This window comes from Aeromicrobium panaciterrae, assembly GCF_031457275.1.
GTDB classification, from domain to species: domain Bacteria; phylum Actinomycetota; class Actinomycetes; order Propionibacteriales; family Nocardioidaceae; genus Aeromicrobium; species Aeromicrobium panaciterrae_A.
The window spans coordinates 1,011,451-1,066,964 of the sequence record NZ_JAVDWH010000001.1 but is presented as its reverse complement, the minus strand read 5'-3'; the positions used below and the strand labels follow the sequence as shown (position 1 = coordinate 1,066,964).

General features: G+C 64.2%; 56 protein-coding genes (2 of these 56 only partly in view). 19 read left to right on the top strand and 37 right to left on the bottom strand.

From position 1 onward, the window contains the following. Positions 1-246, top strand: partial view of a dihydropteroate synthase gene (gene folP / locus J2X11_RS05590; RefSeq protein WP_309967713.1) — the final stretch only. The gene continues 639 nt to the left of window position 1, outside the view; the window shows 246 of its 885 coding nt (coding positions 640-885); the start codon falls outside the window, past its left edge; its stop codon occupies positions 244-246. On the opposite strand, the gene J2X11_RS05585 is transcribed toward folP, so the two are convergent. Beyond that, positions 243-971 carry an LOG family protein gene (locus J2X11_RS05585; protein ID WP_309967710.1) on the bottom strand — a complete coding sequence of 243 codons (729 nt, stop codon included), beginning with the start codon at positions 969-971 and terminating at the stop codon, positions 243-245. The two genes, folP and J2X11_RS05585, sit on opposite strands and share 4 nt — an antisense overlap. A 96-nt stretch (positions 972-1,067) precedes the next feature. Here J2X11_RS05585 and J2X11_RS05580 point away from each other — a divergent pair, with 96 nt between their 5' ends. Then, entirely contained in the window at positions 1,068-2,948 is a 1,881-nt protein-coding gene (locus J2X11_RS05580) for an ABC transporter ATP-binding protein (RefSeq protein ID WP_309967708.1), read from the top strand. Here J2X11_RS05580 and dapE read toward each other — a convergent pair. Genes dapE through J2X11_RS05545 form a run of 7 tightly spaced genes read right to left on the bottom strand, consistent with a single transcriptional unit; the run spans position 2,945 to position 9,511 of the window. Beyond that, a complete protein-coding gene (dapE, locus tag J2X11_RS05575; protein WP_309967706.1) occupies positions 2,945-4,003 on the bottom strand; it encodes a succinyl-diaminopimelate desuccinylase in 1,059 nt (352 codons plus the stop codon). The genes J2X11_RS05580 and dapE overlap by 4 nt on opposite strands. 38 nt (positions 4,004-4,041) lie before the next feature. Next, positions 4,042-4,716, bottom strand: a complete 675-nt coding sequence (locus tag J2X11_RS05570; RefSeq protein WP_309967705.1) for a VOC family protein — start codon at positions 4,714-4,716, stop codon at positions 4,042-4,044. Between the two features lie 48 nt (positions 4,717-4,764). Then, a complete protein-coding gene (locus J2X11_RS05565) occupies positions 4,765-5,955 on the bottom strand; it encodes a serine hydrolase domain-containing protein (protein ID WP_309967702.1) in 1,191 nt (396 codons plus the stop codon). Positions 5,956-6,012: 57 nt separating this feature from the next. Then, positions 6,013-6,306 carry a hypothetical protein gene (locus tag J2X11_RS05560; protein ID WP_309967700.1) on the bottom strand — a complete coding sequence of 98 codons (294 nt, stop codon included), beginning with the start codon at positions 6,304-6,306 and terminating at the stop codon, positions 6,013-6,015. Positions 6,307-6,308: 2 nt separating this feature from the next. After that, the gene (locus tag J2X11_RS05555) at positions 6,309-7,700 is read right to left on the bottom strand and encodes a WS/DGAT/MGAT family O-acyltransferase (protein WP_309967697.1); all 1,392 of its coding nucleotides are present in this window, start codon (positions 7,698-7,700) and stop codon (positions 6,309-6,311) included. Positions 7,701-7,757: 57 nt separating this feature from the next. After that, entirely contained in the window at positions 7,758-8,888 is a 1,131-nt protein-coding gene (locus J2X11_RS05550) for an AAA family ATPase (RefSeq protein ID WP_309967693.1), read from the bottom strand. Further along, on the bottom strand, positions 8,888-9,511 hold the full coding sequence (locus J2X11_RS05545) for a hypothetical protein (RefSeq protein WP_309967690.1): 624 nt from the start codon (positions 9,509-9,511) through the stop codon (positions 8,888-8,890). Before J2X11_RS05545 ends, J2X11_RS05550 begins: the two co-directional genes overlap by 1 nt. Positions 9,512-9,666: 155 nt before the next feature. On the opposite strand from J2X11_RS05545, the gene J2X11_RS05540 reads away from it, so the two are divergent. After that, positions 9,667-9,900, top strand: coding sequence for a helix-turn-helix domain-containing protein (locus J2X11_RS05540; RefSeq protein WP_309967687.1), 234 nt, complete (start codon positions 9,667-9,669; stop codon positions 9,898-9,900). Here J2X11_RS05540 and J2X11_RS05535 read toward each other — a convergent pair. After that, on the bottom strand, positions 9,884-10,387 hold the full coding sequence (locus J2X11_RS05535; RefSeq protein ID WP_309967684.1) for a hypothetical protein: 504 nt from the start codon (positions 10,385-10,387) through the stop codon (positions 9,884-9,886). The genes J2X11_RS05540 and J2X11_RS05535 overlap by 17 nt on opposite strands. Before the next feature lie 122 nt (positions 10,388-10,509). On the opposite strand from J2X11_RS05535, the gene J2X11_RS05530 reads away from it, so the two are divergent. Together J2X11_RS05530 and J2X11_RS05525 are read left to right on the top strand one after the other, a co-directional pair. Next, on the top strand, positions 10,510-11,076 hold the full coding sequence (locus J2X11_RS05530; RefSeq protein WP_309967681.1) for a LysM peptidoglycan-binding domain-containing protein: 567 nt from the start codon (positions 10,510-10,512) through the stop codon (positions 11,074-11,076). Beyond that, positions 11,073-11,555: an Rv3235 family protein gene (locus J2X11_RS05525; RefSeq protein ID WP_309967678.1), complete on the top strand. Its 483-nt coding sequence runs from the start codon at positions 11,073-11,075 to the stop codon at positions 11,553-11,555. The genes J2X11_RS05530 and J2X11_RS05525 overlap by 4 nt, the downstream gene beginning before the upstream one ends. Here the strand turns inward: J2X11_RS05525 and secA are convergent. The 13 genes from secA to J2X11_RS05460 form a co-directional block, all read right to left on the bottom strand. Continuing rightward, positions 11,552-14,278: a preprotein translocase subunit SecA gene (secA, locus tag J2X11_RS05520; protein WP_309967675.1), complete on the bottom strand. Its 2,727-nt coding sequence runs from the start codon at positions 14,276-14,278 to the stop codon at positions 11,552-11,554. The genes J2X11_RS05525 and secA overlap by 4 nt on opposite strands. A gap of 48 nt (positions 14,279-14,326) precedes the next feature. After that, the gene (locus J2X11_RS05515; RefSeq protein WP_309967671.1) at positions 14,327-15,529 is read right to left on the bottom strand and encodes a winged helix-turn-helix domain-containing protein; all 1,203 of its coding nucleotides are present in this window, start codon (positions 15,527-15,529) and stop codon (positions 14,327-14,329) included. 30 nt (positions 15,530-15,559) lie between these two features. Then, entirely contained in the window at positions 15,560-16,225 is a 666-nt protein-coding gene (locus J2X11_RS05510; RefSeq protein WP_309967668.1) for a response regulator transcription factor, read from the bottom strand. 44 nt (positions 16,226-16,269) lie between these two features. Further along, entirely contained in the window at positions 16,270-16,896 is a 627-nt protein-coding gene (gene hpf / locus J2X11_RS05505; protein WP_309967664.1) for a ribosome hibernation-promoting factor, HPF/YfiA family, read from the bottom strand. An 89-nt stretch (positions 16,897-16,985) separates the two neighbouring features. Further along, positions 16,986-17,681, bottom strand: a complete 696-nt coding sequence (locus J2X11_RS05500; RefSeq protein ID WP_309967661.1) for a ComF family protein — start codon at positions 17,679-17,681, stop codon at positions 16,986-16,988. Between the two features lie 60 nt (positions 17,682-17,741). Beyond that, positions 17,742-19,460 carry an LpqB family beta-propeller domain-containing protein gene (locus tag J2X11_RS05495; protein ID WP_309967659.1) on the bottom strand — a complete coding sequence of 573 codons (1,719 nt, stop codon included), beginning with the start codon at positions 19,458-19,460 and terminating at the stop codon, positions 17,742-17,744. Next, on the bottom strand, positions 19,457-20,986 hold the full coding sequence (mtrB, locus tag J2X11_RS05490) for an MtrAB system histidine kinase MtrB (protein WP_309967655.1): 1,530 nt from the start codon (positions 20,984-20,986) through the stop codon (positions 19,457-19,459). Before mtrB ends, J2X11_RS05495 begins: the two co-directional genes overlap by 4 nt. Further along, positions 20,986-21,681, bottom strand: a complete 696-nt coding sequence (gene mtrA / locus J2X11_RS05485) for an MtrAB system response regulator MtrA (RefSeq protein ID WP_309967652.1) — start codon at positions 21,679-21,681, stop codon at positions 20,986-20,988. Before mtrA ends, mtrB begins: the two co-directional genes overlap by 1 nt. A gap of 20 nt (positions 21,682-21,701) precedes the next feature. Next, positions 21,702-23,129, bottom strand: coding sequence for an adenosylhomocysteinase (gene ahcY, locus J2X11_RS05480; RefSeq protein WP_309967649.1), 1,428 nt, complete (start codon positions 23,127-23,129; stop codon positions 21,702-21,704). Positions 23,130-23,176: 47 nt separating this feature from the next. Further along, a complete protein-coding gene (locus J2X11_RS05475; RefSeq protein ID WP_309967645.1) occupies positions 23,177-24,160 on the bottom strand; it encodes a cation diffusion facilitator family transporter in 984 nt (327 codons plus the stop codon). Further along, positions 24,161-24,328 carry a Trm112 family protein gene (locus tag J2X11_RS05470; protein WP_309967642.1) on the bottom strand — a complete coding sequence of 56 codons (168 nt, stop codon included), beginning with the start codon at positions 24,326-24,328 and terminating at the stop codon, positions 24,161-24,163. A 10-nt stretch (positions 24,329-24,338) separates the two neighbouring features. Continuing rightward, the gene (locus tag J2X11_RS05465; protein ID WP_309967640.1) at positions 24,339-25,712 is read right to left on the bottom strand and encodes a phosphomannomutase/phosphoglucomutase; all 1,374 of its coding nucleotides are present in this window, start codon (positions 25,710-25,712) and stop codon (positions 24,339-24,341) included. Positions 25,713-25,719: 7 nt separating this feature from the next. Beyond that, positions 25,720-26,046: a DUF3499 domain-containing protein gene (locus J2X11_RS05460; protein ID WP_309967637.1), complete on the bottom strand. Its 327-nt coding sequence runs from the start codon at positions 26,044-26,046 to the stop codon at positions 25,720-25,722. Between the two features lie 48 nt (positions 26,047-26,094). On the opposite strand from J2X11_RS05460, the gene J2X11_RS05455 reads away from it, so the two are divergent. Continuing rightward, positions 26,095-26,550: a metallopeptidase family protein gene (locus tag J2X11_RS05455; RefSeq protein WP_309967633.1), complete on the top strand. Its 456-nt coding sequence runs from the start codon at positions 26,095-26,097 to the stop codon at positions 26,548-26,550. Here J2X11_RS05455 and J2X11_RS05450 read toward each other — a convergent pair. From J2X11_RS05450 to J2X11_RS05440, 3 genes are read right to left on the bottom strand one after another with little or no spacing between them, the layout of a single operon-like run. Then, positions 26,547-27,899, bottom strand: a complete 1,353-nt coding sequence (locus J2X11_RS05450; RefSeq protein WP_309967630.1) for a DUF5719 family protein — start codon at positions 27,897-27,899, stop codon at positions 26,547-26,549. The genes J2X11_RS05455 and J2X11_RS05450 overlap by 4 nt on opposite strands. Beyond that, complete coding sequence (locus J2X11_RS05445) at positions 27,896-30,697, bottom strand: glycosyltransferase family 2 protein (protein WP_309967627.1); 2,802 nt, start codon at positions 30,695-30,697, stop codon at positions 27,896-27,898. The genes J2X11_RS05450 and J2X11_RS05445 overlap by 4 nt, the downstream gene beginning before the upstream one ends. Positions 30,698-30,732: 35 nt before the next feature. Beyond that, positions 30,733-30,987 carry a WhiB family transcriptional regulator gene (locus J2X11_RS05440; protein WP_309967624.1) on the bottom strand — a complete coding sequence of 85 codons (255 nt, stop codon included), beginning with the start codon at positions 30,985-30,987 and terminating at the stop codon, positions 30,733-30,735. A 129-nt stretch (positions 30,988-31,116) separates the two neighbouring features. Here J2X11_RS05440 and J2X11_RS05435 point away from each other — a divergent pair, with 129 nt between their 5' ends. From J2X11_RS05435 to J2X11_RS05420, 4 genes are all read left to right on the top strand, one after another. Next, entirely contained in the window at positions 31,117-31,881 is a 765-nt protein-coding gene (locus tag J2X11_RS05435; protein WP_309967620.1) for a 2-phospho-L-lactate transferase CofD family protein, read from the top strand. Next, a complete protein-coding gene (locus tag J2X11_RS05430) occupies positions 31,878-32,537 on the top strand; it encodes a TIGR03089 family protein (protein WP_309967617.1) in 660 nt (219 codons plus the stop codon). The genes J2X11_RS05435 and J2X11_RS05430 overlap by 4 nt, the downstream gene beginning before the upstream one ends. Before the next feature lie 77 nt (positions 32,538-32,614). Beyond that, positions 32,615-33,466 carry an ABC transporter permease gene (locus tag J2X11_RS05425; protein ID WP_309967613.1) on the top strand — a complete coding sequence of 284 codons (852 nt, stop codon included), beginning with the start codon at positions 32,615-32,617 and terminating at the stop codon, positions 33,464-33,466. Next, entirely contained in the window at positions 33,450-34,202 is a 753-nt protein-coding gene (locus tag J2X11_RS05420; protein ID WP_309967610.1) for an ABC transporter ATP-binding protein, read from the top strand. Before J2X11_RS05425 ends, J2X11_RS05420 begins: the two co-directional genes overlap by 17 nt. Positions 34,203-34,219: 17 nt before the next feature. On the opposite strand, the gene J2X11_RS05415 is transcribed toward J2X11_RS05420, so the two are convergent. Continuing rightward, positions 34,220-35,533, bottom strand: a complete 1,314-nt coding sequence (locus J2X11_RS05415) for an LCP family protein (RefSeq protein WP_309967607.1) — start codon at positions 35,531-35,533, stop codon at positions 34,220-34,222. 205 nt (positions 35,534-35,738) lie between these two features. After that, the gene (locus tag J2X11_RS05410) at positions 35,739-37,172 is read right to left on the bottom strand and encodes an LCP family protein (RefSeq protein WP_309967603.1); all 1,434 of its coding nucleotides are present in this window, start codon (positions 37,170-37,172) and stop codon (positions 35,739-35,741) included. Between the two features lie 157 nt (positions 37,173-37,329). Here J2X11_RS05410 and J2X11_RS05405 point away from each other — a divergent pair, with 157 nt between their 5' ends. Next, entirely contained in the window at positions 37,330-38,448 is a 1,119-nt protein-coding gene (locus J2X11_RS05405; RefSeq protein ID WP_309967601.1) for an LCP family protein, read from the top strand. 3 nt (positions 38,449-38,451) lie between these two features. On the opposite strand, the gene J2X11_RS05400 is transcribed toward J2X11_RS05405, so the two are convergent. Further along, positions 38,452-39,279 carry a bile acid:sodium symporter gene (locus J2X11_RS05400; RefSeq protein ID WP_309967599.1) on the bottom strand — a complete coding sequence of 276 codons (828 nt, stop codon included), beginning with the start codon at positions 39,277-39,279 and terminating at the stop codon, positions 38,452-38,454. A 54-nt stretch (positions 39,280-39,333) separates the two neighbouring features. On the opposite strand from J2X11_RS05400, the gene dapD reads away from it, so the two are divergent. After that, on the top strand, positions 39,334-40,269 hold the full coding sequence (gene dapD, locus J2X11_RS05395; protein ID WP_309967597.1) for a 2,3,4,5-tetrahydropyridine-2,6-dicarboxylate N-succinyltransferase: 936 nt from the start codon (positions 39,334-39,336) through the stop codon (positions 40,267-40,269). A 9-nt stretch (positions 40,270-40,278) separates the two neighbouring features. After that, on the top strand, positions 40,279-41,103 hold the full coding sequence (locus J2X11_RS05390) for a hypothetical protein (protein ID WP_309967595.1): 825 nt from the start codon (positions 40,279-40,281) through the stop codon (positions 41,101-41,103). Here the strand turns inward: J2X11_RS05390 and dapC are convergent. Further along, positions 41,100-42,212 (bottom strand): succinyldiaminopimelate transaminase, encoded by a 1,113-nt coding sequence (gene dapC / locus J2X11_RS05385; RefSeq protein WP_309967594.1) that lies wholly within the window; start codon positions 42,210-42,212, stop codon positions 41,100-41,102. The two genes, J2X11_RS05390 and dapC, sit on opposite strands and share 4 nt — an antisense overlap. Further along, complete coding sequence (gene fdxA / locus J2X11_RS05380) at positions 42,209-42,535, bottom strand: ferredoxin (RefSeq protein ID WP_309967592.1); 327 nt, start codon at positions 42,533-42,535, stop codon at positions 42,209-42,211. Before fdxA ends, dapC begins: the two co-directional genes overlap by 4 nt. A 94-nt stretch (positions 42,536-42,629) precedes the next feature. Between fdxA and J2X11_RS05375 the strand changes: the two genes are divergently transcribed. Further along, complete coding sequence (locus J2X11_RS05375) at positions 42,630-43,595, top strand: GNAT family N-acetyltransferase (RefSeq protein ID WP_309967590.1); 966 nt, start codon at positions 42,630-42,632, stop codon at positions 43,593-43,595. Positions 43,596-43,637: 42 nt separating this feature from the next. Then, the gene (locus J2X11_RS05370; protein ID WP_309967587.1) at positions 43,638-44,492 is read left to right on the top strand and encodes a dioxygenase family protein; all 855 of its coding nucleotides are present in this window, start codon (positions 43,638-43,640) and stop codon (positions 44,490-44,492) included. On the opposite strand, the gene J2X11_RS05365 is transcribed toward J2X11_RS05370, so the two are convergent. Genes J2X11_RS05365 through mshB form a run of 3 tightly spaced genes read right to left on the bottom strand, consistent with a single transcriptional unit; the run spans position 44,489 to position 47,912 of the window. Beyond that, on the bottom strand, positions 44,489-46,645 hold the full coding sequence (locus J2X11_RS05365; protein WP_309967583.1) for a VanW family protein: 2,157 nt from the start codon (positions 46,643-46,645) through the stop codon (positions 44,489-44,491). The genes J2X11_RS05370 and J2X11_RS05365 overlap by 4 nt on opposite strands. Before the next feature lie 22 nt (positions 46,646-46,667). Continuing rightward, positions 46,668-47,003 carry a hypothetical protein gene (locus J2X11_RS05360; RefSeq protein WP_309967580.1) on the bottom strand — a complete coding sequence of 112 codons (336 nt, stop codon included), beginning with the start codon at positions 47,001-47,003 and terminating at the stop codon, positions 46,668-46,670. A gap of 3 nt (positions 47,004-47,006) precedes the next feature. Further along, positions 47,007-47,912, bottom strand: coding sequence for an N-acetyl-1-D-myo-inositol-2-amino-2-deoxy-alpha-D-glucopyranoside deacetylase (gene mshB / locus J2X11_RS05355; RefSeq protein WP_309967577.1), 906 nt, complete (start codon positions 47,910-47,912; stop codon positions 47,007-47,009). Positions 47,913-47,952: 40 nt separating this feature from the next. On the opposite strand from mshB, the gene J2X11_RS05350 reads away from it, so the two are divergent. Then, positions 47,953-50,034, top strand: a complete 2,082-nt coding sequence (locus tag J2X11_RS05350; RefSeq protein ID WP_309967575.1) for a S9 family peptidase — start codon at positions 47,953-47,955, stop codon at positions 50,032-50,034. Positions 50,035-50,081: 47 nt separating this feature from the next. Then, on the top strand, positions 50,082-50,999 hold the full coding sequence (locus J2X11_RS05345; protein WP_309967572.1) for a carbon-nitrogen hydrolase family protein: 918 nt from the start codon (positions 50,082-50,084) through the stop codon (positions 50,997-50,999). Here J2X11_RS05345 and J2X11_RS05340 read toward each other — a convergent pair. Next, positions 50,996-51,262, bottom strand: a complete 267-nt coding sequence (locus tag J2X11_RS05340) for a hypothetical protein (protein ID WP_309967568.1) — start codon at positions 51,260-51,262, stop codon at positions 50,996-50,998. The genes J2X11_RS05345 and J2X11_RS05340 overlap by 4 nt on opposite strands. 31 nt (positions 51,263-51,293) lie before the next feature. Here J2X11_RS05340 and J2X11_RS05335 point away from each other — a divergent pair, with 31 nt between their 5' ends. Next, positions 51,294-52,520 (top strand): FAD-binding protein, encoded by a 1,227-nt coding sequence (locus J2X11_RS05335; protein WP_309967566.1) that lies wholly within the window; start codon positions 51,294-51,296, stop codon positions 52,518-52,520. Here the strand turns inward: J2X11_RS05335 and J2X11_RS05330 are convergent. Genes J2X11_RS05330 through J2X11_RS05320 form a run of 3 tightly spaced genes read right to left on the bottom strand, consistent with a single transcriptional unit; the run spans position 52,495 to position 54,573 of the window. After that, positions 52,495-53,364 carry a bile acid:sodium symporter family protein gene (locus J2X11_RS05330; RefSeq protein WP_309967563.1) on the bottom strand — a complete coding sequence of 290 codons (870 nt, stop codon included), beginning with the start codon at positions 53,362-53,364 and terminating at the stop codon, positions 52,495-52,497. The two genes, J2X11_RS05335 and J2X11_RS05330, sit on opposite strands and share 26 nt — an antisense overlap. 25 nt (positions 53,365-53,389) lie before the next feature. After that, positions 53,390-53,815, bottom strand: coding sequence for a cupin domain-containing protein (locus J2X11_RS05325; RefSeq protein WP_309967560.1), 426 nt, complete (start codon positions 53,813-53,815; stop codon positions 53,390-53,392). Further along, positions 53,812-54,573: a phosphotransferase gene (locus tag J2X11_RS05320; protein WP_309967558.1), complete on the bottom strand. Its 762-nt coding sequence runs from the start codon at positions 54,571-54,573 to the stop codon at positions 53,812-53,814. The genes J2X11_RS05325 and J2X11_RS05320 overlap by 4 nt, the downstream gene beginning before the upstream one ends. A 9-nt stretch (positions 54,574-54,582) precedes the next feature. Between J2X11_RS05320 and J2X11_RS05315 the strand changes: the two genes are divergently transcribed. After that, a protein-coding gene (locus tag J2X11_RS05315; protein ID WP_309967555.1) for a YibE/F family protein crosses the window boundary here: on the top strand, positions 54,583-55,514 show its 5' portion. The gene runs 289 nt beyond the window's last position; the window shows 932 of its 1,221 coding nt (coding positions 1-932); its start codon is at positions 54,583-54,585; its stop codon lies beyond the right edge, outside the window.

The window sequence follows — 55,514 nt, the reverse complement described above, 5'->3', positions numbered from 1 at the left end:
GAGCTCGTGGCGACCGGCTGGCCGGTTCTGGTGGCGCTGTCCAACAAGGACTTCGTGGGCGAAACGCTCGACCTCGACAAGGACCGCCGACTGCCCGGCACTCTCGGCGCCACCGCCATATCCGCATGGCAGGGAGCGCGTGTCTTCCGCGCGCACAACGTCGCCGAGACACGCCAGGTACTCGACATGGTCGCGTCGATCAAGGGCGACCGACCGCCGGCGGTTGCCCGCCGAGGTCTTGCCTAGTTGTCCTTGGCGACGAACCAGGCGACGGCTTCGTCGATGTCGTCGGTGATGTGCAGCATGTCGATATCGAGGGCATTGACCTTGCCGTCGGGGAGCATCGTGTTGCGCAGCCAGTCGATCAGACCGCCCCAGTACTCAGATCCGAACAGCACAATCGGGAACGACGTGATCTTGCCGGTCTGCACCAGCGTGAGTGCCTCGAACAGCTCATCCATCGTGCCGAAGCCACCGGGCATGACGACGTAGCCCTGCGCGTACTTCACGAACATCGTCTTGCGCACGAAGAAGTAGCGGAAGTTGATGCCGAGGTCGACGTACTCGTTCATGCCCTGCTCGTGCGGCAGCTCGATGCCGAGGCCGACGGAGACTCCCCCGCACTCGTGGGCGCCCTGGTTGGCCGCCTCCATGACGCCGGGGCCACCACCAGTGATCACGGCGTAGCCCTCGCCGCAGAGCTTCATGGCGATCTGGCGGGCCGCTTCGTACATCGGGTCGTCAGGCTTGGTGCGCGCCGAGCCGAAGATGCTGACGGCCGGACCGAGCTCGGCGAGCGCGCCGAAGCCTTCGACGAACTCAGACTGGATGCGCAGGACACGCCAGGGATCGGTGTGCACCCAATCGGACGGTCCACGAGAGTCGAGGAGTCGCTGGTCAGTGGTGCTGGACTGCACCTGATCGCCGCGGAGCCTGATCGGCCCCTTCTGGGTTTCACGTCGTTCGGTCATGGTTTGAGGCTATCGGCTTGACCTCAAGTCGACGTGAGGTCGTACGTTCGTCAGTGGCTTGGTAGAGACTGATGGTCGAACAATGGAGAACAACACATGAGCATGGACGCCACAGCATGGTCCGCGCTGCACCGCACAATGATGAACAGCGAAGGCTCGCACAAAGTGACCCGCGAAACGTTGCGGCGCATCGCCTCGTTCGCTGTCCCTCACAAGCGCAAACTGATCCTGTTCCTGATCATGAGCGTCATCACCGCCGTGCTCGCGGTGGCGACTCCCGTGCTGGCCGGCAAGGTCGTCAACTCGATCGTCGATGGCGACTCGCGTCGAACGGTGTTTGAGCTTGCCGGGCTGATCGCGCTGATCGCGCTCGCGGATGCCGGATTCGGCATCTTCACCCGCTGGCTGTCGGCCAATATCGGCGAAGGTCTGATCCTCGACCTGCGCACCAAGGTTTTCGATCACGTACAGCGGATGCCCGTCGCGTTCTTCACCCGTACGCGTACCGGCGCGCTCGTCAGCCGCCTCAACAACGATGTCCTCGGCGCTCAACGCGCCTTCAGTGACACTCTCTCCGGAGTTGTCAGCAACCTCGTCACGCTGACCCTGGCCCTCATCGTGATGCTGAGTATTTCGTGGCAGATCACCCTGGTCGCGCTGGTCCTGTTGCCAGTCTTTGTCATCCCAGCACGACGCATGGGTGGCCGGCTTGCGGCGATGCGACGCGAGGCCGCTGACTACAACGCCACGATGAGCACCCGGATGACCGAACGCTTCTCGGCTCCCGGAGCCACCCTGGTCAAGCTCTACGGTCGCCCCGAGCAGGAGTCGATCGAGTTCGCTGCCCGCGCTCGTCGCGTGCGCGACATCGGCGTGAAGTCGGCCATGCTGCAGTCGGTCTTCGTCACCGCGCTCACCACGGTCTCGGCCCTGGCCTTGGCTGTCGTCTACGGACTTGGTGGCTTCTACGCACTGCGCGGCTCGCTCGATCCCGGCGACGTTGTCGCGATGGCACTTCTGCTCACCCGCCTCTACGCGCCACTGACTGCATTGGCCAGCGCACGCGTCGAGGTCATGAGCGCCGTCGTCAGCTTTGAGCGAGTGTTCGAGGTGCTCGACCTCAAGCCGCTCATCGCCGAGAAGCCAGATGCGATCGATCTGCCTGCCGGACCCGTGACTGTCGAGTTCGATGACGTGACGTTTGCGTACCCATCGGCCGACAAGGTTTCGCTGGCGTCCCTTGAAGAGGTCGCTCAGCTCGACAGCCGCGGCGGCGTGGACGTGCTCCACAACGTCTCGTTCACCGTTGAGCCGGGCCAGCTCGTTGCGCTGGTCGGTACGTCCGGTGCCGGCAAGTCAACGATCGCCAGCCTCGTACCGCGTCTGTACGACGTCGACACCGGAGCGATCCGACTCAACGGTGTCGACGTACGCGATCTGACCCTGTCATCAATTCGCCGCACGCTCGGTATGGCGACGCAGGACGGTCACCTGTTCCACGAGTCCGTACGCTCCAACCTCCTGCTCTCACGCCCCGAGGCGACCGAGGACGAGCTGTGGACGGCCTTGCACGACGCGCGACTCGACGACCTCATCCGCTCACTGGCCGACGGACTCGACACCGTCGTCGGCGAACGCGGCTACCGCCTGTCGGGCGGCGAGCGTCAGCGCCTGACGATCGCCAGGCTGCTGCTGGCGCGCCCGCAGTTGGTGATCCTCGATGAGGCGACGGCTCACCTCGACTCAACCTCGGAAGCCGCAGTCCAGGAAGCGCTCGCAGCAGCGCTCACCGGCCGTACCTCGCTGGTCATCGCTCACCGACTGTCGACCGTACGAGCGGCCGACCTGATCCTCGTCGTCGAAGACGGCCGGATCGTCGAACAGGGCAACCACACCGAACTGTTGGCACAGGGTGGACGCTACGAAGAGCTCTATCGCACGCAGTTCGACCAGGGGCCGGTCGCAGAACCGGTCTAAGCGGACAGCCAAGCCGCCATCGTGCTGTGCACGCGGCGGAGCTGCTCAATCGGTACGTGCTCGTCGGCTTTGTGCGCAAACATCGGGTCACCGGGCCCGTAGTTGATCGCCGGGATGCCGAGCACGGTGAACTGCGCGACGTCGGTCCAGCCGAACTTCGGCTTCACCTCGCCACCGACCGTGGCGGCGAACGCTGCCGTCGACGGCTGCGAGAGGCCCGGCATGGCTCCCGGTGCCGAATCGGTCAGCGTCAGCCCGAAGCCCTCGAAGACCTCTTGCAGGTGACGGTGCGCGTCATCCTCAGTACGGTCAGGCGCGAAGCGGAAGTTGACCGTGACGATGGCTTCGTCGGGCACAACGTTGCCAGCGACTCCACCGCTGATGCCGACCGCGTTCAAACCCTCGCGGTAGGTCAACCCGTCGATGTCGACTTCACGAGGCACGTAGGTCATGAGTCGGTCGAGTACGGGCGAGAGCGCGTGGATCGCATTCGAGCCCATCCACGAGCGAGCTGAATGGGCGCGTTCACCGGTCGTCCGTATATCGGCACGCATCGTGCCCTGGCATCCGGCCTCGATGCCGGCATCGGTCGGCTCCATCAAGATCGCGAGATCGCCGGCAAGAAGGTCGGGTCGCGTACGCGCGAGCTTGCCGAGACCGTTGAACTCCGATGCGATCTCCTCGCCGTCGTAGAACACGTACGTGACGTCGCGTACTGGCTCAGTAACATGCGCGGCAAGCAGCAGAGCGACAGCGACCCCGCCCTTCATGTCGCAGCTTCCAAGACCGTGAAGGATCTCGCCTTCGAGACGCGACGGGAAGTTGCCGTTGGCGGGCACGGTGTCGAGGTGACCCGCGATGACGACTCGTTCGGCACGACCGAGCTCGGTGCGGGCGACGATCGTATGGCCCTCGCGCTCGATCTTGAGATGGGACGCGGTGCTGAGTGCAGCCTCGACATCGTCGGCGATCTGTTGCTCGTCGAGGCTCTCAGAAGCGATGTCGACCAAGGCAGCGGTCAGGGTGACGACGTCAGTGTTCAGGTCGAGGGGCACAGGTTCATTCCATCACGCGAGATCGACCGGACGCGTCATCAGCGGTCGAAGACGCAGAACTCGTTGCCTTCGGGGTCGGCCATGATCGTCCAGCTGATCTCGTCATCAGGCGCACGAAGGATCGAAGCACCCTTGACCACCAGGTCGTCGACGGTGACGCCTTCGTTGAGGGTGACGTCCCAATGGATGCGGTTCTTGACCGTCTTGGGCTCGGGCACGGTGGCGAACGAGAATCCGTCAAACGGAACTCCGGGCACCTTGTCGATCCACGAGTAGCCCTGTTTGTCGTGGCCGAGGTTCCCGCCGAGCACGTCAGCCCACCACGCGGTGATCTTCTGGTGGTCGACGGCATCGACACAGACTTCGTAGAAGAGATAGTCGTCGACCTCATCGCGTACGAAGACGCAGAACTCACCACCCTCGGGATCGAGGAACACCGTCCAGGGGAACTCACCATCCTCGGACTGCTGGGTCAGCGCCGAAAAGGGTTCGAGCGACGCCGCGTGAACATCGAGGTGTACGCGTTGCTTGACGCTGAGCGCCTCCGGCACGAGGTTGATCCACACCGTCTTGGACGGGTCGTCACCCTTGAGCACGGCGTCACCGTCAGGGAGGACCTCGCTGGTGAGCCCGAGCGTACGAGCCCAGAATCCCTCCACAGCGCTGACGTCGCTGGCGTCGATGCAGAGGTCCTTGTAGGTCACGAGTGCCATGCGTTCAGCCTGCCACGCACCCCTGACGTCCGCGAGATCTGCGGCGGGTCAAGTGCAACTGCCCGCGAGCGAGCGGAAGACGTCGACCAGCTCTTCCTCGTCCTGCTCGGCGCCGTAGTCGCTGAGCTTGACGATGACGGTGTGGTTCGCGGGATTCTCGTACACATATTGGCCGTAGACACCCTCGGCCATGAAGTCGTGATGAGTCTCGTGTCCCGGCGGGTGCCACCACTGAGCCGCGTACATCCAGTCCGGGTATGCCTCAGCAACGGGTGTCGAGATGCGCTTGATCCAGGCCGCAGGCACGACCTGCTCGTCGCCGACCTTGCCGTTGTTGGCCACCAAGAGCCCGATCTTGGCGAAGTCGCGTGGTGTCGCGTTGAGTGCTGCGAAGCCCTTCTCAATGCCGCCTTTGCTGTCGAGGCTCCATACGGCGTCGTCCTCCGCGCCGATCGGGTCCCACAGGCGCTCCTTCGCCATTTCGGCGAGCGGTTTGCCGTCGACCCGGCTGGCGATCATCGATAGATACTGCGCATCGACGCTGCGGTATTCAGACTTCGAACCGGGATCGAACCGCAGTCCGCGGTTGTCCTTGAGATAGCCCACCAGGTCGGTCGTCATCAGCAAGCCGCCAACTCCTGAGAACGGCTTGAAGTACGAGTAGTCCTCCGCCACGTCGATCCCGCTCTTCATGTCGAGGAGATCGGCCACCGTGATGGTGTCGAAGTCGGTCCCGTTCTTGAACTCTGGAAGCACCTCGACGAGACGGGTGTCCTCGGTGAGCTTGCCCTCGCCGATGAGCTGCCCGACCAGCAGGCTGACCACCGACTTCGCAACGGACCACGAGGACTGACGCCGTGTGCGGTCGCTCTTCTCGGCGTACCACTCGTGAACCACCTCGCCACGGCACAGCACCATGAACGAGTTGGTCTTCGTGGTCTTCAGCACCTTCTCGGTCGCGAGAGGCTTGCCCATCCACTGCACAGTCGATGGGAGCGGTCGTACCGACTCCGGGATGGGATGCTCCGCTGCTGCCGCATCAATCGTGCGGCCATCGAACAGCGTTCCGGCGTCCGACGTGCGCGTGAAGAGAAAACGCGCGATGAACGTCGGTCCCTGCATGTCCTTCGCCGACGTGTACGCGAACAGTCCGCCCACGAGAAGGGCAATCACCACGGCGAATGCCACCAATGCCTTGCGAATCCTGTGTCTAGGCGTGGGCGATGCATCGGCAGTCATTCCGGAGATGCTACGGCTCCGTGGCCGCGTTTATCAGCGATCGGTCGAGTACGCCGATCAGCGCTTCTGGGCCTCCCGGATCACGGCGTCGATCTCCTGCGTCGCGAACCAGGCCAGATCGCCAGTGCCGTCGAGGTCGACATGGAACGAGGCGATGTCTTCAAGCGCCACGTCATCCGTGCCGTCGACATCGGCCGCGGCGACGACCGCGCCATGCTCTGCTGCTTCCTCAAGGGCCGCGAGCTCGTCCTCTTCGTCTTCGCTCTCAGCGCTGAATGCTGGCGCGCTGATGCGCTCGCCTGCCGCGAGCCGCTCAAGCAGCTCGGCGTCGACTGCGACATAGATTCGCATGTTCAGGCCTTGGTCGGGCGCTGTCGGCCACGAGGTGCATGAGTGCTCCGCTTGTCGATCGTCTCGACGAGCTCAAGCAGGGCGTCCTCGATGCATTGCGCCAGTACGTCGACGTCGGGCACCGCATCACGATCGCCGACGATGCCGAAGAACACCTTGTTCGTGTAGGACGTGACGCCGATGGCAACCGCGCGGCTGCCGCTCAACGGGATGCAGGGGTAGACCTCGGTGATCGCCTCACCGGCCATGTAGACGGGGTCCTGAGGGCCCGGAACATTGGTGATGACGATCTGGTGGCCGCGTCCCTCTTCAGACGCAGCAACGCGTGAACCCACCGCGTGGAAGGTCGAGGTCGCGAAGCCCGGAAGGTTGGCCAACTTGTTGGCGGCAACCGCCGAACCGGTCTCGCGATGATCTTTGAGCGCGTACGACACCTGGTGAAGCCGTACGACCGGGTTGGTCTCGCCGACCGGAAGCGACAGCAGGTGACCACGCACCTTCGAGCCGAGCGAGGTCGGGAGGCCGTCATCAGACACGACCGACATCGGCACCATGGCCCTGAATCGCGTCTTGGCCGTGACGGGTTCAGCGCGAGTCAGCATCCAGCCACGGATGCCGCCGGTGATCGCCGCAAGGATCACGTCGTTGACGGTGCCGCCATGTGCGTCACGAACCTTGCGGAAGTCATCAAGATCCGCGGCCAGAGAAGAGAAGCGGCGGTGTCGCGACAGCTCGGTCGACAGCACACTGTGCGGCGCCTGAGCGTCCGAGCCGGGCAACAGTCGAGCGATACGCCCCAGGGCGACCTCCGCGACCCGGATGGCCTCGCGGGGATTCCTGACGGTCTGGTTGAGGGTGCCCGCGAGCAGGGCGGCCGAGGTCGGCTGTGAGCGCGGATTCCAGTCCTCGTGCGGGATGTCGCGTTCCTTGGCGGTCTCCTCGAGCAGCACCTGCGCCAGATCGACTGTCTCCGAGCCGTCCACGAGTGCTTGGTGCGCCTTAAACAACAGCGCCACGCGGCCCCCGGCAAGACCTTCGATGAGGTAGAGCTCCCACAACGGTCGATCCAGATCGAGTCGGCGAGCGATCAGGCGCCCGACGAGCTCGTCGAGCGCCTCGCTCGAGCCAGGTCGCGGCAACGCTGACCGACGTACGTGCATCGAGATGTCGAAGTTCTCGTCATCCAGCCATACGGGCGCACCGATGCCCACGCCGCGCGGAACCTGGCGATAGCGGGGCACCAGGTCGATGCGCTCGTTGATGACGTGGATCAGCCGGTCGTAGTCGAGACCGTTCTTGCCGGGCTCAAGGATGGCGAGTGAAGCGATCTGCCGGGGAACGGTCGGGCTGTCCTGCGCCAGGAACATCGCATCCAGCGGGCTCAACCGTTGCATGACTCTCCTGACAGAAACGACGACGCGACCTGCAGAGAAGTTACCACCGGCGCACCCTCAGAGGGTTGGGACTGTGCTGCGACTCACGAGCTGCTTGGCCAGGACTTCTATTCGGGCGACAAAGGGTGACGCGGGCGATGTGTCGCGCGGTGATCGTCCCGACATGAGAGCCGAATCGAGGGCTGGCTGATCGAACGGTAGGAACGACGCTGTGGCCAGGCCGGTGAGGCGGCGCAAGGTCGCATCAACATCCCGCTCCTTCCAGCCAAGCGTCGGTCGCATCATGTTGATCACCACGGTCGGTGGGTTGGCACCGCGCCGTACGTCTGCCAGGTCATGAACTCCGCGTACGAGACGCGCCAAACCGACGGGGTCAGCCTTGCCCACCGCGACCACCTGATCGGCCTGTTCCAGTGCTTGAAGCGTCGCTTGGTTGCGGGCAACCGGTCCATGCGCCGACTCGAGGCTGAATCCACAGTCGACGATGACCAACTCGGCCGTCATCCGGAGCTGCCGAAGCACCAGCTCGAGCGCGCCGGGGCGCACCTGCGGCCACATGTCCGCGCGCGGAAGTCCGGTGAGCAGTCGCAGCTTGGGGCCGATCGCAAGGAGGTGATCGTCAACCTGACCGGGATGACCGTTGTTGGCGGCACGGCACGCGGCCATCAGTCCACTCACGTCATCCAGCACCGCGAGCATCTGGGCCAGCGAGCCACCGTAGGTGTCGGCGTCCACGAGCACTGTGTCGACACCCTTGGCGGCAGCCGCGGCAGCAAGTCCTAGCGCTACCGAGCTGCGGCCCGGCGCACCTGCCGGTCCCCACACGGCGACGATCGAGCCCCTGTCGTCAGCACGTCGATCGACGGGTGAGGCGGCGTCCCGGATGAGGAGGTCCAGCGCGCCCAGCGACACGCGGCGAGCGATTCCGAGACCGTTGCACCGCTCCTCATCTGCCTCAACAGCTGCCACCCGAACGCCCGAATGTTCGAGCCGATGGACCGAGTCGGCGTCGAGTCCCGCGAGTTCCGTGTGCACGAGGGCTGCACCAGCGACGTTCGTGTCAGCAAGCGCGAGGAGATCCGCAACGTCAACGCAGCGGCGTACGAGTCTGAGATTGCTCGACCCTTCGATCTCGCTGATGGCCGCCGTCTCCCAGGGTGCGCCACCTGCCGCGAGAACGACGTCCATCAGGAGACTCGTACGAGGGTGACGTGCCCCGAGGCGACTGTGCCGACGACCGAGCCTTGGAGCTGGGTATCGGCCACGTCGACGAGCACAGTCTGCGCGAGAGATCCGCCGATCGAGGCGGACTCATCGCCCGTCTCGACAATGCGTACGGCTTGCAGGATCCGTACGGCCTCGTCATCGGACTCGTCGCCGGGCCCAGGCCCGACCCACACATCGACCAGATCGCCCCGAGCGAGATCGGCTGGCGATGCGCCAGTCGCGACGCTCAGCGGCAGTTGGCTGCGACCAAGTGACGACTTGGGCTGGAGTGAGGAGCGTTCGACCAGCGAGCCGGCGGCACCGCGCTCGCCCCATTGGAGTGCGTCGAGCGGTTCCGCGAACTCCTCGTCGGCGGGCAGATAGTTGTCCGAGACCTTCGAGGACAAGCGCACTCGCACGGCGACCAGGTCGTCGGCGCTCACGGAATCGCCTGGCGCAACTGCGCGATCGAGCGCCCAGTAGCGCACGGTGTCGTCCGCTGCGGCGACCAGGCGAGCACCGAGGATCGTGGATCCAAGCACCAGAAGTACGCCGATCAACAGCCGTGGATCCCGCCACGGTCGGTGGTGCAATCGCGACGCCATTGCACTCTTTGTCTGCCCCGAATCATCAGGCCCCCGCCAGATCATAGGGATTGTTCTATCGAATCCCACGCGGGTTCGTCCATACCCCACTGAGCTTGTCCACAGGCGCAATGGGGGTTCGACGGACTGACACCTCCACGTGGGAAACTGGGGCCATGCCGCCCCTCACTCCGAGGTTCCTCACGCTGGCAGACGTCGCTGAGGTTCTCAATGTCACGGTGCGCCAGGTCTATGCACTGGTGCGATCAGGTGACCTGCGCGGCATTCAGATCGGCGGACGAGGTCAGTGGCGCGTTGAGGCAGTAGAGCTCGAGGACTACATCTCTCGCCAGTACGCTCGCGCCGACAATCTCGATCACGCCGACGACGACGTCACGTCCGACCGGTGACAGCTGCCACCGCGGCAAAGGTCAGGATCTGATCGCGACCTGACTCCTCGCGAATCCGTACAAAGTCCGCACCCACCACATCGACACGACCATCGATCGTCGATCCAGTGATCGTCTGCAGGCGTACGGAGTCGCCTTCAGCACGCAACGCGCGAAACACATGACCCCAACCCAGAGCCGATGACACGGCCGACGAGGGTCCGGCACGGTGCTCTGACGAAACAACTGATGCGACGGCATCCGAGCTGATGACGTGCTCTGCTCGATCACCGCGCAGCTGAACGACCTGCTCATTGACCAGCACACACACGCCCTCAATGCGCCCGACGCCGATCACGTCAAGGACGATGGCGCCTCCCAGCAACGACCTCCATGACGTCTCGGCCCACTCGCCATCGCGCAGCTCGTCAACCAGCGCATCGCGGTCCTGCATCTCGAGATCGCCCGCTTGAGCCTCGAGCTCGTGGAAGAGCCGTTCCCATCGCATGTGGGGACGCTATCCCAGCCTGGGCTTCGCTCACACCCCCGAAATTTCAGGGTTGACAACCGAATTCAAACGGTCTTGTCTGTTCTCAAACGTCATCAAACGTTATCAAAGGACATTCGGGGATGTTTCTTTCACGCAATGGATGGGCGCTCGCCGCACTAGCCGCAGCCAGCGTGTGGCTGCTCGCGCCCGACCTGGGCGCGACCGCAATGGCCGCCACTGGTCCCGACTTTCCCAATGCGCTGATCGCGATTGCCTCACTGGTCCAATTCACCCTCGCGAGCTGGGTCCTTGTCGTCATCGGCGTCGGTTCGAGCTCATCACGGCTGACCCGAGCAATCACTCCAGCCCTGATGCGTCGCGCGCTGTTTGCCGGCGCGGCGGGCGCTCTGGCACTCACACCGGTGAACGCCGAGCGCGTGACCTCGCCGGCCGACCACCAGCTCGATGGCCTTCGCTTGCCCGATCGCCCGGTGACCTCGGCGCCGTCCCACCCATCAGTGGTCGTCAGACCTGGCGACACATTGTGGACGATCGCAGCTCGCTCGCTCCCACCTGAAGCCACAAACTCCGTGATCGCCACCGCCTGTGCTCGCTGGTACGTCACCAACCGCGCCGTGATCGGCGACGACCCGAACCTGATCCACCCACTGCAGAGACTCACTCCACCCGCAAAGGACGCCTCATGAAGACAGCCACCGCCTTGTCAGTACCCGTCGTTCGGCCGTCCTTCACCGGGATTGTCGAACCGTCTCCGGATCAGATACCTCTGCCGTTCCCTGGCATGACCCCGGTGCTCCCTGCACCCGTCGAGCGTGGAGATGCCAAACCGCTACGTGATCGGTCGGCGCGCTTCATGCAGGCGCTCGTCGAGGTGCTGTCAGGCGAACGTCCCGTACGCCAGATGGGACCGTGGATGGCGCCCCATGTGTACGAGCAGCTCAGCACACGTCTCGCTGCCCACGCCCGTACGCCGAGGCGCCCGACCGCAGCGCGCGGCGCCCGGATCGTGTCAGTTCACGTTGCGATGGTGCACGACGAGGCCGCCGAAATCGCCGGGCGCATGGTGCACCGCGGACGCTCGCGCGCTCTCGCCGTGCGACTCGAGCTCCAGACAACTCACCGAGGCGACAAGGTCTGGCGTTGTACGGCGCTGACCTGGGCCTAGCGGTTGTTTTTGCGCGACTTTCGCTGCTGCTTGGCCTTCTGGCGTGCCTTGTTCTTGGCGTTCGCCTGACGGCGCGCTTCGGCTTCCGGAGTCTCAGCGGATGCTGACGCCGAGTCACCACGCACCTCGGCTTCGCCGTCTTCGCTCGGGGCGGAGTACGACAGCGCCTGCTGCTTCTTCTCGCCACCAAGACCCTTGGCAGTCAGCTGCGGCTCAGCCTCTTCTGCCGCCTCAACCTGGACGTCGAGGTTGAACAGGAAGCCCACCGACTCCTCGGCAATGCCTTCCATCATGGCGTTGAACAGGTCGTAGCCCTCGCGCTGGTACTCGACCAGCGGATCGCGCTGCGAGTAGGCGCGCAGGCCAATGCCCTCGCGCAGGTAGTCCATCTCGTAGAGGTGCTCGCGCCACTTGCGGTCAAGCACGCTCAGGACGACGCGACGCTCCAGCTCACGCATGACCTCTTCGCCGAGCTCGCTCTCGCGCTTCTCGTATGCCGCCAGCGCATCCCCGCCGATAGCCTCCTTGAGGCCCTCACGCGACAGCGCCTCACGGCTTCCGGCTTCAGACTCGACACCTTCGATCGTCAGGCTGACCGGGTAGAGAGTCCCGAGAGCGGTCCAGAGCTGCTCCAGCTCCCACTCCTCGGGGAATCCCTCGGTGGCACCGTCGATGTAGGCGCCCGTGACCTCGGCGATCATCGAGCGGACCCACTCGTTCATGTCCTGACCCTCGAGCACCTCACGACGCTCGGTGTAGATGACCTCACGCTGACGGCTCATGACGTCGTCGTACTTGAGGATGTTCTTGCGAGTCTCAAAGTTCTGCGCCTCGACCTGACCCTGCGCGGAGGCAATGGCGCCGGTGACGCGCTTGTCCTCGATCGGCTGGTCGTCGGGGATCTTCATCTTCTGCAGCACCCAGTTGACCCAGTCCGACTTGAACAGTCGCATCAGGTCGTCTTCGAGCGACAGGTAGAAGCGGGTCTCGCCCGGGTCACCCTGGCGGCCGGAACGTCCGCGCAGCTGGTTGTCGATGCGACGCGACTCGTGGCGCTCCGTACCGATCACGGCGAGACCGCCAGCAGCGGTAACTTCGTCATGCTCGGAAGCGACCTGCGCCTCAACCTTCTTGAGCTCATCGGGCCAAGCGGCTTCGTATGCGTCGGAGTCCTCGAGCGGGTCGAGGCCCTTGGCGCGCAGTGCTGCGTCAGCAAGGAACTCGACGCTGCCGCCGAGCATGATGTCGGTACCGCGGCCGGCCATGTTGGTGGCGACTGTGACGGCACCCTTGTGTCCGGCCATAGCGACGATCGCGGCTTCACGATCATGCTGCTTGGCGTTGAGCACCTCGTGCGGGACGCCGCGCTTCTTGAGCTGCTTGGAGAGTCGTTCGCTCTTGGCGACGCTGGTCGTACCAACGAGGATCGGCTGGCCGTTCTGGTGGCGCGTGACGATGTCCTCGACCACGGCGTCGAACTTCGCCTGCTCGGTGCGGTAGACGAGGTCGGGCTGGTCGATACGACCGACAGGACGGTTGGTCGGGATCGGGACGACACCGAGCTTGTAGATCTTGTCGAACTCCGAGGCCTCAGTGAGCGCCGTACCGGTCATGCCGCCGAGCTTCGTGTAGAGGCGGAAGTAGTTCTGCAGCGTGATCGTGGCGAGGGTCTGGTACTCCTCGCGGATGCGCACGCCCTCCTTGGCCTCGATCGCCTGGTGCAGGCCTTCGTTGTAGCGGCGACCGTCCAGGATGCGTCCGGTGTGCTCGTCGACGATCAGGACTTCGCCCTCGATGACGACGTAGTCCTTGTCGTTCTTGAAGAGTTCCTTGGCCTTGATCGCGTTGTTGAGGAAGCCGATCAGCGGCGTGTTGACCGAGTCATAGAGATTGTCGATGCCGAGCTGGTCCTCAACCCGGTCGATTCCCTCCTCGGACACGGCGATAGTGCGCTTCTTCTCATCGACCTCGTAGTGCTCGTCGATCTTCATCGCGCCGACGATCCGGGCGAACTCGGCGTACCACTTGACCTCGTCCTCAGTCGGGCCCGAAATGATCAGCGGCGTACGCGCCTCATCGATCAGGATCGAGTCGACCTCGTCGACAATCGCGAAGTTGTGGCCGCGCTGGACACAGTCGGCAATGTTGTCGGCCATGTTGTCGCGGAGGTAGTCGAAACCGAATTCGTTGTTGGTGCCGTAGGTGATGTCGGCGGCGTACGACTCGCGGCGCTCGTTGGGGCTCATGCTCGGCAGGATCTGACCGACCGAGAGTCCCAGGAAGTGGTGGACGCGACCCATCCACTCAGCGTGGTACTTCGCGAGGTAGTCGTTGACCGTGACGACGTGGACACCCTTGCCCTCAAGGGCATTGAGGTAGGCCGGCAGGGTCGAGACGAGGGTCTTGCCCTCGCCGGTCTTCATCTCGGCGATGTTGCCGAGGTGCAGCGCTGCGCCACCCATGATCTGTACGTCGAAGTGACGCTGGCCCAGCACACGCCAGGCAGCTTCACGTACGGTCGCGAACGCTTCCGGCATCAGGTCGTCAAGGGACTCGCCATCGGCCAGTCGACCCTGGAACTCATCGGTCATACCGCGCAGCTCGTCATCGCTCATGGCCTTGAACTCGTCCTCGAGCGCATTCACCTGCTTGGCAATTGCCTCAAGCTGCTTGAGGATCTTGCCTTCGCCCATGCGAAGGATCTTGTCGACAATTTTTGGCACGAAATGAACTCTCTTGACGCGGGGTTCGTACGGGAAGACTGAGCCTGTCTAGTCTATGTGACGCCCAAGGGCAGCCGAGAGTTCCCCGGCGAGATCCCCCTTGGACGGTGGCGCAACGCGGTCCAGTCCCAACCAACCTGCCATCAAGGACAGCTCGGCGGCGAGCTCCGTCGCGGTTGATTCGGGCGCATGATCCTCCGCCCACGCTCCGTGAACGATGAGCGTGCCGGCTTGCCGGTCAGCCTTGAGGTCGACGCGAGCGACGAGCCGGTCGCCGAGCAGGAATGGGAGCACGTAGTAGCCGTGCACGCGCTTCTCAGCCGGCACGTAGATCTCGATCCGGTAGCGGAAGTCAAACAGTTGCTCCGTACGCGTGCGCTCGAACACCAGCGGGTCGAAGGGGCTGAGCAGCGCCCGCGCCGACACCTTCCGTGGCTGCACGGCATCACGGTGCAGATAGGCCGGACGCTTCCATCCGGTGACCGTGGTCGGGATCAGCTCGCCTCCGGAAACCAACTCATCAATCGCAGCCTTGGTCTGGGCGGGATCCATACGGAAGTAGTCGCGCAGGCACTGCGCTGTCCCAACACCGAGTGCGCGTGCCGCGTGACTGACAAGGACCCCGTGAGCCGCGGCTGCTGTGAGTGGTGGCGCGTCGAGCTGCGCTTGGGGAATCACGCGTTCGGGCAGGTCATAGACCCTTTCGAACGCCGAGTTGCGGCGTGCAGCGCTCACCTGTCCCTTGTAGAAGAGGTATTCGAGCGACGTCTTGACCTCGGACCAGTTCCAGCCCCAGTTGTCCTTCTCACGCGGTACGTCGTGCTCGACCTCGCGAGCCGTCAGCGGGCCGTTGGCGCGCACTTCGTCGAGTACCCACTCGACGAACTCAGGCTTCTCGTCGTACACGCGCTTGATGCCACCCCACATACGGGCGCCGGACTCCATCCGGAACTGGAACGCCTGCCACAGGTTGACGTCGACCAGAGCGGCCTCATGGGCCCAGTACTCGAACAGCCGGCGCGGCTTGCGCCCGGCAGCGCGGTGTAGGAGTTCGGTGTCGTACGCGCCGAGCCGCGAGAACAGCGGCATGTAGTGGGCGCGCTGGAGGACGTTGACCGAGTCGATCTGGAAGAAGCCCAGACGATCGATGACCTTCTGCACATGCCGAGCAGCAACCGCGTCTGGACGAGGTCGAGTGAATCCCTGTGCTGCCAGCGCAATGCGACGCGCCTGCATTGGCGTCAGACTCATGGACCTGATCGTCGTCTATTGATCTGACATTTAGAGGACGTCGTCAACGAGCTTGCTGCGCACCGCGAACATCGCTGCTTCCATGCGCGACTTCATCTGGAGCTTCTCGAGGATGTTGCGAATGTGGTTCTTGACCGTGTTCTCGCTGATGAACAGCTCTTCGGCGATCTCGCGGTTGCTCAGTCCGCGGGCCACGTGGCGCAGCACGCCCAGCTCACGCGGAGTGAGGTTGGTGGCTGGCGTCGGGCTCTTGGACATGTGCACGAACTCATCGAGCAGCTTGGTCGCCATGCTCGGGCTGATCAGTGACTGGCCGGAGGCCACCAGGCGTACGGCTTCGGCGACCTGCTCGTACGTGGAACCGTCCTTGAGGAGGTAGCCCGACGCACCACTGCGGATCGATTCGTACAGGTCCGACTCGTCGTCGCTGGCCGTCAGCATGATGATGCCGGTGGTCGGCGAGATCTCCTTGATCGCGGCGCACACCTCGACACCACTGCGGCCGGGCATGCGCACGTCGAGCAGGACAACGTCGAAGGGATTTTCTGCGACCAGCTCGAGCGCTTTGTCACCGTCGTCGACTTCGGCAAGCTCCAGCGTCTCGTCTGCACCAAGAACCATCTTGACGCCGCGACGGAAGAGCTCCTGGTCGTCGACCAGCAACACGCGGATGCTGTTGTCGCCCCGAATAGTCACATTCCGATCATGCCACGAATGACGGTCAGCGCATTAGGCCGTGCCTACGTGGTGACGTCCAAATGAATCACGCCGTAGTCGTACGCCCTGCGCAGGTAAACGACGCTGGGTCGCATCGAGTCCTTTTCGAGGAACAGATAGAAGTCGTGGCCCACGAGCTCCATCTCGTACATCGCCTGTTCGAGCGTCATCGGCGTCGCTTCGTGCGTCTTTTCGCGCACGACAAGTGGGCAGTCGCCTTCGACGTCGATCGGTCCGGCTTTGTTGATCGGCGGAGCGTCGTCGGGGACGTCGGTGACCAGATCCTCGAGAGGCAGCTGTGCCGTCGCGGCGCCCAGTGACGTGGGGCCACGCTGTCCGTGATGGATGCGGGAACGGTCTACTGCGCGACGCAGTCGCGACTCAAGTTTGTCGATCGCGGCGTCAAGCGCGGAGTGCTGGTCGGTGGACGCGGCTTCGGCGCGAACGGCCGGTCCTCGCGATCGGAGGGTCATCTCGACGCGGGCGGCGGTGTCGTGCTGGCGCGGGTTCTTTTCATGCGTCACTTCGACCTCGACGCGATGAATTTTCTGGCGGGTGTCGTACTTTCCGATGCGGAGGAGTTTCTCCTCGACGTGCTCCCTGAATCGTTCGGAGATCTCGCTGTTGCGACCGTTGACGACAATTTCCATGGGAGCTCCTTGCCTCGAGTGATGCTCGGCTCATGCCATATTGCGACGGTAGACCTGCGTTGCAAATATCTCTATAGGTTCGACCAAACTCATTGGTGATCATCAGATCTGAGAGGCGTCGCGGCTACGACTGCGACTCCGATCGGCCGTCGATCTGCCGCCGTCAGCACGCGTACGGCCTCGCCGACCGTCGCCCCTGTGGTGAGGATGTCGTCGATCACGACGACCTGGGACGGAGTCCGGAGCGTCCCCCGGCGGAGGCGGAACGCGCCGCGCAGGTTGGCTGCGCGAGCGGATGAGTCGAGACCCGATTGGTCGACCGTCGCCCTCGCGTACGTAAGTGCCTGCTCGACCTTGACATCGACACCGATGCCCCTCAGCAATCGCACACTCTCGCGGGCGAGTTCATCGACGACATCCGTGCCACGCGAACGCTTGCTCCGTCGTGATGTTGGCACGGGAACCAGCACAATCGGGCCACAGTCGGATGACAGATCGACGACGGAAGCGGCCAGCAGATGAGCCAACGGCGTGGTCAGACCGAACCTGCCCTGCTCCTTCCAGGCGATGAGTGCGACTCGCAACACCCCCTCATTGGTGCCTGCCGCGATCGGAGTGACGTCCGGCCCTCGAAGCGCCGGCGGTGTCGGCGTTGGCCAGGCCACGCGCGGATCGGGACGTATCGACGCCCCACACGAGCGACACAGTCCCAGCGCAGGACATTCGCAGCCCGGACAACGTGCGCCCAGGATCAGGTCGGCGGCCGACACCGCCAGCTTGCCCATCGATCGATCATCGTCGGCCCGGGTCGAGCGCCACGCCAGGAGTTCGTGCGCTGTGGACGCTCAGCGTCCGTACGTCAGACCTGTGACCTCTGCCGACTTGACCACGTGCCACGTCCCGTCGGGAGGCAGGTACCAGACACGGTCCTTCGTGTCGGTGGCGTACCGCGTCTGTGGATCGCCGGCGCCGAGGGCGAGTACATCGGCTCCGACGTCGGGCAATAGCGCGCCGCCGCCAACATCGCTGTCCCCCGCCGAGCTGTCGATACGGATGTAGTGAACCTGTCGGCTGATCTTGCTGCCGGAGAGATAGGCCAACTGCGTGTCCGACGCCCATACGGCGGAGGTCGGCGTGGCCGCGTCGACCGCGAGGGGTTGCGGGTCGGTGAGTCGCAAGATCTGGTTGTCGTCGCTGCGCTGGATCATGCCGACGTACACACCACCGTCAGCCGTGACGGCATACCGAGAACCACCCGGTGACAACGAGAAGGTCGTGACGTTGAGTCCGGCAAGCGACCCGATCGGCAGAGCCGTGATGACGTCGTCGCGCACCAGTCGCACGCGAGTGGACCCTCCAACACGATCGACGAGCCAGAGGACTCCGTCGCGGTCCCAGCGAGGAGTCACGAACTGACTGCCGCCGTAGACACGCGGTGCAGAGCCGGCCCGGTTGGTGACTCGCACCTGCGAGCGACCCTGCAGAACTCCCGCCACACCCGAGTCGCTCACGGCGACCCGAACAGCACCTCGCGCATCCTTGCCCCAGTCACCTGTCAGCGGAGCAATACGATCCTCGTCAATCTGCACAACTTTGTCATCGCTGATCCCGTACACATGCGTGCCAGAGGTGCTCGGGCCGAACGCGCCCCACGAGTCAATCGGCTGCACCGGAAGTCCGTTGCGGGTGAGGACGGTCGCGCCGCCGGAGAGTCGTACGCCTTCGATCTCTGGCACCTGGCGCAGCGTCCAGATGATCTGTGCGGACAAGTGGTCCTGCGTCGACTCACTCTCGGTTCGAAACTCCTCATCGAACTCGACATCGGCCACCCCGTCGGAGATTGGCACCGACGTGCGCAGCGACTCGAGCTTCGGCACGTACGTCCGTGTCACGTCGTCATCGACGGCCGGGCCCCGAGCCAAGCTCGCCACCAGGGACGTTGCCAACTGATCGCCGACCGCCAAGTAGACCGGGACCGGGATCAGGCGTCGCCCTGGGTTGTCGAACATGAAGATGTTGAACGGACGGAAGTAGTCGTTGAAGTACTTGCTGCTGACCAGCAGCCCGGCCTGCGGGGTCGCGATACGCCACTCGCCGTCAACCTGCTGCAGTCCGTATGTGAGATCGGAGTCGCCCCTCATGCGGGTGTAGCGGCCCTGCTGATCGAGTCGCGCGATCTGCGAGGACGACATACGTACGACGACCCGGTCGCCTGCATCGTCGCCGTCAACGTCCGTGGAGCGATCGGCAACTGGAGCCGAGACCTTCGGGCGGGAGTAGACCCGTACGCCATCGAGCGGGCGCCAGCCCTTCGCCGCCGACGGGGTGAGGAACGCGGACGCTGTGCCGGTCGACACCGGGAACGCGAGCATCGCGTCGAGGTAGCCCAGCACGATCTCCTGCGGTGACGCTCCAGGCACAGGAAGAGCCGGGGCATAGCGCACGGTGCTCTCGCCGAAGCCCTTGTCATCAGCAACGCGAGTGACAGGCCCGGAGGTCGGAATACTGCCGCAGCCTCCCACTAGAAGTACGCCAACCACGGCGACCAGCAGCCGTCTTCTCATGCGTACACCGATGTCAGTGCTGGAGTCGCCGCCGATCCGTCGGGCTTCGGGATCGTCAGGATGAACTCGCTTCCCTCGCCCGGTTCGCCCCACGCCACCAGCGATCCACCGTGCAGCTGCGCGTCCTCGCGAGAGATCGGCAGACCGAGGCCAGTGCCACCCTGCGTACGGGCAGGGTCCGCGCGCCAGAACCGGTCGAATACCCGATTGGTCTCATCGCCGCTCAGCCCGACTCCGAAGTCGCGTACGGCCAGCGAGACACAGTCGTCGTTCTGGGCGATCTCGATCTCGAGGCGGTCCGATCCGCTGTACTTCGCGGCGTTCGTCATGAGGTTGCGGACGATGCGATCGATACGTCGGATGTCGGCCTCAACCACGGCGGGCTCGTCGGCGCCGATGACCTTGACCTTGATGCCCTTGCGCTTGATCGTCGGGTCCTTTGACGCGTCACGGGCCACTTGAGTGAGGTCGATCGTGTCCAGCGCGAGCTTGGCCGCCCCGGCGTCAAAACGACTGAGGTCGAGCAGGTCTGACAGCAAAGACTCGAAGCGGTCGAGCTCGCCCTTGAGCAGCTCGGCGGATCGTGCGGTCTGAGGATCGAAGCGCTTGCGAGAGTCGTACAAGACCTCACTGGCCATCTGAACCGTGGTGAGAGGCGTGCGCAGCTCGTGCGACACATCAGACACGAACCGTTGCTGGAGTCGCGAGAGGTTTTCGAGTCGCCGAATCTGGCTCTGAAGACTGGCCGCCATCTGGTTGAACGACGTGCTCAGACGGGCGATGTCATCCTCGCCGCTCACGTGCATGCGCTGCTCGAGATTGCCGCTGGCGTAGCGCTCAGCAATACGTCGCGCCATGCGGATCGGATCGAGCACCTGCCGCGAGACAAGCCAGGCGACGCCGCCCACCATCAAGACCATCGCCAGGCCGCCAAGCAGGAGTGCGCGACGTACGAGGTCGAGCGTGGACTGCTGATCAGCCATGGAGAACAGATAAAACAGCGCGTACGTGTCCCCCGTGCCGGGAGCGCGCAGCTGACTGCCGACGACCACAGACGCCTCGCGATCCTTGCCGCCGAGCAGTCCGAGCTTGGAGTAACGCCAATAGGTGCCGGCCTTGCTCTTGACGGTGTTGGCGAGGTCCCTGGGCAATGCATCCGGCAGGATCGCGGCCGAGGAACGTACGGGGACCTGTCCACCTGCAGTGGCCAACGGTCCTTGCAACACGAGCTCGTAGGTTCGCCGTGCTCCACGTGCACTGGTGAGCGAGTCCACCATCTGGGTGAGGCTCTGGGACTGGGTACCGGGCTCGGTCTCCACGGCCGCATCGAGGCGAGCCTGTGCGGCTTCAAATCCCGAGCGCGCTTCGGAGATCGCCGCTGTACGGCGGCTCTCCGCGAGACCGCTCGCCACGTCACGCAGCAGCGCCCAACCGGTGAGGCTGATGACCAGCGCACTCAGCAGGATTGTGCTGGTGACGACTCGTGCCTGGATCGAACGGCGCCAGATGCCGGCGAGGCCGCGCATCAGGAGGGTGTTATCGCCTGGTAGCCAACACCACGAACCGTGCGAATGATCTCGGGGTTCTCAGCGTCGTCCTCGATCTTGGAGCGCAGACGCGTCATGTGGACGTTGACCAGCTTGGTGTCGCCCGGGTGGTGATAGCCCCAGACCTTCTGCAGCAGGACCTCACGGGTGAACACCTGGGACGGGTCACTCAGCAGGCAGGCCAACAGGTCGAACTCGAGCGGAGTCAGCTCAAGCGGCTGACCCTTGCGGGTCACGGTGTGGCCAGCCGGGTCGAGCACGATCTCTCCGAACTCGAGTGGCTCGACCAGGGTGTCGGAACGACGCAGTCGCGCCCGTACGCGGGCGACCAGCTCGGTGTTCTTGAACGGCTTGGTGATGTAGTCGTCAGCACCGGCCTCGAGACCCGCCACGACATCTGGGGTGTCGGCCTTGGCCGTCAGCATGATGATCGGGACGGCTGACTTCTCCCGGATCTGTCGGCACACGCTCATGCCATCGAGACCCGGGAGCATCAGATCGAGCAGGACCACGTCGGGCTTGAACTGTGCGAACACAGCCATCACGCGGTCGCCGGAGCGACACACACCCGTGGTGAGTCCTTCGCCCTCAAGGACGATCGTGAGCATCTCGGCGAGCGAGGCGTCGTCATCTACGACGAGCACTCGGTCCCGCTTCGTGCGGCGATAGTTCATGAGGCGGCGATGCTACAGGCTCAGTAGCGGTAGAGGTCCGACTTGTAGGGGCCGGCGACGTCGACACCGAGGTAGGCGGCCTGCTCCTTGGTCAGCTCAGTCAGCTCAACACCGAGGGCGTCGAGGTGCAAACGAGCGACCTCTTCGTCGAGGTGCTTGGGCAGAACGTGAACGCCGAGCTCGTACTGGCTGGCCTTGCTGAAGAGCTCGATCTGAGCCAGCACCTGGTTGGTGAACGAGTTGGACATCACGAACGACGGGTGACCCGTCGCGTTGCCGAGGTTGAGCAGACGACCCTCTGACAGCACGATGAGCTTCTTGCCATCGGGGAAGATCCACTGGTGAACCTGGGGCTTGATCTCGTCCTTGACGATGCCCGGGATCTTGGCCAGACCGGCCATGTTGATCTCGTTGTCGAAGTGACCGATGTTGCCGACGATCGCCTGGTGCTTCATCTTCTCGAAGTGCTCGACGCGGATGATGTCGAAGTTGCCCGTGGTCGTAATGAAGATGTCAGCGGTCTCGACCACCGACTCGAGCTTCTTGACCTCGTAGCCGTCCATCGCAGCCTGCAGAGCGCAGATCGGGTCGATCTCGGTGACGATGACGCGAGCACCCTGGCCGCGCAGCGACTCCGCCGAACCCTTGCCGACGTCGCCGTAGCCACAGACGACAGCAACCTTGCCGCCGATCATGACGTCGGTGGCGCGGTTGAGACCATCGATCAGCGAGTGGCGGCAGCCGTACTTGTTGTCGAACTTGCTCTTGGTGACCGAGTCGTTGACGTTGATGGCCGGGAACAGCAGCGTGCCGTCACGGAAGCGGTCGTACAGGCGGAGGACGCCGGTGGTGGTCTCCTCGGAGACACCCTTGATGTCCTTGGAAATCTTGGTCCAGTGATCGGGCTTCGCGGCGACCGAACGGGCCAGCACGCGCAGCACCTCCTTGAACTCCTCGTTGTCGGTGCTGTCCTGCGAGGGGACGACGCCGGTCTTTTCGTACTCGACGCCGAGGTGCAGCAGCATCGTGATGTCGCCACCATCGTCGAGGAGGACGTTCGGGCCACCCTCAGCGAAGTCGAAGACCTTCTCGGCTTCATCCCAGTACTCGGCCAGCGTCTCGCCCTTCCAGGCGAAGACGGGCGTGCCCTTGGGGTCTTCAGCGGTGCCGTCACGACCGACAACCACTGCGGCAGCAGCGTGATCCTGGGTCGAGAAGATGTTGCACGTTGCCCAGCGGACGTCGGCTCCGAGATCCACGAGGGTCTCGATCAGCACTGCCGTCTGGATCGTCATGTGCAGGGAACCGGCGATACGAGCGCCAGCGAGCGGCTTGTCCTTGCCGTAACGCTCCCGCATGGCCATGAGGCCTGGCATCTCGTGCTCAGCGAGCACGATTTCCTTGCGGCCGTATTCGGCGAGGGACAGGTCAGCGACGTTGAAATCCATGCGCTAAGCGTACCGGCGGCCCCCCATGGTCACCGAATCGGCCGCCCTCAGTGTGACGGAGCCGCAGGAAGATCTGGGCGTTCCTCGGGTACGTAGTCGGCTTTGAAGATGTCTGGCTCGATGAAGACCTGCGACGCCATCGGTTCGGCAGCGCGTACGTTGCGCTCGGCCGCATTGATGGCCTCGGCGATCTGGGCGCCGGTCGACTTCTCCGAGACGCCGATCTTGACGGCGACCAGAAGCTCTTCGGGCGCGATGTGCAGCGTCTTCAGGTGGATGATCTGCGTGACGCCGGGAGTCGATTCGATCGCGCCACGGATGTTGGCGTTTGACTCCTTGGTCGCGGATTCGCCCACCAGCAGACTCTTGACCTCGATAGCCAAGGTGATCGCGACGACGACCAGCAGTACGCCGATCGTGGCGGTACCGGCAACGTCGAAGTAGCCGTTCTCGGTGATGAGCGTCAGGGACACGGCGGCAAACGCGACGACGAGGCCGAGGAGGGCAGCGAAGTCTTCCAACAGGATCACCGGCAGTTCAGGCGCCTTGGCCTTGCGGATGAAGGACCACCAGCTCTGCTCGCCGCGCACCTTGTTGCTCTCGCGGATCGCCGTGCGGAACGAGAGTGATTCGAGCACGATCGCAATGCCGAGAACGATCAATGGGACGAAGCGCCACTTGCTGTCGAAGACGTCACCGCCATGGCCATCGTGGATCTCGTGCCACTTGTGATACGCCTCGTAGATCGCGTACAGGCCACCAATGCTGAACAACACGATCGCCACGACGAACGCGTAGACGTAGCGCTCACGGCCATAGCCGAAGGGGTGTTCCTCGGTGGCCTCGCGCTTGGATCGCTTGCCGCCCAACAACAGCAGACCCTGGTTGCTGGCGTCGGCCACCGAGTGGATCGACTCAGCGAGCATCGATGAGAAGCCAGTCAGCAGGAATGCGATGAACTTCGTGACCGCGATGCCGGTGTTGGCGAGCAGTGCCGCGACAACGGCCTTGGTGCCGCCCTCAGCGGACACCTAAAGGGCCCGAGCCTCGTCAACCAGCATCACCGGGATGTCGCGACGCACGGGATATGCGAGCGAGCAGGCGTTGCACACGAGCTCGCTTGCCTCTTCGTCGACGAACAGGGTCGCGCGGCATTGGGGGCAGACGAGGATCTCGAGGAGAGCCGGATCAAGGTTCATGTTCTCCACCTTACCGACGTATAACGGCAAGAACCTCGTCACGTACGCGTGCCATCTCCGCCTCCGTGTCAGCCTCGACATTGAGGCGAAGCAACGGCTCAGTATTCGAGGCACGCACGTTGAACCACCAGGTGTCGCCCTCGACTGTCAGGCCATCGAGTCGGTCTTGCGGCAGGTCTGCGTACGTCTGTGACAACGACTCCATCACGGCTGCGCCATCGTCAACGGTGCTGTTGATTTCGCCGGACGCGACGTAGCGCTCGTACTGCGCCATCAGCTCCGAAACCGTTCCGTCGGTCTCGGCGAGCGCGGCCATCACGTGGAGTGCGGCGATCATCCCGGAGTCGGCGAGGAAGAAGTCTTTGAAATAGAAGTGTCCGGAGTGCTCTCCCCCGAAAACGGCTCCTGTGCGAGCCATCTCGGCCTTGATCAGCGAGTGACCGACCGGCGTACGTATGGCCGTGCCGCCGCGCTCGACGATGATCTCGGGGACTGCCTTCGACGTGATGACGTTGTGCAGAATCGTGGCGCCCGGGGTCGTGATCAAGGCACGCGCAGCAATGAGGGCGGTGATGGCTGACGGCGACACGACGTCGCCGAGCTCGTCGACGACAAAGCATCGATCGGCATCGCCGTCGAATGCCAAGCCGATGTCAGCAGCGGTCTCGAGCACCTTCGCCTGAAGGTCCACCAATGTGCTGTGGTCCAGCGGGTTGGCGTCGTGGTTGGGGAAGGTCCCGTCGAGCTCGAAGTACATCGCGGTCAGCTCGAGGTTGAGAGGCGCGAACACCGACGGAACCGTATGGCCGGCCATACCGTTGCCAGCGTCAGCGACCACCTTGAGTCGGCGACCTGCAGGCACGGGTACGAGCTCGTGGAGATAGTCGGCATACCGAGTCAGAGCGTCCCGCTCTTCGTAGGTGCCTTGAGGATCCGAAGCGACGGGCGATGCCAAGCCAGAACCGTTCAAAATCGTGGTCGCCTTCTCGGCAATCGCCGACAAACCTGTGTCGTAGCCGATCGGCTTGGCTCCGGCCCGGCACAACTTGATGCCGTTGTACTCGGCCGGGTTGTGGCTCGCGGTGATCATGGCGCCGGGCAGGTCGAGATCGCCGGAAGCGAAGTACAGCAGGTCAGTCGAGGCCAACCCGATGCCGATGACGTTGCCGCCCTGAGTGCGTACGCCATCGCTGAAAGCCTGCGCCAGGACTGGGGAGGTGTCGCGCATGTCGTGGCCAATGACCACAGTGCCGCCGCCCGTGACGCCGGTCTCGAGCGCGAAGGCCATACCGAGCGCAAACGTCATGTCAGGGTCGAGCTGTTCGGGAGAGAGGCCACGTACGTCATAGGCCTTGACCACGGCCTGGAGTCGGGGATCGATCACGCGGCACTCATTCTTGTAGAGGTCTTACGAGTCGCAGCGCGGGCTGACCCTCGGGCACCGGTTCGGCGGGGCGGCCAGCTTCACGTACGGCGTCTGCGAGAGCCAGAAGGTCATCACGGCTCGGTGCTCCAGCTTCAGGATCGGGTGCAAGTCGCAGCACACTCCAGCCCTGTGGCGCCGACATCCGCTGCGAATGCTCGACACACAAGTCGTACGTGTGCGGCTCGGCAGCGGTGGACAGCGGTCCGAGGACGGCAGTCTGATCGGCGTAGACATACGTCAGCGTCGCCACGGCTTGCATTGAGCAAGCCGAACGGGTGCATCGTCTGACCATGTGGTGAGGCTAACCGTCCCCAAGTCGCCACCGCGTTAGGCTCACCGCATGGATCGCGCTGTGGGATCAAACTGGGGCGGAATTGTGAGTGGTCCCCGGCCTGGTCGGATGCGCGATCGCCGAGGAGCTGGGTTGCGCGGACCCATGGCGATGCCCGGTCCGCTCTCTCCACGCAGCGTGCCGGCCCATCGGACGCCTCGTGAGTCGTTCGACCTCCTCGTCGGCGATGTCCTCGGTGCGCTTGACCATCACTTTGCGGCTGAGCCAGACCACGTCGACATCGTGGTCGAGGAAGCACCACTGCTGCCGCCCGAATGGACCGACGAGGTCCCGCTGAGCATCGTGGTGGCGCGACCCGGCGCCATGCGCGTGGTGTTGTTCCGGCTTCCGATGTCACATCGTTGCCGCAACAAGACCGACCTCGAGGATCTCGTCTGGTCGGTCGTTCTTGAACGTCTTGCCGAGGTCTGGCGCATGTCGCCAGATGATCTCGACCCGCGCTAGTCGATCGGACGTACCTGCGGGGCAAGCACTCTGATCGGTGCCGACAACAGTGCAAGTGAACTGACGAGGCCGCCGTCGCGGTAGGTCGCGGCTCCCACGACTTCACCCTTGCTCTGAACGACGAGGTAGGCGATGCCCTTTTGGGTGAACTTCTTCGCTACGTCGATGTGCTTGGTGGTCTCGCCCTCGATCGACATCGTGAACTCACCCAGCTGCTTCATGTTCTTGTCGTACGCAAACACCTGAACGCTCGAGGTCCCACGCGGCGCAGTCACAATCAGATCCGGTGCGCTGACGCCCTTGCCAAGCGAAACCGGCACGATCGCAGGGCCAGAGAGCGGAAGCACGGACTCGGCGTACGCATAGTCGAGCTCATTGGGCGCCATCCGCACCGTCGCGGCCACCGGGACATCCGAAGTGACTTTGAGTGCCTGGCGTGCTCCGCCGGCTGTGCTCGGTACCTCCACCAGGCGAACCGACTCGCCCTTCACTTTGATGGCGCCGAGGCCTTCTGGTTTGAAGGTGCTCTTGGACCCGATGACGTCGACCTCGACTCGTGCAGTCGCAGTGCCTGGGTTGAGGAGTGCGAGCGTACGGCCGCTGGCTCCAGACACCAGACCGCCAACGACCTGGCTGCGTCGAGGCGCAGAAGTCGCGGTTACCGGCTCGGTTCCGCCGAACACGGCGGTCGAGAAATCGTTGACGACTGCGGACACGGCACCACGACGGCGAAGGACGCGAAGGGCAAGCTCTGGCTCACCCGCCGCAAGATCCTCCAGCTGAACTCGGCGGGTCGTATGGGGCTTGATCACGATGCCCTTGGCACCGACGGCGTCAATCTTTCCGTCCGGACCCCACAGGTCGAGATCGACCGCGGCGGGAGCAGTTGTCCCGTTGGTCAAGGTCACCGTCGAGAAGTGCTTGACCCCTGATCCGAGGCCAAGGAACCAGGCGGCGTCAACACTCGCCGAACACGAGCCCACGCCTAGTCCGCTGCCGCCTGCCTTGGGCGCGATGCTGCCAAAGAAGCCCGACGGCCCTGACCCACGGCCCTGCTGCTCGACGAGGACTCCTCGTCCATCCACCCGTGCCGTCCTCCAGCTCCGCGTACCGCCGAGGTCCTTGGCGGTGGACTTGCCGGGCAGGACAGTTGCCGTGCCCGTGGTGCCTGGCGAAACCTGCCCAGCGGCGACAGTGATCCCAGCTCCGGCAGGACACCCGTACGTCGTCTGGGTGACCTTCACTCCCGCAGGCGGACGCGGGTCATCTGACTGTTCGGGTGCGAAGTAGGCGCCGATGACCAACCCCGCTGCGACGAGTGGGATGCCAACGGTCCGATAGCGGATCATGTCGTGGCCCCCTCATCTTCGAGGAGGGCGTCCTCAAGAAGCGGCTCGAGCTCGCGTCGGCGAACCGGAGCTGTGAGCACGATGGCGAGCAACCAAGCGAGGACCTGAACGCCGGAGACGATCGGGTGCCACATGGGGGCCGTCGCACTATCTGACTTCGGCTTGATGGTCAGCGTCCACACACGCGATCCCGGAGAGTCGCTACCCGCCGGTGCCAGCAGGGGCGCGCCGTCCACACGGCGGGCGACCTCAGGATCCGCGGCCGGTGCGTAGATCGCATCGATGCCATGAGCGCTGAGCACGCGGATGTCATCGGCGGTGGCGTTGGCGAGCACTCGGCGTACAGCCGCCGTGAGCTCCTTGGTGGCCGGAGACGATCCGGCGATCGCTTCTTGGCCGAGGTAGGGGCCGTCGCCATCGACGACGCGATAGTCGACACCCTTCGCGACGGTGCCGGTCAGAACGAGGGTGTTGCCCGGTCGATCGGCGAGGAAGACCGGGACGACCGCCGATCGTCCAATGTCGAGCGGGTCAGCGTTGCCGCGTCCCAGCCACCATGCGGCTGAGCCGATCGGCAGCACCAGCGCGACGACCACAACAGCGACCAACGCGGGCCGGGAAAGCTTCCGCCAGGCTTCCGGCGCGGCGAGCAAGACAGCTGACAGGAGCCCGCCGATCCAGACGACAACCGGCACTCCGACCCAGGGCTCGATCGAAGCCGGTCCAGCGTGTGTCGAGTAGGTCACGAGGGTGCCGATCAGAGCAACCGCCAATCCCAACAGCGCAACCAGCCATGAGAGCTCGACGCCCAAACGCGAACGTGGCGGCCAGAGCGCGAGCACCGCCAGCACTATCAACCCGATCGTCAGCCAGCCAGGAGCCGACACTCCTCCAGCTCGGCCGAGCACAACATCGAGAGCAGTGGCGGAACCAGGAACGGGGAATCCCGCTTCCCACCACATGCGCCACGGCCGAAGCGCGCGCTGGAACAGCCATGGACCGAGAAGGACCAGGGGAACTCCAGCCGCCGCCAGAAGATAGCGGCTCACCCAACGGCCCTCGGCGTACAGCAGGATCAACAGACCGCCGAGCCCCAGCACCAGGGCGATCGGTGCAAACGCGGCGGCGACGGCGATCCAGATGCCGACTCGCAGGCCGAGCTGCCAACCGGGTGTCTCGGCGAGCTGGATCGCGGTGTTGACGATGATCGGCAGAACGATCAGCGCAACGACAGTGCCAATCCGGCCCTGATTCACAGCACCCATCGCCACGATGCTCAGGCCGTACGTGACAGCGACCGCAATACGTATGCCGCGATGTGGCGACAGCAGGCGACCCAACCGGTGAGCCGAGAGTGCACCGAGCGGCACTGCGAAGAGCATCAGCGTCCACACGACTATGCCCGGGTGGAACCACAAGGGAATGGAGATCAACGCCAACGGGATCGCGAATACGGGCGCGAGCACACTCGCCGTTGGCAGCTCGCGGTGACGGTCGAACAGCAACGACCACCAGCCGTAGGCCGACTCCGGGGAGGCCGGGAGCGCCCCACCGTGCAGGCCGGCGCCGAACAGCCCGCGGCTGGCAAACAGCGACAGAATGACCAAGGCGAGGACGACCGCGAACCAGGGACGGCGCGCCAACACCGATGGCTCGTCCTCGAGGTCGACCGCCTCGTCCGGCGACTCGTCAGGTCGCGTCGACCTGCGGCCCACCGTCGCGACGGCCTCCGGGCGTACAAGGGCCGTGATCGTCTCTCGGGCAATGTCGTAGCCGTGCTGATAGGGCAGCCAGTACGGAGCGAGCAGGCCGCGGATCTCTCTATGTGGTCGAATCGCCGTCCTGGCGCGCTGACGTCGGCCCTTGAACAGCCGGATCGGATGCGTGTACGCCGATCGCAGAGCCAGCAGCTCATCGCTCGCGGCCTCAGGATCCTTGCCGATCAGGAACGCCATAACGCGAAGGAGTGATCCGATGAAGAGGCGAACGCTCTGGAACAGGAAGAACGGAGTCGGGGTGTTGACCAACAGCGTGTAGAGCGCAGCACGGCGCGGCTCCCAGTGCGGAACATCGCTGCGCGAACGGCGACGAGTGCCGCGACGGGAGGCCTCTGCGTGGAACAGGACGGCGGTTGGAGCAGTACGCGTCCGGTACCCCGCTCGAGCAACCCGCCAACCAAAGTCAATGTCGTCGCCATGCAGCGGCAACCGGCGATCGAAGCCGCCGAGCTCGTCCCACACATCACGGCGGATCAGCATTCCGGCGGTGTTGACGGCGAGCACATCGCGCTCACGGTCATGCTGGCCCGCATCTGGTTCGCCGGTCTCCAAACCTGTCTCGCGGCCACCGGTCGACGTGATCGTCAGGCCGACCTCTAGAAGGCGACGCAGCGATGGCCACTCACGGATCTTGGGGCCGACGACGGCAATGTCCGGCGCCGACGTGGCCGTGTCGAGCAGACCCGACAGCGTTCCGGGAAGAACCGACGAGTCGTCGTGAAGCAACCAGATCCAGTCCGTACGTGGCAGCGACTCAAGCGCTAGTCGTACAGCGTCACCGAAGCCCGTACCGGAAGGAGCGACCGAGACGCGCCCCGCGCCGAACGAGTCGCGGAGCATGTCAGCACTGCCGTCGGTGGAGGCCACATCGACGACCTGCCACGCCGTTGGCGCAAAGAACATCGAGCCGAGTGAGGCGATGACCTTGGGCAGCCAGGTGGCTCCGTTGTGGGACACGAGCACCGCCGCCACAGTTGGCGGCGCGTCCAGCCAATGGCGCGTCGTCTGAGTCTCGTCCACAGCTAGCGACCTTAGTGGACGAGGTTAAGCGGAGGTCAGGCTCGCTTCTTGAGCTTGCGCCTCTCGCGCTCGGACAGACCGCCCCAGATGCCGAACCGCTCATCATGGCCAAGGGCGTACTCGAGGCACTCACCGCGGACGTCACAGGTCAAGCAGACCCGCTTGGCCTCGCGCGTCGAACCGCCCTTTTCAGGGAAGAACGCCTCGGGGTCAGTCTGAGCGCAGAGGGCTCGCTCTTGCCACATGAGTTCTTCATCAAGCTCCGGCGGCAGACCCAAATCGAATGACATACTTGAAATTACAAGCCTGCGACTCTCACAAGTCAAGCGGAATCGCAAGATTCATCAAATACACGGCGTGTCGCCGGTCAAAAGTCACCGCGCGTGAGGACACTCGCCGAGGACGCGAGACACTTGGGTATGCGCATCACGATCGTCACCGGCTCGGACGGTGCCTCTTTCGTCCACGAGCTCGCCTCCCAGCTCGACTCGGGTGACGAGCTGACCGTCATTGCCCCAACGGTTCGTGGACACCTTGCCGCCGGACTGCAGGCGAGCCCGGATATCGACGGGCTCCTCTCCCCCAGCCCCACACCGACATACTCCGTTGCCGACGCCCTTGACTCGGTCGAGTTCACCCCCGGCTGGCAGCGTGCCAGCGACCAGGCAGTTGCCGCGCGACTCGTCCGTACGCAGCTCGTTGCGACCGGCGCCACGCTGACCGACGCCACGATCGCGGTCGGCATCCGTTCGTCACTTCCGTTCACACTGCTGCCGGTGTGTGACGAGCGAGCAGAGTTCAGGGTCGTGCACGGATCCGAGGATCCTCGGGCAATCCACGTCGACGAATACCTCGCCACCCCAACGGCGTACGAAGCCACCCAACTCCTGCTCGTCGCGGACAAGATCACCGTCTCGAAGGCCGTCGCCGACGCACTCGGCGAGACCGATGTTCTGGTCCTCGGACCCTCCAGTCGGACTCTGGCAATCGACCCGGTGCTCCGCACCCCCGGCTTCCTCGAACTGGTGGGCGGCTCGCTGCCGGTACTCGTCGTCGAGCACGAAGACACCGCCCCGACTGAGCTCGTACGAGTGGCCGGACTTCGCCAGCCAGATCCCGGTCGCCCGCGTTCCGTGCCGAAGAACGCACAAGCCGTGGTCCAGATCGCACGCGTGTCCGTATGAGTCTCGACAAGCTCCTCGCCGGAATCACCGACGCTTCCGTACCGCTGCTGACGTACTACGACATCTCGACGGGCGAGCGGGTCGAACTCAGCGGTACGACCACTGCCAACTGGGTCGCCAAGACCAGCAACTTCCTGGTGGACGACCTCGATGCCGACAGCTCGTCACGCATCCGGATCGGCATACCGACTCACTGGCTGCGATTCGTCTGGATTCTGTCGGCCTGGAACGTCGGTGCAGCGATCGTGGATTCGGCGGCCGACATCGGACTCAGCGGGCCGGAGCTCGAGGGCGATGAGCGCCACCGTGTTGCCGCGTCTCTGCGCCCACTCGGCGGCCGGTTCATCTCCGAGCCCGAAGGCTTCCTGGATCTCGGTGCCGAGGTGCCGGGGCACGGCGACCATTTCTTCGCCTCCGATCCACCGACCGAAGCAGCAGTCGCCCTCGACTTCGGGGGCGTGTCGCGTACGCACGCGCAGCTCCTGGCGACCCCGTCTGACAGCCGACGCGTACTTGTCGAACCCGGCACCGTGGAGCGCGATGCTCAACTCATCGTCGCGGCCTGTCTCGGTGGCGGCTCTCTGGTCGTCGTGACGTCTGCCACTCCCGCTGATCTGACGCGCGTGGCGCAGCAGGAGTCAGCCCAGATCACATAGGGCGATCCACTACACTCGGGATGCCGCGGTCGGGTCTGATCGTCCGGCGAGAACTCACAGTAGGGACCCATTTCCAGATGCACGCCAATGACGTGGGACCGGGCGGTCTCCCACGAGTAGGCGCACGGCCCCCTCTGGGTGCCTACCTTCGCGAAGTCTGGGCACGACGCCAGTTCATCCTGTCGCTGGCACAGTTCCGCATTGAGGCTGACAACCAGCGCAACCGTCTCGGCATGCTGTGGGTCGTTCTCCAGCCTGTGCTCGAAGCCAGCGTCTACGGACTCGTCTTCGGCATGCTGCTCGCAGGCAGCCGCCCACCCAACTTCGTTGAGTTCCTGGTCATTGGCGTCTTCATGTTCCAGTTCTTCTCATCCACGTTCGCTGCCGGGTCGAAGTCGATCACTGGCAACATCGCGCTCTTGCAGAGCCTCAGCTTCCCGCGAATGACGCTGCCCATTTCACTCGTCGTTCAGCGACTTCTGCTGTTCATCCCCACGATCGGCATCATGCTGGTCCTGGTCATGCTCACCGGCAACAAGCCGCACGTGAACTGGCTGTTGCTGATCCCGCTCGTCGGGATCTTCTTCTTCTTCAATGCTGGGCTCACGCTCATCACGGCACGCCTGACGGTCCACGTTCGTGACCTCAAGCAGTTGCTGCCCTTCATCACGCGGCTGCTGTTCTACACCAGCGGCTTGTTCTTCAGCGTGGAAGAGCGGTTCAAGGATCACCCAAAGATCCTTCGCTTCGCCGACTTCCAGCCGATCCACGAATTCCTCACGCTCGCCCGCGGCATCTTGCTCGGCGGCGACGCATACAAGGTCAAGATGGACTACTGGCTCTACACCTCCGCTTGGGCCTTCGGCATTTTCGCCATCGGAGTCGTCTTCTTCTGGGTTGCGGAGGAGCGTTATGGTCGCGCCGACTGATCGCAAGCCCGTGGTGATCGTGGACGACGTCCACGTCGAATACAAAGTGCTCGCCACCGGCAAGCGCGCCACCGCAGCAGACAGCTCACGCAAGCTGATGCAGCGCTCACGCCGTACGCGTTCGGTTCACGCCCTCAAGGGTGTGTCGTTCACGGCCTACGAGAACGACAGCATCGGCGTCATCGGATCCAACGGATCCGGAAAGTCGACTCTGATGCGTGCCATCAGCGGCTCGACGCCCACGTCGCAAGGCGCCATCTACGCCGCGTCACGACCCAGCATGCTCGGCGTTGGAGCCGCCCTGATCAAGGACCTGTCGGGTGAGCGCAACATCATCCTCGGCGGATTGGCTTTGGGCTTCACTCGCCGCGAGATGGAAGCGCGACTGGATGACATCGTCGAGTTCGCCGGCCTGAGGGAGTTCATCAACCTCCCGATGCGCACCTACTCATCCGGTATGACGGCACGCCTGAAGTTTGCGATCGCGACCGTTCAAGACCACGAGATCCTCATCGTTGACGAGGCACTCGCCGTCGGTGACCGGGCCTTCCGTCGCCGGAGCGAGGCTCGCATCCGCGAGATCCGCGACAACGCGGGAACGATCTTCTTGGTCAGCCACTCGATGCAGTCGATCCGCGACACGTGCAACCGCGTCATCTGGATCAACAAGGGCACCTTGATGATGGACGGCGATCCCGCTGAGGTCATCGATGCGTACCAAGCCTCAACCGGCTGAGTGCCGAAGCAGTTCGACTAGCAGGTTGCTGCCAGGTCGTCCGTCGTATTGGCGGCGCGCTGGGTCGGGTCCTTCTTCTTCTTTTCGCCATTCGCAGCGGAAGCCTTCTCTGACTTCTTGATCGCGGTCTGGATCATCGCGTGGATCGCCGGGAAGTTGGGGTTGACGGTCGACACGACTGGCGGCACCAGCGAAACGACGCCGATCTTCTCGCCGCGTGACTTCAGGGCAAGGTCGGCGAACTGGCCGAGCTCGACCTCGGGGATGTTGGTGCTCAACAGTTCCTTGCCGGACGCGGCGATCTGCGTCGCGTTCGTGAGCACCTTCTGCGGGCTGAGCTGGTCGAGCATCGCCGCCATGAGGCACTTCTGGCGACCCATGCGGGTGAAGTCGTCCGACGCGACGCGGCTGCGCGCGTACCAAAGGGCTTGCTGCCCATCAAGCTTCTGCTCGCCCGGCTCGATGTACGTCTGCTTGTAGGAGTCATCGTGACCGAACATGGCGATGCGCGTCTTGACGTCCATCGTGACGCCACCGACCGCGTTGACGAGTCCCTTGAAGCCGTTGAGGTTGACCATCACGTAGTAGTTGATCTTGAGATCGGTGGCACCCTCGACTGCGTCGATCGTCGCCTCCAATCCCGGGTCGTCACTGTCGGGATAGAGGTCGGTACGGTTCTGCGCCGCCGTGTGCACTGCATTGAGCAAGCACGTCGGCCCACAGTTGTAGCCGTACGGGTAGACCTTGCGCATGGGCGAATCCGCCGCAAACGGGACGTTCTGCAGATTGCGCGGCAGTGAGACGAGCACCGTACGACCTGTGGTGGCGTCAATGCTTGCGATCGTCAGCGAGTCCGGACGGACGCCGATCCGATCCTTGCGGGCATCCGAGCCCACCATCAGGATGTTGTAGCGCCCCTTAAGGGGAGGCGTCGTCTCGGTTGCGGTGAAGACCGTTTTGACGGTGTCGCGCGAGACCTTGATGAGTTGCGAGGCATAGGCCGTCGAGCCTGCAACGCCAGCGACGATGCCGACGTTGATGAGTGTGATGATCGCGGCTCGCTTGAACGGCAACCTGAACGGGGAACCGAGGCGCCACGCGTCGACGAACAGCATCAGCCACAGAACACCCAAAGAAACCAGGGCTATACGGGCGATCGCCAGCTTGTCGCTGTTGGTGAAGTAGCCAAGGAACGTTGCTCGGTCAGTGAAGTAGGTGAAGGCCAGGAATCCGCCCAGGCCCAGCAGGCAAACCCACACGAACAGAGCGATCCGACCCACGAATCTGCTGCCGACTGCCGACTGCGCTGAGCCGGGAAAGATGATCGTCATCAGGCACAACGTGAGGGCTCGGCGAAAGCGGACACGCGGCGAATCGAGGTGGCGGTCCTGATAGCCGCGGCCTAGGAGACTCGCGCGGTGCGACATGGTCCCTCACGAAAATGGTGGCCGACGAAGCATCCATTATCACTGACACAGGTGCCATGTCTGAAATGAATGAGTGTGATCTACGGCTAATCTCAGGTTCCGCAGTCGATCAGCAGGAGGAGTCGAGGTCCGCCGACTGGTTGGCCTTGCGAGGGTCATTCGAGGTGTCGTCGGTCTTCGGGAGCGACAGCTTTGCCTGCGTCAGACCTGTCTTGTGTGTCGACTTGCCCTCGGACTTGGCGATGGCCTTGTCGATGACGCGACGAACCTTGTCGAAGTCCGGGCTGCCCGTATAGATCAGCGGCGGCACCAGCGAAACGGTCGACATCTTCTGCGACTTCGCCTTCAACGCGAGGTTCATGAACACGTCGAGGTCCTGCTGCGGGATATTCGTGCTGAGCAGCGCCTTGCCCGAGTCGGCGATCTTCTGAACGTTGAGCAGAACCTTCTGCGGGCTGAGCTGCTTGAGCATCGCGTTCATGACGCACTTCTGGCGACCCATACGGGACCAGTCGTCGTTCTGCACTCGGCTGCGCGAGTACCAGAGCGTCTCGCCGCCATCGAGCTTCTGCGTACCGGCTTCGATGTAGCCACGGATCGGTGAGCCGATGCCGCCGATTGCCGTGCGCTCCTTGACGTTGATGGTCACGCCACCCACGGCATCGACGAGCTTGGAGAAGCCGTGCATGTTGACCAGCGCGTAGTAGTTGAGCTTGAGCCCGGTCGCCTCTTCGACGGCACCCATGGTTGCCTCGAGGCCTGGGTCCTTGGTGTCGAACAGATCCGCGTGGTCGTTGGCCCAGGTGTTGATCGCGTTGAGGTATTGGCCCTCACCGTTGAATCCGCTCGGGAACTGCTTCGCCATGACCGAACCCTTGGGGAACGGCATGTCCTGCAAGTTGCGGGGAAGACCGATCAGGACGGTACGACCCGTGTCCTTGTCGATGCTGGCGACGGTGAGCGAGTCGGGGCGCAGGCCGCTTCGGTCCGGTCCGGAGTCGCCGCCGAGAAGCAGCACGTTGTAGCGACCGTCCTCGGGCTCCGACACCGTCTCGGAGGCAAACACCGTGCCGATGAACGAGCTCTGTACGGCGACGAGGTGTGCGGCGAAAAACATGGTGCCCGCGGTGACGAAGCACAGCGCGCTGTTGAGTCCGGTCATCCAGAGGCGATGGTTGCGAGCCATTTCGAGCGGGCGTCCGAGACGCCACGCATCGATGATCAAGGCGACCCAGGCGATGGCACCCGCCATCAGCACGTACCGGCCCAAGGTCAGCAGGCGCGGATTGGTCAGCAGCGAGAACAGTCCCGTACGCGACGTCATCGACAGCAGCAGAAGGAACCCGCCGAAAGCGAGGAACGAGAGCCAGATGCGGACGCTGATGCGACCGACCTTGCGATTGCCCATCACGAGCTGGGCGGAGCCCGGCATCACGAGGGTCATCGCCGTCAGTGTCAGGGCACGGCGAAACTGGATGCGGGCCGAGGTGTCGGCCGGACGGGCGTAGGAGCCACCCATCACACTCGAGCGAACGTCAGACATGTTGTCCTCACGTGGGGAAGAAGCTGAGGCGGTTCTCAGTATTGCCCTCAACCTTCAAGTCGTGGTTGAAGGCGCGCCGTGAAAGTCTCAGCAATTTCGAAGGCAGTTCCGAGCGGGATTGAGCTCCTACGTCGAGCAGTCCGGTACGGTCATTTGCATGCCAGGTGAGTGGTCTGAGGGTGAGTACGGATGGCTGTACGGCGACGGGAAGTCGACCCCTCCCAAGGCTGCTCCGGCATCGTCCGACCTGCCGCCGCCCAAGCTGCCGCCACCGGGGTCGGTCCGCGCCCAACCCGCTGAGCGTCCACCGGCGCCGCCCAAGAAGAAGCGCAACGGGCGCAAGATCTTCGGCTTCGTCCTGCTTGCGTGGATTGTGTTCCTGGTCGCCGTACCTGTCTGGGCCTGGGGCAAGATCGGCAAGGTCGACGCCGAGCCCAACGGTGCGCGCCCTCCGGAGCAGCCGGGCACCACATACCTTCTCGTCGGTTCCGACAGCCGTCGCGGACTCACCAAGGCAGAGCAGAAGGAGCTCGCAACCGGTGGAGACAGCGGTGGTCGAGGTCGTACGGACACGATCATGCTGCTGCACACCGGAAGCGGTCCGACACTGCTAATGTCGCTGCCGCGCGACTCGCTCGTCGACATCAAGGGCTACGGCCGCACCAAGATCAACGCCGCGTACGCGTTTGGCGGCGCTCCACTGCTGGTCCACACGATTGAGCAGAACACCGGCATCCGGGTCGACGACTACGTCGAGGTCGGCTTCGGCGGCCTGGTCAAGGTCGTCGACTCCCTGGGTGGCGTCGAGATCTGCCCCAAGACCGATCTCAAGGACAAGGACTCCGGGCTCAACGTCAAGAAGGGCTGCCAGACCGCCGATGGCAAGACGGCGCTCGCCTACTCCCGCAACCGCCACACGTACGCGACGCAGGACATCCAGCGCGTTCAGAGCCAGCGCGAGGTGCTCGGCTCGATCGCCAAGTCTGCCAAGTCACCGTGGACTGTTCTCAACCCGTTCCGCTACATGCGGGTCGCGAGCGGCGCTTCTGGGTCGCTGCAGATCGGCGACAACGTTGGCCCGATCTCGCTGGCGAAGTTCGCGCTTGCGCTGTCGGCGGCCATGGGCGGCGAAGGCCTCAACTGCACCGTCCCGCTGCGTGACTTCGCCGTGACGTGGGATCCCGAGCGGGCACCCAGGATGTTCGATTACATCAAGACCGATCGCACTGCTGACATAGGCAAGCTCTGCACCAAGGACGGCCTGCCGAAGAATTGAGGGTCAGCCAACCCGGGCGCGACGCATCGGCGCGAGTGCAAGAAGTGCACCGACGTACATGACGAAGCCGTAGGTGAGCACCGTCGTCACTGCCAGATCAGGTGACTTGCTGAGGCTGACCACGAGCAGAGCGAGCGTCAGATTGCGGACCGCGGTGATCATCGACACCGCGGCACGCTCGCTTGATCCCTGAAGCTGTGGCAGCCCGTACGCGGCCAGCGTCACAACGACGATCATCACGATCACGGGGAGCGTCGCTGCCGGCAGATCTGCGATGTGGCTCAGCGTGGTGACCGCGAACCAAAGGATGATCCCAAGCAGGAGCAGGTCGGCGATTCTTCCGGCTACGACATGCACGCGGTCCGCAGTTTCCGGGTTCCGCCTGCGCAGGGTCATCCCGACCGCGAACGGTACGACCTGCGCGACAAGCAGCCCGGCGACCAAGGCCGCAGCCCGGTCAAGGTCGAACGACGATTCCGACGACAGGACCAACATCCACAGCGGCACCGCTGCAAGGGCAAGGAGCGCCAGCATCGCCTGAAGAGAGACGGCCAAGGCGAGCGATCCGCCGGCATGACGTACGAGCAGCGGGCCAGAGCTACCGCCCGAGGCGGCGGCAGACACGAGGATCCCGAGAGCGACTGGTGCGGGGAAGTCGATCACCGAAACGGCGATCGCGGCCACTGCCGGAACTGCCACGACATTCGCGACGACGGCGATGGCCAACGAGGCTGGTCGCTGCGTCAGCTCCACGAACGATTCCGTCGTGAGGTTGGCTCCGATTGCCAGCATCGACGTCACCAGAAGGACGACAAGGACGACGGAAGTCATGCGGAGCAACCTAGCCTCATCCTGTGCTCACAGGCGCCCCGATAGATTGGAGCAATGAGCACAGCCAACGCATACGCCTACGGAGTCGCCACTCTGACGCCCGACGGCACAGTGCTCGACGTCTGGTACCCGTCCCCTCAGCTCGGAACAGCGCCGAAGGGCCTGACCGAACCGGCCGAGCTGACTGCGTTGGCTGGCAAGGATGAGATCCGCAACGTCGTCAAGACCGTGGTCCTGACCGAGATCGCCGATCTCCAGGCAGCACCGACGGACGCATATGACGCCTACCTCCGCCTGCACCTGCTGTCGCACCGTCTGGTCAAGCCGCACGGGCAGAACCTCGATGGCCTGTTCGGTGCGTTGACCAACGTTGTCTGGACGTCGATCGGTCCCTGCGCTGTCGACGGCTTCGAGGCGACCCGCGCACGTGCTCGTGCTGCAGGCCTCCACGTTCAGGTCACCAGCGTCGACAAGTTTCCCCGCATGACCGACTACGTCGTACCGAGCGGCGTACGCATCGGCGACGCTGATCGCGTACGGCTCGGCGCTCACCTCGCCGAGGGCACCACGGTCATGCACGAAGGCTTCGTCAACTTCAACGCTGGCACGCTCGGCACGGCGATGGTCGAAGGGCGCATCTCCGCCGGTGTCACCGTCGGCAACGGCTCCGACGTCGGTGGTGGCGCCTCGATCATGGGCACGCTGTCAGGCGGCGGCAAGGAAGTCATCAGCGTCGGCGAGAACTCGCTGATCGGCGCCAACGCCGGCATCGGCATCTCGCTGGGCAACGACTGTGTCGTCGCGGCCGGCACCTATGTCACCGCCGGCTCCAAGGTCACGATGCCCGACGGCTCGACCGTCAAGGCCGCCGAGCTGTCGGGGCAGGACGGCATCCTCTTCCTCACCAACAGCCAGACTGGTGCAATCGAGGCTCGGCCTCGCGGTGAACGTACGGGCATCGAGCTCAACTCCGCCCTGCACGCCAACTAGTAGCCGCCGATGAAGCTGCGCTGGCTTGTTGTATGTGGCCTCGTTGCCGCAGGCATCCTGGTCGCCACCGGTCTGCGCGATCGTGCGCCGTTGCGCAGCGAATACTGCGTAGCGGAGGTCGGCGACGTACGCGCTCAGGTCGATCTCGAGCAAGGTCGTTGGGCCAGCCTGATGGCGGCCATCGCCCAGGAACGCGGGCTGTCACCGCGGGCCACGACGATTGCGATCGCTACGGCATTCCAGGAGTCGAAGATCCACAACATCGACTACGGCGATCGCGATTCAGTAGGCCTGTTCCAGCAGCGACCCTCGCAGGGCTGGGGCACCGTCGAGCAGATCATGAATCCGCACTACGCGATCGGCCGGTTCTACAGCGCTCTCGCCAAGATCAAGGGCTACGAGTCGATGGTCATCACCGAGGCGGCGCAGAAGGTCCAGCGCTCTGGATTCCCCACCGCGTACGCACAGCACGAACCCGAAGCTCGAGCTCTCGCATCGGCACTCCGGGGCTACAGCCCGGCGGCCTTCACCTGCCAGATCAACCCCCAAGGCAACAGCAGCACCCAGGTTGTCGTCGAGGATGTACAGAGGGCTTTCGGCAAGATCGAATCAGGTCAGGACCGCGACAATGCGCGCTTCCCGCTGACAGGCAAACCAGCAGACGTGAAGGCGCGTGGCTGGGCCATCGCCCACTATCTCGTCGGCAATGCGTCGCATTTGGGCATCACGACCGTGAAGTTCGAGACGAAGCAGTGGAACGCTGAACGTTCCGATCTCGGCTGGACCAAGACCGACGACGCCGACCCAGACATCGTGCGGGTGTCGACCAACTAGCTGGCGAGGCGCTTCACGGCCGCGGCGATGCGTTCTTCTTTGGCCATGAAGGACAGGCGCACGTAGTTGGCGCCAGCAGCGCCATAGAAGTCGCCCGGGGCACCGAGGATGCCGCGCTCGGCGAGCCAATCGATCGTCTTGCGGCCGTTCTCGCCTCGGGTGACCCAAAGGAAAAGTGAACCCTCGGAGTGCTCGACCGTGAAGCCTGCGGCTTCGATCGCCGTACGCAGGTCGTAACGACGCATGGCGTAGGCCTTGCGTTGGATCTTGACGTGCTCGTCGTCGCCGAGAGCGGCAGCCATGGCTGCCTGGATCGGCGTCGGCACCATCGAGCCGAGGTGCTTGCGCACCTCGAGCAGCTCGGTGACGATCGCCTGATCGCCGGCGACAAAGGCATCGCGGTAGCCCGCAAGGTTGGAACGCTTGGACAGCGAGTGGACAGCAAGGATGCCGTCGAACGATCCGCCGCAGACCGACGGATGAAGCACCGAGTAGGGGGTGTCTTCCCAAGCGAACTCGAGATAGCACTCGTCAGACACGACCAGCGTGCCTCGCTCGCGAGCCCACTCGACGACCTTGCGCAGGTGATCGATGCCGAGGATCTTGCCGCTCGGGTTGCCCGGCGAGTTGATGAAAATGATCGCGGGCGCCTTGGGGCCGACCGCAACCGTGGAGTCCGTTGCGATGACATCGCAGCCAGCGAACCGCGCACCAACCTCGTACGTCGGGTAGGCGAGCTCTGGGACGACCACCAGATCACCGGCACCTAGTCCAAGCTGGATGGGAAGCGTGGCGATGAGCTCCTTCGAGCCCATCGTCGGCAGGACTTGCGAAGGCTTCAGGCCAGAGACCTCAAACCGTCGCTCGAGCCAATCGACGGCAGCCTGCCGCAGCGATTCAGGACCAAACACCGTCGGGTAGCCAGGTGAGTTGGCGGCCGCCCTGAGGGCGTCCTGCGCAACCGCGGGGGTGTCGTCGACCGGGGTGCCGATCGAGAGGTCGACCAGCCCTTCGGGATGGGACTCGGCGAGCGCCTTGGCGTCAGCGATCGTGTCCCACGGAAAATCAGGAAACCGTGCGGAAACTCCCCCGAGCCGCACGTGAGTCACTCGTCGTGTTCCTGCGGCGGCAGCGCTTCGATGATCGGGTGATCCTTGTCGATCTTGCCGAGCTTGGCAGCACCGCCGGGCGAGCCCAGGTCGTTAAAGAAGTCGACGTTGGCGGTGTAGTAGTCCTTCCACTCCGCCGGGGTGTCGTCCTCGTAGAAGATGGCCTCAACGGGGCACACCGGCTCACACGCACCACAGTCGACGCACTCGTCGGGGTGGATGTAGAGCATGCGGTTGCCCTCATAGATGCAGTCCACCGGACATTCGTCCACGCATGCGAGGTCCTTGAGGTCCACACATGGCTGGGCGATCACGTAGGTCACGAGGTGTTCTCCTTCGAAGGTTCTCGTCCATTATCCCGTGGCCGCCAAGATATCCGCGCAGCAGGTCCATACATGGACATGAAACGCTGGGCCAGTGACCTCAGACGCTCCGACAGTCGGCCAACGCGTCGTCGTACGACATCTCGCCGGAGGCGTCGGACCATCCGGCGGCCCGGCGCTGAACGACGTCGTCGGGCGGGTTCTCGCGGTCGATGAGCAGTCCGTGACAGTCCAGCGCCGCGATGGTCGTACGGCGATCGTCGCGCTGACGGACATCGTCACCTGGAAGGCCGTTCCCGACCGACCGTTGCGGCGGCGATCAGCGGCTGCGATCGATGCCGAGGAGCTCACGCGCATCACGTCCCGCGGCTGGCCACCGATCGAATCGTTGTTGTTGGGCGAGTGGGAACTCCGCGCCTCAGGCAGGTTCACGGGACGAGCCAACTCAGTCGCGGTCCACGGTTCGCCCGGGATGCCGTTCGGCGATGCCACCGCTGAGGTCGAGGCCTTCTACGCCCAACGTGACCAACCTGCTCTGGCTCAGGTTGTCGTCGGATCAGTGCACGAGCATTCGTTTGCGGCTGCGGGTTGGGAGCCGATGGAGGGCTACTTCGGTGGCGCCGTCGTACAGGTCGCCGATCTCGATCCGGCGTACGCCGCCGATCCCGAGGCACGCACGTCCGACTCAGTCGACGACGAATGGCTGAGCCACTACGGACGTGTCAACGACCCGGTTGCGGCCCGCGAGGTCCTCGAAGGTCCGGCGCAGGTTGCGTTCATCTCGATCGGAGCTCCGACTGTCGCAATCGGTCGGGTCGTGGCCACCGGCGAGTGGGCCGGCATTGCCTGCGTCGAGGTCGAACCCGATGCGCGCCGTCAGGGCCTCGCCACCCGCATAGTCGACACTGCGTTGGCCTGGGCGATCGAGCACGGCGCCGACAAGGCCTACCTGCAGACGATGCGTACGAACGAGGCCGCGCTGGCGCTCTACAAGCCATACGGATTCGTCGATCACCACGACTACATCTATCTGCAGCCATCCACAGCAACCTCACAGTGACGGCACTGGCGCCTCCCAGACTGCGTTCGTACGGTGTTGACCATGAGCCACCACCACACCGACACACCTGAAGAGCACGATCTCGGCCTGGGTCACGACCTGCCGACACTGCTCAACCGACGCCGGGCCCTCGGCCTACTGAGCGGCGCCGGACTTGCAGCAGCGCTCGCCGCGTGTGGTGGGAGCGACTCACCCACGAGCACGTCTTCATCAAGCACAGCGACGTCGTCGTCAACCTCAGCGACGCCGACGAGCTCCTCGGGCACCGTCACGGCAGAGGTGCCCGAGGAGACGGGCGGCCCCTACCCCGCGGACGGAACGAACGGCGTCAACGTGCTGACCGAGAGCGGAATCGTTCGCAGCGACATCAGCACGAGCTTCGGGTCATCCAGCACTGCCGCCGAAGGCGTGCCGATGAACATCGAGATGACAATCTTCGACATGTCCGGGAGCAAGGTGACCCCGTACGCGGGCGCTGCCGTCTATGCGTGGCACTGCGACCGCGAGGGTCGCTACTCGATGTACGACTCCGAGATCGCCGACGAGAACTACCTGCGAGGAGTGCAGGCAGCGGACGACAGCGGCAAGGTCGTCTTCAAGAGCATCTTCCCCGCGGCCTATCAAGGTCGCTGGCCCCACATCCACTTCGAGGTCTACCCGAGCCTCGCCAAGGCAACATCGGCGAGCGGCAAGCTGCGTACGTCTCAGATCGCTCTGCCCGAGGACGTGTGCAAGAAGGTCTACGCGACCAGCGGCTACGAGCAGAGCGTGTCCAACCTCGCCGGCACGTCGCTCGACAGTGACATGGTCTTCAGCGACGGCTACTCATTGCAGCTCGCCACCGCGACCGGCTCGGTCGACAAGGGCTACACGATCGCGCTGAACGTCGCGGTCTAAGCCGGGGGTTTCTTGCCGCAGATGACGGTGTCGGCCGCCTGGTAGTGCGCGGTGTCCGTCTCCGACTTCACCTTCTTGCCGTCCTTGTAGAACGTCCGATAGATGTCGATGTCGAAGCCCTGGATCGGATCCTGCGGAACACAGCGGTCGGTGTCGTCGTATTGCTTGCCAGGCGCCCGGAAGTTGCGACGAGCCGACTGACCGGACTTCACGTCGTAGATCTTGGTGCTCCACAGCTGAACGTGCATCTCACCCTGTGAGCCCGGAGTGCTCTTGACGACCCAAGCGCGCACGAGGACGCCGTACTTCGTCGAGTTCTTCCAACGCAGATCGAGGCTGCCGTAGTAGACGGTCGCTTCGCGGCCTGCGGGATAGCGGTTGATGTAGAACGCATGCGGGTGGTGCTCGACGTCGTCCATGCCACCGAAGAATCCGGCGTTGTACATCGTCGTCGCGACCTGCGAGACGCCGCCACCGAGCTCTTCGCGGAACACGCCGCCATTGATCACGAAGCCGGACACAAAGCCGTTGGCAACGGTCCGCTCGCCGACGATCTTGTTGAAGCTGAACGTCTCGCCCGGCTTGATGATCGTGCCGTTGAGCAACGCGGCCGCGCGACTCTGGTTGGTGTTGCGATATTCGGCGTACGGAAAGTGCGTCGTGAAGCTGCTGATGCGTTCCTTGATCTTGAGGGCCTTGGCGTCCTTGGTCGTGAACAGCGGGTCGACAACCTTGGCCTTGATCGAGATCCTGCGTTCGTCGCCGGTCTTGTCGATCACCGGCAGAAGCTTCTTGGCCATCTCCTCGGGCTGCAGACCGACGCCTTCCTTGCCCGGAATGACGACAGGCTTGCCGTTCTCGATGCGAACCGTCGCATCGACGGCCTTCTTGCCAAGGCCAGTCACCGAATTGGTCAGTGGCTTGGCCAGCTTCTTGGGGTCGATGTACGGCTTGAGCACGTTGTCCTCGATGTGTATGACGAGGGCAGGCGTGTAGGCGCTGACGGGAAGAGAGACCTTCTTGTCACCGACAGCAAGAGTGACGGGACCAGCGACAGCTGGTTCGGCGATCGTCTTCATCGCGTCCGCAAGGCCGTCAGCGTCGACCGCAGGCTCGACCACGACGGTCGGCACTGCAACCGGCTTGTCCGTGACCAGGTATGCACCCTTCATTGCTTCAGCTGCGTCATCACGGGCAACGACAAGTCCCGCCTTCGGCTCGCGGGGTGTGGGCTTGCCCTTGGGGAACGTGATCTGCGCTTCAACGACCTCAAGGTTGACCGACTCGCCGATTGTGCCGATCACGCTTTGAAGCTTCGCGTCGTCGACGTCGAGTGCGGGAGCCGTCTCGTGATCACCGAAGAACAGTCCAACCATCTCCGACGGGTTCCAGCTGCGGTTGCCGCCGGCCTCTTCGATTGACCGATCAAGGTTGAAGACGAGTCCGGCATCGGCGGGCTTGATGCGGAACTCCTTCTTGCCGTGGTTGAGCACGATCTCGTTGGCGATGCGCGGCGTCAGTTCCTGATCGACTGCTGCCCGCGCGGCCGACGGTGACTTGCCGCTGACGTCGACGCCTCCGATCGTCGCGTTGGCGGGCATACGGGATCCAGTAAGGAAGTAGCCGGCTACGTACAGCGCAGCAACCAGACCGAGGATTCCGAGCAGTACCCGGCGACCGTTGTGCGAAGGGCCATCGTCGTCGTCCCCAACTTCGTGGATGGGTGCGGCGGCAGCAACGACGACATCGTCAGCATCGGGATCGAACGCGCCTTCCGGCACGACATCGTCGTCCTCTGGCTCAAGCCCTGCTTCGGACTCGAGCTCTTCTGGCTCGTCGTCTTCAGGGTCTGCGTCAGCCTCTTCGTCGGAGTCGAGTTCTTCTGGCTCGTCGTCTTCAGGGTCTGCGTCAGCTTCTTCATCGGAGTCGACAGGCTCATCCGGTTCTTCCGGCTCCTCGACCTCGGGCTCATCCTCGTGGTCAACCTCGACGTCGGCTTCGACTTCCGGTTCGGCGATGTCCTCGGCCTCGGAGTCCAAGGCAGCGTCGATGTCGGGATCAACCTCGGCAGCCTCGTCGACGACGTCCTCGACGTTCTCGTCTCTGGGCTCGGGCGACTCGGTGGCGTCGGGCTCGTCCGGGCGGTCTGTCATTCGTCCCCCTTCAGAACCGTCGTCATCGCTCAACCCTAGGAGTGCGGAGCGCGCCCCACACTATGAGGGCGAGCGATCCAGCCGCAAACGTCAGACCGATCCAATCGGTGGCCACGAGGTAACTACCGCCCGGAGAAAGCTGAAGTGCGGTGAGCATCGCGGCCCACCCCAGACCCAGCCAGGCGCCTCCGACCCGCATCAGCTCGCTCGCTGCGAGAACGACCGCAGCGGTGGCGACCAGCGCGAGGATCAGACCCCACGGAATCTTGGCTCCAGCGATCGTGGAGGAATGTCGGTGCACGATCGCAGCGATGGCACACAAGTAGGCCCCGACCAGTACGAGGGCAGCGCGTTTCATGAATCAGAGCCCGGCAAAGAGGTCTTCCTCTAGCCCGTCCGGGCCGACTGGTCCGAGCGTGCCCTTGGCGAGGCGATAGAACTCCTTGCCCCAGACCTGGTTGCCGAGGTTGTTCGACAGAGCGAAGAACGGTCCGTCCAAGGCGATCTGGGTCGGGTGCGCCTTCATCGCTTCCATCTTGGCTTCGACGAACTCGGTCGCGTCCACGACCGCGTCGAGCTCCTCGTCGGTCGCGCCAAACGGCAAATTGTCCGGGTCCCAGTCCGCGAAGGACGTCTCGTCACCCGCCGCGCGTACCTGCTTGATGCCTTCGCTCATCTGCGACCTCGACATCGCGACCCAGTAGGCCTTCGGTACATCCCAGGCCTCGCCGAGCTCCGGCTTGTACGAACGTACGGCCGAGAGCTCCATCGCATACGTCGCGACGCGGTGCGCCTGAATGTGATCGGGGTGGCCATATCCTCCGAACTGGTCGTATGTCACCAGTATTTGCGGCTTGAGCTCGCGAATGATCTCAACCAGCAGGTCAGATGCGACGAGCAGATCGGCATGCCAGAACGCTCCGTCAGGAGTCTCCTCAGCGGCAGTCGCCGAGCCGTCGTCGGCCCAGGACATGCCGGAATCGTGGAAGCGGCCGAATCCACCGAGAAAGCGGTGATCCGTCACGCCAACGGCCTTCATGGCATCGGCCAGCTCGCCCTGGCGGTGCTCGCCGAGCCCACCTTCTTTGTCGAACGCCAGGTGCTCCAGGTCAGGTACCAGGACCTCGCCCATCTCGCCGGCTGTGCAGGTGACCAAGGTGACCTGAACGCCCTCGGTGACGTACTTCGCCATCGTGGCTCCGTTGTTGATGACCTCGTCATCGGGATGCGCGTGCACGAACAGGATGCGGCGGTCGCTGAGAGGCATGCCCCAAGGCTACTGACCACCTCCGTGATTGGATCGGGGCATGACCACGTCGTACCCCCGCTTGGCTGCACGGACGCAGCGTTTCACCCTTGGCATCCCACGAAACCTGACGATCTCGCCCGATGGCGCGACGGTCCGATTCATCCGTACGCCCGATGGCGTCACCGCCCTGGGACAACTGTGGGAATACGACGTCGCAAGCGCTACTGAGTCCCTCCTGGTCGACCCTGTTGCCCTGCTCGGCGAAGACGGCGAGCAGCTGTCGCCCGAGGAGCGCTCACGTCGCGAACGCAGCCGCGAAGGTTCGGGCGGCCTCGTCGGCTACGACGTCGACAAGACGGGACGCTGGGCCTGCTTCACCCTTTCGGGACAGCTCTGGGCCGTGCACCTCGGCGCCAAGGCTGTTCACTCCCTGCCGAGCGTCGGCGCCGTCATCGATCCACGCCTCGACCCGACCGGTCGACTCATCGTGTACGCCTCAGGCGGCGCGCTGCGAGTCATTGGCGTCAACGGACAGGATGAGCGCGCTCTGGTCACACCCGAGTCGGACACCGAGGTCTGGGGTCAGGCGGAATTCATCGCCGCCGAGGAGATGGAACGATTCCGCGGCTTCTGGTGGGCACCCGATGGCCAGTCGTTGCTCGTCGAACGCTTCGACGACGCGAACGTCCAGACCTGGCACATCGCCGACCCCGAGCACCCCGAGCGCACACCTGTTGCTCGCCGCTACCCCGCCGCAGGAACTCCGAACTCCGACGTCACGCTGTGGCACGTCGACCTGGACGGCAACCGCACGCAGGTTGAGTGGGACCGCGCGGCGTACGAGTACCTCGGTCGCGTCAGCTGGAGCGCCGATGGCGATCCGGTCATCCAGGTACTCAGCCGCGACCAGAAGTCATCGCTGATCCTGTCGGTTGACGTCGCCACCGGCCGTACGAACGTGCTCCGCGAGCTGACTGACCCGGCCTGGGTCGAGCTCTCAGCAGGACCGCGATTCGCGCCCGGTGGTGCACTGGTCACCGTCGAAGACCTCGACGGCTGGCGCCGCATTCTCGTCGACGGCACTGCGATCACCCCCGACGGTTGGCAAGTTCGCGGCATCGTCGAGGTGTTCGAGGATTGCGTTGTGGCGTCCGCGTCACAGGAGCCAGTCGAGGTGAACGTCGTACGGTTCGGCCTCGACGGCACCGTCACCCCCATCACTGAAGGCGCGGCCGTTCACGGCGCACTGATCAGTGGGCCCACAACGGTCATCAGTCGTTCAGCGCTTGAGGCTGTTGGCACGACGGTCATGGTGCATCGCGAAGGTGCTGAACCCGCACCGATCACCGTCGTCAGCGAGACGCCCCCGCACCATCCCGAGGTTCGCCTGCTCCTGGCCGGCAAGCACGAGCTCCGTACGGCAGTGCTGTTCCCCCGCGACCACAAGGCCGGGTCGCACAAGCTGCCAGTGCTGATGGATCCATACGGCGGTCCGCACGCCCAGCGCGTGGTTGCTTCGGCGCGCGCCTTCCTCGAGGCGCAGTGGCTCGCTGACCAGGGCTTCGTCGTCATCGTCTCGGACGGTCGCGGCACACCCGGTCGCGGCCACGATTTCGAACGAGCCGTGCAGGATGACTTCGCCGGAGTCACTCTCGACGACCAGGTCGACGCTCTCGCGGCCGTCGCAGAGGCGTACCCGGAAGACGTCGACACCTCGCGCGTCGGCATCACGGGTTGGTCGTACGGCGGCTATCTCTCTGCCCTTGCAGTTCTCCGTCGGCCCGACGTGTTCCACGCCGCGGTTGCTGGAGCACCTGTGACCGAGTGGCGTCTCTACGACACGTGCTACACCGAGCGCTATCTAGGTGACCCGAATACGCAACCCGACGTCTACGACCGCAACTCGCTGATTCCGTTGGCACCCGCGCTCGAGCGTCCGCTGATGATCATTCACGGACTCGCGGACGACAACGTTGTCGCGGCACACACGCTGCAGTTGTCATCTGCATTGTTGGCCGCCGGTCGACCGCACACCGTGCTGCCGCTCTCGGGTGTCACGCACATGACTCCGCAGGAAGTCGTCGCCGAGAACCTCAAACTTCTGCAGGTCGACTTCTTGAAAAGCGCACTGGACGTCTGACAACCCCCGTAGGGTCAGCGCAATCGGGCGATCAAAAGGATGCCGGTATGCGCGCAGCAGCTGTCCAAACCGCGACGATTCTCGCCGATGTCGACGCCAACCTCGCCGAGTGCGAACGGCTGGCCGACGAGGCAGCACGCGAGGGCGCCGACTGGATCCTGTTGCCCGAGTTCTTCACGACCGGGATGGGCTTCGACGAGAAGTTAACCGACTGCGTGTTCCCGCCTGAAGGGACACCGACGCAGCTCCTTCTCGACCTGGCAAAGCGTCACGACGCGACGGTCGGAGGATCGTTCCTGTGCCTCGATGACGACGGCCACGTCCGCAACGCTTTCTTCCTCGCCACCCCGGACGGCATCGCCGGTCGGCACGACAAGGACATCCCCAGCATGTGGGAGAACTGCTTCTACGTCGGCGGCACCGATGACGGCATCATCTCCGTCGGAGACGTCACCGCCGGCATTGGGCTGTGCCTGGAGTTCAACCGCAGTCAGACCGTGAAGCGCCTCCGGGGCAAGGTCGATGTCGTGGTCGGTGGGTCGTGCAGATGGGGTGCTGCCAAGGGGACGCCGGAGTACATGACCAAGAAGATGGATGCCTGGGTCGATTGGATCCCCACCTTTGCCCGGCTGATGGGTACGCCGGTGGTCGACGCAGCCCATTCGGGACGCTTCCGCTGCCCTACGCCAGCGCTCCCCGGCACCTACTCGTCCAGCTACCGCGGCGGAGCAAGCATCTGCGACGCGCAGGGCAACATCCTCGGATGGCGGGCTCCGGAAGATGGATCGGGAGTCGTGGTCGCCGACATCACGCCCGGCCGCGTCGAGCCCACCGAGACCCTGACCGATGACTTTTGGATCCAGGGCCTGGACCCCATGACCAAGTATTTGGGATGGAAACTTCAGGGCTGGCACGGACGCCGCTGGTACGACAAGAACGGCGCTGGCTCGAAAATCAGTGCCTAGTCCTTGAGACGTTTGGGCTCTTCCGGGAGCTCTGTCGGCTCGGCAGGTAGTTGTTCGTCGCCGGGCATCCAGCCGCCGTAGACGTCGACCATCTCGATGACCCGGTCGTCGAAGGGCTCCACGTCCAGCACCCACGCACGATCCTCCCAGTCCTCCTCGCCGGCGAATGCCTCGCGATTCAGCGCGGTCGTGTAGCCCTCGGCCTCGAGCGCCATGATCAGTTCGGTGGCGTCGTCGTCGGAGTCGAAGAAGATCTGCGGCATGAATGGATCGTATGACGTGGACACTGGTGACATGACTCGGAACTGGGCAGGCAACATCGCGTACGACGCCCTCATGTTGCTGAAGCCGAGCTCAGTCGAAGAACTGCAGGAGATCGTCTCGATGACTCCTCGCATCCGACCGCTGGGCAGCCGTCACTCGTTCAACCGGATCGCTGACACCGACGCGGTCCAGGTCACGGTGGAGAAGCTGCCCGAGGTGTTCGAGATCGACGGCTCGACCGTCACCGTCGGCGCCGGGGTGCGGTACGGCGAGATGGTGGGGCGACTCCACGACGCCGGTTGGGCACTGCACAACCTCGCTTCGCTCCCCCACATCTCGATCGCTGGCGCCGTCGCCACTGGCACGCACGGGTCAGGCGACGGCAACGGCAGTCTTGCCACCGCGGTCGCTGGACTGCAGATGGTCACCGCCGGTGGAGAGTTGCTCGAGATCAGGCGCGGCGATCCTGACTTCGACGGGATGGTCGTCTCACTCGGACTCCTCGGCGTGGTCACCCACGTGACGCTCGACATCGAGCCGACGTACGAAGTGAGCCAGCACGTCTTCGAGAACCTGTCGTGGTCTGCGATCCACGAGCACTTCGACGAGATCACTTCGAGCGCCTACAGCGTCAGCTTGTTCACCGACTGGGGCGACGGCGCGAGCACGGTCTGGCTCAAGTCACGCAATGAGGCTCTCCCCGAGCTCTACGACGCAGTGCCCGCAACGGCCAATGTGCATCCTCTGCCTGGGCTCTCGGGCGAGTTCACGACGCTGCAGCTCGGACAGCCCGGACCGTGGTGGGACCGGCTACCGCACTTCCGGCTCGAGTTCACCCCGAGCAACGGTGAGGAGCTGCAGACCGAGTACCTGGTGCCGCGCACGCACGCGCTCGAGGCGATCGATGCTGTACGCGCGCTGGCTGCGCAGGTGCAGCCGCTCCTGCTGGTCTCCGAGATCCGTACGATCGCCGCCGACAACCTGTGGCTGAGCCCCAGTCATGACGTCGACTGCGTCGCATTGCACTTCACCTGGCGCCAGGACATACCCGGCGTGACAGCGTTCCTCCCGACGCTTGACGACGCACTCGCGCCGTTCGCTGCGAGACCGCACTGGGGCAAGCTCTTCGAGACCACCCCAGATCGGCTCATGGCTGCGTATCCGAAGCTCGATCAGTTCCGTGAGCTCGCCGAACAGTTCGACCCCACCGGCATGTTCGCGAATGACCTGACTAAGAAGTGGCTCGGGCAGAGCTGACCTTGCGCGACACGAAGGATCCCCAGATCGCGGCGAACGCGAACATGAACAGCGAATAGACCGCCGCCGGGATCGAGATCTCCGTGCTGTCGAGCACCTCGACCGCGATGAATATCGCGAGCGTTGCATTGTGTACGCCAATCTCCATGGACGACGCAATCGCCTGGCTCTCCACGATGCCGAGTGCCTTCGGGACGTAGTAGCCGACCACCAGACTGATGGCGCAGAACAGGCCCGTGGCGAGGCCGGCATCGACAAAGTAGTCGCTCAGGTTGTCCTTCTGGTCGAGCATGATGCCGAGGACCAGCACAGCCAGAATGACGGCGGAGCCGATGCGTACGGGCTTCTCCATGCGCTCGGCGAACTCCGGCTTGCGCGAGCGTACGAGCATGCCGAGCACCGTCGGGCCGAGCACGATGGCAAATACCTCGACGACCTTGCTGAACGGAAGATTGACGTCGTCTTCGCGATCGAAGTACGTGATGGCGAGGTTGGTGATGATCGGCAGGGTGAAGATCGCGATGATCGAGTTGACCGCTGTCAGCGTCACGTTGAGCGCCACATCGCCACGGAAGAGATGGCTGAAGAGGTTGGCCGTGGTGCCGCCGGGGGAAGCCGCGAGAAGCATCATGCCGATGCCGAGCAGCGCTGGCAGGTCGAGGAGCAGCACCAGTCCGAAGCAGATCGCGGGCAGCAGGATCAGTTGGCACGCCAGCGCAACGATGACCGCGCGAGGGTGCTGCCGCACTCGCCGGAAGTCGTCAACGGTCAGCGACAGGCCGAGGCCAAACATGATGATGCCGAGGGCAATCGGCAGGCCAACTGTGGTGAGCGCGGAGTCCATCTGGTCACATTAGGGGCGACCTGGGTCACTCAGGGGCGAGCTCGAAGTCCTCGAAGTCGAAGCCAGGTGACACCAAGCAGCTGACCAGGGCGTCGTGTTCAGCCGGCCGGGTTCGCTGCCACACATCGGCCGAAACAAGGAGCTGGGGCACTTCACCCGCCTCGAGGTCGAGACCCACCACGTACGCCTCACCTCGCCCGGGCAGATCGTCGGAGCCACCCAGCTCGACCACCACCGCGCCTTGATGGGCGAGCCAGAACTCGTCCGATGAGACCCGGTGCCACGCCGAGGACTCACCTGCTGGCAGCAAGAAGTAGATCAGCGTCGCTGTCGGGCGTACGCGACCGTCCGGCAAGGTGACCTCGACCGGCGAGACCCAGGTCTGGCGATACCAACCACCCTCGGGATGGGGCTGAAGGTCGAGTTCTTCAGCGAGCGTCGGGCGGGTCACAGGGCTGCCTCGATCTCGGGAACGCGCTCACGGAATGCCGCGAGCCGATCGCGCGTACGTTGTGGCTCGCCGACCTTCGCAAGGTTGAGGAAGCCTTCGTCGCCGCGGGCCTGGCCTGCCTCGATGCGGTCGGTTGCGGTCGACATACGCCGCACCACTGCGTCCAGCACCGTCATCGGGCCCCACTCGCCGTACGCCTCGACCAGCAAGTCGAGCCGGCGGGCGACGTCGTCGATCGGGATCTCGCGATAGAGCGGAATCGCTGTCCACGCCAGAAATGCGAGATCATCGATTGGCTGACCAGGGCCCGCCATGTCCCAGTCGATCATCGCGACGAAGTGGCCGCTCTGGATGATCCAGTTGTAAGCACCCGGGTCGTGGTGGCAGATGATTTCGTCCGCGCCCAGCTCGACCTCCCCCGCAGCCCGCCAGACGCGGGTGCCGGCGGGGCGGAAGCCGTCGACGAGATCGTGGAAGTCGCGTAGCCAGGTGACTGCCTCGACGAGGACGTTGTCGAGGACTATCTCCTGGTCGACCGGCACACCGCGACCTTCGACGTACTCGAGGATTTCGCGGCCTTCCTCGTCGAGCCCATGGAGCTCGGGGATGCCACGCAGGCCGCTCTCGCGCAGGTAGGTCAGCAACTCGTGCACAGCCGGTGTCCACGGCCCAGTCGGCCGACGAACCGTGCCCCCGACGCGCGTCGCTCCGCCCACGGCACCGGGAAGGTGCTCAGGTTCTTCGGAGTCGCGTGGCACGCTTTCATCGTGGCACATTCACACTCGCACTCCTCAGCCCCCGATTACGGACCACCTCGACGAGGACTCGCAGCAGTGCTGACGGTTGTTGTCCTGGCCATCGCAGCCGGCGCCATCGCGGCGATGGTTGTCCTGTGGCCCGATCCCGACGACGTGCCGAAGGACGCCAATCCGTACAGCGGCGAGGGCGTGAGCACGGTGACCGCGACGGTCACAAAGGTGACGCCTTTCGACTGCAACAGCGGCGGCGAAGGCCCAGACAACACGCGGGAAGTCGTGGGGTCGTGCGCCCACGTCGGCGTGAAGGTCAAGGGCGAGGCTGCCACGTTCGACCTAGATGCGACGCGCTATCGCGCAGGCATCGAGGACGGCGACAAGGTCAAGCTCATTCGCTACGCGCCCGAAGGCCAGCCGACCTCGTACGAATTCATCGACTTCCAACGCGGCTTCCCCCTGACCGCGCTCGCCGTGATCTTCGCTTTGCTTGTCATCGCAGTTGCCCGATGGCGCGGTCTGTTCGCGCTCGTTGGAATCGGTGTCACGTTGCTGGCTCTGACGAAGTTCATGCTCCCAGCGTTCCTCGCGGGAGAGTCACCACTCGTCGTGGTGGTGGTCGGGTCGACGGCGATCATGATCGCCGTCCTCTATCTGGCACACGGAGTTTCGATCCGTACGACATCTGCCTTGTTCGGCACACTGTTCGGCATTGTCATGACCGCCGGTATGGGCGTGATGGCGACCGGATGGACCAACCTCACAGGTGTCGGCTCTGAGGACGACCAGACACTGATCGCCACGGTCCCCGACCTACACCTCTCCGGCATTGTGGCCGCAGCCATGGTCATTGCCGGACTCGGCGTACTCAACGACGTGACCGTGACACAAGCGAGTGCCGTGTGGGAGCTGCGAGCACTACAGCCCATGGCTCGCGGGGCTTCAAT

What these genes read in the sequence shown, in the direction of transcription:
- J2X11_RS05560 (WP_309967700.1), bottom strand. Translation starts at nt 6,306, where the DNA reads ATGCGAATCTATGTCGCAGTCGACGCCGAGCTGCTTGAGCGGCTCGCG.
- J2X11_RS05440 (WP_309967624.1), bottom strand. Translation starts at nt 30,987, where the DNA reads ATGTCATTCGATTTGGGTCTGCCGCCGGAGCTTGATGAAGAACTCATG.
- J2X11_RS05585 (WP_309967710.1), bottom strand. Translation starts at nt 971, where the DNA reads ATGACCGAACGACGTGAAACCCAGAAGGGGCCGATCAGGCTCCGCGGC.
- J2X11_RS05405 (WP_309967601.1), top strand. Translation starts at nt 37,330, where the DNA reads ATGCCAGGTGAGTGGTCTGAGGGTGAGTACGGATGGCTGTACGGCGAC.
- J2X11_RS05500 (WP_309967661.1), bottom strand. Translation starts at nt 17,681, where the DNA reads ATGGGCAAGCTGGCGGTGTCGGCCGCCGACCTGATCCTGGGCGCACGT.
- J2X11_RS05335 (WP_309967566.1), top strand. Translation starts at nt 51,294, where the DNA reads ATGACTCGGAACTGGGCAGGCAACATCGCGTACGACGCCCTCATGTTG.
- J2X11_RS05550 (WP_309967693.1), bottom strand. Translation starts at nt 8,888, where the DNA reads ATGGACGTCGTTCTCGCGGCAGGTGGCGCACCCTGGGAGACGGCGGCC.
- J2X11_RS05540 (WP_309967687.1), top strand. Translation starts at nt 9,667, where the DNA reads ATGCCGCCCCTCACTCCGAGGTTCCTCACGCTGGCAGACGTCGCTGAG.
- J2X11_RS05565 (WP_309967702.1), bottom strand. Translation starts at nt 5,955, where the DNA reads ATGACTGCCGATGCATCGCCCACGCCTAGACACAGGATTCGCAAGGCA.
- J2X11_RS05340 (WP_309967568.1), bottom strand. Translation starts at nt 51,262, where the DNA reads ATGCCGCAGATCTTCTTCGACTCCGACGACGACGCCACCGAACTGATC.
- J2X11_RS05515 (WP_309967671.1), bottom strand. Translation starts at nt 15,529, where the DNA reads ATGAGTCTGACGCCAATGCAGGCGCGTCGCATTGCGCTGGCAGCACAG.
- J2X11_RS05330 (WP_309967563.1), bottom strand. Translation starts at nt 53,364, where the DNA reads ATGGACTCCGCGCTCACCACAGTTGGCCTGCCGATTGCCCTCGGCATC.
- J2X11_RS05345 (WP_309967572.1), top strand. Translation starts at nt 50,082, where the DNA reads ATGCGCGCAGCAGCTGTCCAAACCGCGACGATTCTCGCCGATGTCGAC.
- J2X11_RS05350 (WP_309967575.1), top strand. Translation starts at nt 47,953, where the DNA reads ATGACCACGTCGTACCCCCGCTTGGCTGCACGGACGCAGCGTTTCACC.
- J2X11_RS05495 (WP_309967659.1), bottom strand. Translation starts at nt 19,460, where the DNA reads ATGAGAAGACGGCTGCTGGTCGCCGTGGTTGGCGTACTTCTAGTGGGA.
- J2X11_RS05390 (WP_309967595.1), top strand. Translation starts at nt 40,279, where the DNA reads ATGAAGCTGCGCTGGCTTGTTGTATGTGGCCTCGTTGCCGCAGGCATC.
- ahcY (WP_309967649.1), bottom strand. Translation starts at nt 23,129, where the DNA reads ATGGATTTCAACGTCGCTGACCTGTCCCTCGCCGAATACGGCCGCAAG.
- J2X11_RS05400 (WP_309967599.1), bottom strand. Translation starts at nt 39,279, where the DNA reads ATGACTTCCGTCGTCCTTGTCGTCCTTCTGGTGACGTCGATGCTGGCA.
- J2X11_RS05580 (WP_309967708.1), top strand. Translation starts at nt 1,068, where the DNA reads ATGAGCATGGACGCCACAGCATGGTCCGCGCTGCACCGCACAATGATG.
- dapD (WP_309967597.1), top strand. Translation starts at nt 39,334, where the DNA reads ATGAGCACAGCCAACGCATACGCCTACGGAGTCGCCACTCTGACGCCC.
- mtrA (WP_309967652.1), bottom strand. Translation starts at nt 21,681, where the DNA reads ATGAACTATCGCCGCACGAAGCGGGACCGAGTGCTCGTCGTAGATGAC.
- J2X11_RS05470 (WP_309967642.1), bottom strand. Translation starts at nt 24,328, where the DNA reads ATGAACCTTGATCCGGCTCTCCTCGAGATCCTCGTCTGCCCCCAATGC.
- mtrB (WP_309967655.1), bottom strand. Translation starts at nt 20,986, where the DNA reads ATGCGCGGCCTCGCCGGCATCTGGCGCCGTTCGATCCAGGCACGAGTC.
- J2X11_RS05535 (WP_309967684.1), bottom strand. Translation starts at nt 10,387, where the DNA reads ATGCGATGGGAACGGCTCTTCCACGAGCTCGAGGCTCAAGCGGGCGAT.
- J2X11_RS05410 (WP_309967603.1), bottom strand. Translation starts at nt 37,172, where the DNA reads ATGTCTGACGTTCGCTCGAGTGTGATGGGTGGCTCCTACGCCCGTCCG.
- J2X11_RS05525 (WP_309967678.1), top strand. Translation starts at nt 11,073, where the DNA reads ATGAAGACAGCCACCGCCTTGTCAGTACCCGTCGTTCGGCCGTCCTTC.
- J2X11_RS05370 (WP_309967587.1), top strand. Translation starts at nt 43,638, where the DNA reads ATGAGCCACCACCACACCGACACACCTGAAGAGCACGATCTCGGCCTG.
- J2X11_RS05545 (WP_309967690.1), bottom strand. Translation starts at nt 9,511, where the DNA reads ATGGCGTCGCGATTGCACCACCGACCGTGGCGGGATCCACGGCTGTTG.
- J2X11_RS05450 (WP_309967630.1), bottom strand. Translation starts at nt 27,899, where the DNA reads ATGATCCGCTATCGGACCGTTGGCATCCCACTCGTCGCAGCGGGGTTG.
- J2X11_RS05425 (WP_309967613.1), top strand. Translation starts at nt 32,615, where the DNA reads ATGCACGCCAATGACGTGGGACCGGGCGGTCTCCCACGAGTAGGCGCA.
- J2X11_RS05435 (WP_309967620.1), top strand. Translation starts at nt 31,117, where the DNA reads ATGCGCATCACGATCGTCACCGGCTCGGACGGTGCCTCTTTCGTCCAC.
- mshB (WP_309967577.1), bottom strand. Translation starts at nt 47,912, where the DNA reads ATGCCTCTCAGCGACCGCCGCATCCTGTTCGTGCACGCGCATCCCGAT.
- J2X11_RS05360 (WP_309967580.1), bottom strand. Translation starts at nt 47,003, where the DNA reads ATGAAACGCGCTGCCCTCGTACTGGTCGGGGCCTACTTGTGTGCCATC.
- J2X11_RS05530 (WP_309967681.1), top strand. Translation starts at nt 10,510, where the DNA reads ATGTTTCTTTCACGCAATGGATGGGCGCTCGCCGCACTAGCCGCAGCC.
- J2X11_RS05555 (WP_309967697.1), bottom strand. Translation starts at nt 7,700, where the DNA reads ATGCAACGGTTGAGCCCGCTGGATGCGATGTTCCTGGCGCAGGACAGC.
- J2X11_RS05460 (WP_309967637.1), bottom strand. Translation starts at nt 26,046, where the DNA reads ATGGTCAGACGATGCACCCGTTCGGCTTGCTCAATGCAAGCCGTGGCG.
- J2X11_RS05455 (WP_309967633.1), top strand. Translation starts at nt 26,095, where the DNA reads ATGGATCGCGCTGTGGGATCAAACTGGGGCGGAATTGTGAGTGGTCCC.
- J2X11_RS05415 (WP_309967607.1), bottom strand. Translation starts at nt 35,533, where the DNA reads ATGACGATCATCTTTCCCGGCTCAGCGCAGTCGGCAGTCGGCAGCAGA.
- hpf (WP_309967664.1), bottom strand. Translation starts at nt 16,896, where the DNA reads ATGGAAATTGTCGTCAACGGTCGCAACAGCGAGATCTCCGAACGATTC.
- J2X11_RS05365 (WP_309967583.1), bottom strand. Translation starts at nt 46,645, where the DNA reads ATGACAGACCGCCCGGACGAGCCCGACGCCACCGAGTCGCCCGAGCCC.
- J2X11_RS05430 (WP_309967617.1), top strand. Translation starts at nt 31,878, where the DNA reads ATGAGTCTCGACAAGCTCCTCGCCGGAATCACCGACGCTTCCGTACCG.
- J2X11_RS05570 (WP_309967705.1), bottom strand. Translation starts at nt 4,716, where the DNA reads ATGGCACTCGTGACCTACAAGGACCTCTGCATCGACGCCAGCGACGTC.
- J2X11_RS05420 (WP_309967610.1), top strand. Translation starts at nt 33,450, where the DNA reads ATGGTCGCGCCGACTGATCGCAAGCCCGTGGTGATCGTGGACGACGTC.